The organism is Halalkalibacter hemicellulosilyticusJCM 9152 (assembly GCF_000513115.1).
GTDB classification, from domain to species: Bacteria; Bacillota; Bacilli; order Bacillales; family Bacillaceae_D; genus Halalkalibacter; species Halalkalibacter hemicellulosilyticus.
This window is the reverse complement of record NZ_BAUU01000025.1, coordinates 1-57,671: the sequence shown is the minus strand read 5'-3', so window position 1 is coordinate 57,671 and position 57,671 is coordinate 1. Positions and strand designations below refer to the sequence as shown.

At 39.3% G+C, this 57,671-nt stretch carries 64 protein-coding genes, 2 tRNA genes and 2 pseudogenes (1 of these 68 running past the window's edge); 8 read left to right on the top strand and 60 right to left on the bottom strand.

All coding sequences use genetic code 11. The annotated features are described in order from the left end of the window. The 4 genes in view from JCM9152_RS15400 to lpdA are tightly spaced (at most 20 nt apart) and all read right to left on the bottom strand, a layout consistent with a single transcriptional unit that may run on beyond the window. Window positions 1–8, bottom strand: the 5' portion of a protein-coding gene (locus JCM9152_RS15400; RefSeq protein ID WP_035346081.1) for a dihydrolipoamide acetyltransferase family protein. The gene continues 1,252 nt to the left of window position 1, outside the view; 8 of the gene's 1,260 nt are visible here — the first part of the coding sequence; the start codon lies at window positions 6–8; the stop codon falls past the left edge of the window. Between the two features lie 12 nt (window positions 9–20). Then, entirely contained in the window at window positions 21–1,004 is a 984-nt protein-coding gene (locus tag JCM9152_RS15395; RefSeq protein WP_035346080.1) for an alpha-ketoacid dehydrogenase subunit beta, read from the bottom strand. 15 nt (window positions 1,005–1,019) lie between these two features. Beyond that, window positions 1,020–2,018, bottom strand: coding sequence for a thiamine pyrophosphate-dependent dehydrogenase E1 component subunit alpha (locus tag JCM9152_RS15390; RefSeq protein ID WP_035346079.1), 999 nt, complete (start codon window positions 2,016–2,018; stop codon window positions 1,020–1,022). Window positions 2,019–2,038: 20 nt separating this feature from the next. After that, a complete protein-coding gene (lpdA, locus tag JCM9152_RS15385; protein WP_035346078.1) occupies window positions 2,039–3,460 on the bottom strand; it encodes a dihydrolipoyl dehydrogenase in 1,422 nt (473 codons plus the stop codon). 364 nt (window positions 3,461–3,824) lie between these two features. Here lpdA and JCM9152_RS15380 point away from each other — a divergent pair, with 364 nt between their 5' ends. Next, complete coding sequence (locus JCM9152_RS15380) at window positions 3,825–4,079, top strand: DUF2627 domain-containing protein (RefSeq protein ID WP_035346077.1); 255 nt, start codon at window positions 3,825–3,827, stop codon at window positions 4,077–4,079. A 10-nt stretch (window positions 4,080–4,089) separates the two neighbouring features. On the opposite strand, the gene JCM9152_RS15375 is transcribed toward JCM9152_RS15380, so the two are convergent. The 37 genes and pseudogenes from JCM9152_RS15375 to JCM9152_RS15195 all read right to left on the bottom strand — a co-directional run bounded on the left by JCM9152_RS15375 (window position 4,090) and on the right by JCM9152_RS15195 (window position 36,724). Then, window positions 4,090–4,875 carry a hypothetical protein gene (locus tag JCM9152_RS15375; protein WP_035346076.1) on the bottom strand — a complete coding sequence of 262 codons (786 nt, stop codon included), beginning with the start codon at window positions 4,873–4,875 and terminating at the stop codon, window positions 4,090–4,092. Then, window positions 4,872–5,537, bottom strand: a complete 666-nt coding sequence (locus JCM9152_RS15370; RefSeq protein WP_035346072.1) for a glycosyltransferase family 2 protein — start codon at window positions 5,535–5,537, stop codon at window positions 4,872–4,874. The genes JCM9152_RS15375 and JCM9152_RS15370 overlap by 4 nt, the downstream gene beginning before the upstream one ends. A gap of 2 nt (window positions 5,538–5,539) precedes the next feature. Beyond that, a complete protein-coding gene (gene steA / locus JCM9152_RS15365; protein WP_052016002.1) occupies window positions 5,540–6,661 on the bottom strand; it encodes a putative cytokinetic ring protein SteA in 1,122 nt (373 codons plus the stop codon). A gap of 310 nt (window positions 6,662–6,971) precedes the next feature. Next, on the bottom strand, window positions 6,972–7,517 hold the full coding sequence (locus tag JCM9152_RS15360; protein ID WP_035346069.1) for an NUDIX hydrolase: 546 nt from the start codon (window positions 7,515–7,517) through the stop codon (window positions 6,972–6,974). A gap of 106 nt (window positions 7,518–7,623) precedes the next feature. Next, complete coding sequence (gene spo0A, locus JCM9152_RS15355; protein WP_035346067.1) at window positions 7,624–8,439, bottom strand: sporulation transcription factor Spo0A; 816 nt, start codon at window positions 8,437–8,439, stop codon at window positions 7,624–7,626. 599 nt (window positions 8,440–9,038) lie between these two features. Beyond that, the gene (locus JCM9152_RS15350) at window positions 9,039–9,710 is read right to left on the bottom strand and encodes a hypothetical protein (RefSeq protein ID WP_035346061.1); all 672 of its coding nucleotides are present in this window, start codon (window positions 9,708–9,710) and stop codon (window positions 9,039–9,041) included. 306 nt (window positions 9,711–10,016) lie between these two features. Beyond that, the gene (locus JCM9152_RS15345) at window positions 10,017–10,907 is read right to left on the bottom strand and encodes a metal ABC transporter permease (protein WP_035346059.1); all 891 of its coding nucleotides are present in this window, start codon (window positions 10,905–10,907) and stop codon (window positions 10,017–10,019) included. Beyond that, a complete protein-coding gene (locus JCM9152_RS15340; protein WP_035346057.1) occupies window positions 10,907–11,665 on the bottom strand; it encodes a metal ABC transporter ATP-binding protein in 759 nt (252 codons plus the stop codon). Before JCM9152_RS15340 ends, JCM9152_RS15345 begins: the two co-directional genes overlap by 1 nt. Window positions 11,666–11,723: 58 nt before the next feature. Further along, window positions 11,724–12,671: a metal ABC transporter solute-binding protein, Zn/Mn family gene (locus tag JCM9152_RS15335; protein WP_035346054.1), complete on the bottom strand. Its 948-nt coding sequence runs from the start codon at window positions 12,669–12,671 to the stop codon at window positions 11,724–11,726. 326 nt (window positions 12,672–12,997) lie between these two features. Beyond that, complete coding sequence (gene spoIVB, locus JCM9152_RS15330; RefSeq protein ID WP_035346050.1) at window positions 12,998–14,233, bottom strand: SpoIVB peptidase; 1,236 nt, start codon at window positions 14,231–14,233, stop codon at window positions 12,998–13,000. A gap of 130 nt (window positions 14,234–14,363) precedes the next feature. Then, a complete protein-coding gene (recN, locus tag JCM9152_RS15325) occupies window positions 14,364–16,082 on the bottom strand; it encodes a DNA repair protein RecN (RefSeq protein ID WP_035346046.1) in 1,719 nt (572 codons plus the stop codon). A gap of 13 nt (window positions 16,083–16,095) precedes the next feature. Further along, window positions 16,096–16,545 carry a transcriptional regulator AhrC/ArgR gene (ahrC, locus tag JCM9152_RS15320; protein ID WP_035346045.1) on the bottom strand — a complete coding sequence of 150 codons (450 nt, stop codon included), beginning with the start codon at window positions 16,543–16,545 and terminating at the stop codon, window positions 16,096–16,098. Window positions 16,546–16,791: 246 nt separating this feature from the next. After that, a pseudogene (locus JCM9152_RS15315) lies at window positions 16,792–17,615 on the bottom strand (TlyA family RNA methyltransferase). A 4-nt stretch (window positions 17,616–17,619) separates the two neighbouring features. Continuing rightward, window positions 17,620–19,506, bottom strand: a complete 1,887-nt coding sequence (gene dxs, locus JCM9152_RS15310) for a 1-deoxy-D-xylulose-5-phosphate synthase (RefSeq protein WP_035346043.1) — start codon at window positions 19,504–19,506, stop codon at window positions 17,620–17,622. Between the two features lie 26 nt (window positions 19,507–19,532). Next, window positions 19,533–20,123 carry a CNNM metal transporter family protein gene (locus JCM9152_RS15305; protein WP_035346042.1) on the bottom strand — a complete coding sequence of 197 codons (591 nt, stop codon included), beginning with the start codon at window positions 20,121–20,123 and terminating at the stop codon, window positions 19,533–19,535. A gap of 679 nt (window positions 20,124–20,802) precedes the next feature. Further along, window positions 20,803–21,693, bottom strand: coding sequence for a polyprenyl synthetase family protein (locus JCM9152_RS15300; protein ID WP_148296520.1), 891 nt, complete (start codon window positions 21,691–21,693; stop codon window positions 20,803–20,805). Then, window positions 21,687–21,926, bottom strand: a complete 240-nt coding sequence (locus JCM9152_RS15295) for an exodeoxyribonuclease VII small subunit (protein WP_035346039.1) — start codon at window positions 21,924–21,926, stop codon at window positions 21,687–21,689. The genes JCM9152_RS15300 and JCM9152_RS15295 overlap by 7 nt, the downstream gene beginning before the upstream one ends. After that, the gene (gene xseA, locus JCM9152_RS15290; protein WP_035346037.1) at window positions 21,907–23,286 is read right to left on the bottom strand and encodes an exodeoxyribonuclease VII large subunit; all 1,380 of its coding nucleotides are present in this window, start codon (window positions 23,284–23,286) and stop codon (window positions 21,907–21,909) included. Before xseA ends, JCM9152_RS15295 begins: the two co-directional genes overlap by 20 nt. Window positions 23,287–23,294: 8 nt before the next feature. Next, entirely contained in the window at window positions 23,295–24,140 is an 846-nt protein-coding gene (gene folD, locus JCM9152_RS15285; protein WP_035346109.1) for a bifunctional methylenetetrahydrofolate dehydrogenase/methenyltetrahydrofolate cyclohydrolase FolD, read from the bottom strand. A gap of 3 nt (window positions 24,141–24,143) precedes the next feature. Then, window positions 24,144–24,542 carry a transcription antitermination factor NusB gene (gene nusB / locus JCM9152_RS15280; RefSeq protein ID WP_035346036.1) on the bottom strand — a complete coding sequence of 133 codons (399 nt, stop codon included), beginning with the start codon at window positions 24,540–24,542 and terminating at the stop codon, window positions 24,144–24,146. A gap of 215 nt (window positions 24,543–24,757) precedes the next feature. After that, window positions 24,758–25,156, bottom strand: a complete 399-nt coding sequence (locus JCM9152_RS15275; RefSeq protein WP_035346034.1) for an Asp23/Gls24 family envelope stress response protein — start codon at window positions 25,154–25,156, stop codon at window positions 24,758–24,760. An 11-nt stretch (window positions 25,157–25,167) separates the two neighbouring features. Beyond that, complete coding sequence (accC, locus tag JCM9152_RS15270) at window positions 25,168–26,538, bottom strand: acetyl-CoA carboxylase biotin carboxylase subunit (RefSeq protein WP_035346032.1); 1,371 nt, start codon at window positions 26,536–26,538, stop codon at window positions 25,168–25,170. A 17-nt stretch (window positions 26,539–26,555) separates the two neighbouring features. Next, on the bottom strand, window positions 26,556–27,047 hold the full coding sequence (gene accB / locus JCM9152_RS15265) for an acetyl-CoA carboxylase biotin carboxyl carrier protein (protein ID WP_035346030.1): 492 nt from the start codon (window positions 27,045–27,047) through the stop codon (window positions 26,556–26,558). A 104-nt stretch (window positions 27,048–27,151) separates the two neighbouring features. After that, window positions 27,152–27,514 carry a hypothetical protein gene (locus JCM9152_RS15260; protein ID WP_035346028.1) on the bottom strand — a complete coding sequence of 121 codons (363 nt, stop codon included), beginning with the start codon at window positions 27,512–27,514 and terminating at the stop codon, window positions 27,152–27,154. Window positions 27,515–27,861: 347 nt separating this feature from the next. Next, entirely contained in the window at window positions 27,862–28,512 is a 651-nt protein-coding gene (locus tag JCM9152_RS15255; protein WP_035346026.1) for a SpoIIIAH-like family protein, read from the bottom strand. Next, window positions 28,512–29,180, bottom strand: coding sequence for a stage III sporulation protein AG (gene spoIIIAG / locus JCM9152_RS15250; protein WP_035346024.1), 669 nt, complete (start codon window positions 29,178–29,180; stop codon window positions 28,512–28,514). Before spoIIIAG ends, JCM9152_RS15255 begins: the two co-directional genes overlap by 1 nt. Then, window positions 29,177–29,839: a stage III sporulation protein AF gene (spoIIIAF, locus tag JCM9152_RS15245; protein ID WP_035346022.1), complete on the bottom strand. Its 663-nt coding sequence runs from the start codon at window positions 29,837–29,839 to the stop codon at window positions 29,177–29,179. Before spoIIIAF ends, spoIIIAG begins: the two co-directional genes overlap by 4 nt. A gap of 203 nt (window positions 29,840–30,042) precedes the next feature. Further along, a complete protein-coding gene (gene spoIIIAE, locus JCM9152_RS15240; protein WP_035346019.1) occupies window positions 30,043–31,221 on the bottom strand; it encodes a stage III sporulation protein AE in 1,179 nt (392 codons plus the stop codon). A gap of 23 nt (window positions 31,222–31,244) precedes the next feature. Continuing rightward, the gene (spoIIIAD, locus tag JCM9152_RS15235) at window positions 31,245–31,640 is read right to left on the bottom strand and encodes a stage III sporulation protein AD (protein ID WP_148296519.1); all 396 of its coding nucleotides are present in this window, start codon (window positions 31,638–31,640) and stop codon (window positions 31,245–31,247) included. 5 nt (window positions 31,641–31,645) lie between these two features. Then, window positions 31,646–31,852 carry a stage III sporulation protein AC gene (gene spoIIIAC / locus JCM9152_RS15230; RefSeq protein ID WP_148296518.1) on the bottom strand — a complete coding sequence of 69 codons (207 nt, stop codon included), beginning with the start codon at window positions 31,850–31,852 and terminating at the stop codon, window positions 31,646–31,648. An 18-nt stretch (window positions 31,853–31,870) separates the two neighbouring features. Then, complete coding sequence (spoIIIAB, locus tag JCM9152_RS15225) at window positions 31,871–32,383, bottom strand: stage III sporulation protein SpoIIIAB (RefSeq protein WP_035346017.1); 513 nt, start codon at window positions 32,381–32,383, stop codon at window positions 31,871–31,873. Then, on the bottom strand, window positions 32,380–33,309 hold the full coding sequence (spoIIIAA, locus tag JCM9152_RS15220) for a stage III sporulation protein AA (RefSeq protein ID WP_035346105.1): 930 nt from the start codon (window positions 33,307–33,309) through the stop codon (window positions 32,380–32,382). Before spoIIIAA ends, spoIIIAB begins: the two co-directional genes overlap by 4 nt. Before the next feature lie 20 nt (window positions 33,310–33,329). Next, window positions 33,330–33,611, bottom strand: coding sequence for a YqhV family protein (locus JCM9152_RS15215; RefSeq protein ID WP_035346015.1), 282 nt, complete (start codon window positions 33,609–33,611; stop codon window positions 33,330–33,332). Window positions 33,612–33,914: 303 nt separating this feature from the next. Further along, window positions 33,915–34,472 carry an elongation factor P gene (efp, locus tag JCM9152_RS15210; RefSeq protein ID WP_035346013.1) on the bottom strand — a complete coding sequence of 186 codons (558 nt, stop codon included), beginning with the start codon at window positions 34,470–34,472 and terminating at the stop codon, window positions 33,915–33,917. Window positions 34,473–34,561: 89 nt separating this feature from the next. Next, complete coding sequence (locus JCM9152_RS15205) at window positions 34,562–35,632, bottom strand: M24 family metallopeptidase (protein WP_035346011.1); 1,071 nt, start codon at window positions 35,630–35,632, stop codon at window positions 34,562–34,564. Continuing rightward, a complete protein-coding gene (gene aroQ / locus JCM9152_RS15200) occupies window positions 35,632–36,069 on the bottom strand; it encodes a type II 3-dehydroquinate dehydratase (RefSeq protein WP_035346007.1) in 438 nt (145 codons plus the stop codon). Before aroQ ends, JCM9152_RS15205 begins: the two co-directional genes overlap by 1 nt. 187 nt (window positions 36,070–36,256) lie before the next feature. Further along, window positions 36,257–36,724, bottom strand: a complete 468-nt coding sequence (locus tag JCM9152_RS15195; RefSeq protein ID WP_035346005.1) for a YqhR family membrane protein — start codon at window positions 36,722–36,724, stop codon at window positions 36,257–36,259. A gap of 206 nt (window positions 36,725–36,930) precedes the next feature. Here JCM9152_RS15195 and JCM9152_RS15190 point away from each other — a divergent pair, with 206 nt between their 5' ends. Further along, on the top strand, window positions 36,931–37,329 hold the full coding sequence (locus JCM9152_RS15190) for an SA1362 family protein (protein WP_035346002.1): 399 nt from the start codon (window positions 36,931–36,933) through the stop codon (window positions 37,327–37,329). Between the two features lie 143 nt (window positions 37,330–37,472). Here JCM9152_RS15190 and JCM9152_RS15185 read toward each other — a convergent pair whose 3' ends face one another. The 4 genes from JCM9152_RS15185 to JCM9152_RS15170 all read right to left on the bottom strand — a co-directional run bounded on the left by JCM9152_RS15185 (window position 37,473) and on the right by JCM9152_RS15170 (window position 42,842). Continuing rightward, a complete protein-coding gene (locus tag JCM9152_RS15185; RefSeq protein WP_035346000.1) occupies window positions 37,473–38,369 on the bottom strand; it encodes a patatin-like phospholipase family protein in 897 nt (298 codons plus the stop codon). 77 nt (window positions 38,370–38,446) lie between these two features. Beyond that, complete coding sequence (mntR, locus tag JCM9152_RS15180) at window positions 38,447–38,863, bottom strand: transcriptional regulator MntR (protein WP_035345998.1); 417 nt, start codon at window positions 38,861–38,863, stop codon at window positions 38,447–38,449. A gap of 175 nt (window positions 38,864–39,038) precedes the next feature. Continuing rightward, entirely contained in the window at window positions 39,039–40,064 is a 1,026-nt protein-coding gene (gene splB, locus JCM9152_RS15175; RefSeq protein WP_035345996.1) for a spore photoproduct lyase, read from the bottom strand. Window positions 40,065–40,283: 219 nt separating this feature from the next. Then, window positions 40,284–42,842 (bottom strand): vitamin B12-dependent ribonucleotide reductase, encoded by a 2,559-nt coding sequence (locus tag JCM9152_RS15170; RefSeq protein WP_035345994.1) that lies wholly within the window; start codon window positions 42,840–42,842, stop codon window positions 40,284–40,286. Between the two features lie 339 nt (window positions 42,843–43,181). Between JCM9152_RS15170 and dat the strand changes: the two are divergent. Further along, window positions 43,182–44,059, top strand: a pseudogene (gene dat / locus JCM9152_RS24155) (D-amino-acid transaminase). 193 nt (window positions 44,060–44,252) lie between these two features. Here dat and JCM9152_RS15160 read toward each other — a convergent pair. Continuing rightward, entirely contained in the window at window positions 44,253–45,086 is an 834-nt protein-coding gene (locus JCM9152_RS15160) for a lipoate--protein ligase family protein (protein ID WP_035345993.1), read from the bottom strand. Window positions 45,087–45,294: 208 nt separating this feature from the next. Between JCM9152_RS15160 and JCM9152_RS15155 the strand changes: the two genes are divergently transcribed. Further along, the gene (locus tag JCM9152_RS15155) at window positions 45,295–45,681 is read left to right on the top strand and encodes a rhodanese-like domain-containing protein (protein WP_035345991.1); all 387 of its coding nucleotides are present in this window, start codon (window positions 45,295–45,297) and stop codon (window positions 45,679–45,681) included. Between the two features lie 35 nt (window positions 45,682–45,716). On the opposite strand, the gene JCM9152_RS15150 is transcribed toward JCM9152_RS15155, so the two are convergent. After that, on the bottom strand, window positions 45,717–46,724 hold the full coding sequence (locus tag JCM9152_RS15150) for an LCP family protein (RefSeq protein ID WP_035346103.1): 1,008 nt from the start codon (window positions 46,722–46,724) through the stop codon (window positions 45,717–45,719). Between the two features lie 191 nt (window positions 46,725–46,915). Here JCM9152_RS15150 and JCM9152_RS15145 point away from each other — a divergent pair, with 191 nt between their 5' ends. Both JCM9152_RS15145 and JCM9152_RS15140 read left to right on the top strand, forming a co-directional pair. Further along, window positions 46,916–48,595 (top strand): DEAD/DEAH box helicase, encoded by a 1,680-nt coding sequence (locus JCM9152_RS15145; RefSeq protein ID WP_035345989.1) that lies wholly within the window; start codon window positions 46,916–46,918, stop codon window positions 48,593–48,595. After that, a complete protein-coding gene (locus JCM9152_RS15140) occupies window positions 48,573–49,367 on the top strand; it encodes a YqhG family protein (RefSeq protein WP_035345987.1) in 795 nt (264 codons plus the stop codon). Before JCM9152_RS15145 ends, JCM9152_RS15140 begins: the two co-directional genes overlap by 23 nt. 306 nt (window positions 49,368–49,673) lie before the next feature. Here the strand turns inward: JCM9152_RS15140 and JCM9152_RS15135 are convergent, their stop codons facing one another. Then, window positions 49,674–49,856: a DUF2759 family protein gene (locus JCM9152_RS15135; RefSeq protein ID WP_035345985.1), complete on the bottom strand. Its 183-nt coding sequence runs from the start codon at window positions 49,854–49,856 to the stop codon at window positions 49,674–49,676. Window positions 49,857–50,080: 224 nt separating this feature from the next. On the opposite strand from JCM9152_RS15135, the gene JCM9152_RS15130 reads away from it, so the two are divergent. After that, window positions 50,081–50,716: an MBL fold metallo-hydrolase gene (locus JCM9152_RS15130; RefSeq protein ID WP_035345983.1), complete on the top strand. Its 636-nt coding sequence runs from the start codon at window positions 50,081–50,083 to the stop codon at window positions 50,714–50,716. Between the two features lie 122 nt (window positions 50,717–50,838). Here JCM9152_RS15130 and JCM9152_RS15125 read toward each other — a convergent pair whose 3' ends face one another. From JCM9152_RS15125 to comGC, 8 genes are all read right to left on the bottom strand, one after another. After that, entirely contained in the window at window positions 50,839–51,081 is a 243-nt protein-coding gene (locus JCM9152_RS15125) for a DUF2626 domain-containing protein (RefSeq protein WP_035345981.1), read from the bottom strand. Window positions 51,082–51,276: 195 nt separating this feature from the next. Next, complete coding sequence (locus tag JCM9152_RS15120; RefSeq protein WP_035345980.1) at window positions 51,277–51,465, bottom strand: YqzE family protein; 189 nt, start codon at window positions 51,463–51,465, stop codon at window positions 51,277–51,279. A gap of 40 nt (window positions 51,466–51,505) precedes the next feature. Further along, window positions 51,506–52,030 (bottom strand): shikimate kinase, encoded by a 525-nt coding sequence (locus JCM9152_RS15115; protein ID WP_035345977.1) that lies wholly within the window; start codon window positions 52,028–52,030, stop codon window positions 51,506–51,508. Next, the gene (comGG, locus tag JCM9152_RS15110) at window positions 52,002–52,394 is read right to left on the bottom strand and encodes a competence type IV pilus minor pilin ComGG (protein ID WP_035345975.1); all 393 of its coding nucleotides are present in this window, start codon (window positions 52,392–52,394) and stop codon (window positions 52,002–52,004) included. Before comGG ends, JCM9152_RS15115 begins: the two co-directional genes overlap by 29 nt. A gap of 1 nt (window position 52,395) precedes the next feature. Further along, window positions 52,396–52,845, bottom strand: coding sequence for a competence type IV pilus minor pilin ComGF (gene comGF, locus JCM9152_RS15105; RefSeq protein WP_035345973.1), 450 nt, complete (start codon window positions 52,843–52,845; stop codon window positions 52,396–52,398). Continuing rightward, window positions 52,817–53,137, bottom strand: coding sequence for a competence type IV pilus minor pilin ComGE (gene comGE, locus JCM9152_RS15100; protein WP_035345971.1), 321 nt, complete (start codon window positions 53,135–53,137; stop codon window positions 52,817–52,819). Before comGE ends, comGF begins: the two co-directional genes overlap by 29 nt. Continuing rightward, complete coding sequence (gene comGD, locus JCM9152_RS15095) at window positions 53,124–53,558, bottom strand: competence type IV pilus minor pilin ComGD (RefSeq protein WP_035345969.1); 435 nt, start codon at window positions 53,556–53,558, stop codon at window positions 53,124–53,126. The genes comGE and comGD overlap by 14 nt, the downstream gene beginning before the upstream one ends. Then, a complete protein-coding gene (gene comGC, locus JCM9152_RS15090; protein ID WP_369384571.1) occupies window positions 53,558–53,869 on the bottom strand; it encodes a competence type IV pilus major pilin ComGC in 312 nt (103 codons plus the stop codon). Before comGC ends, comGD begins: the two co-directional genes overlap by 1 nt. 177 nt (window positions 53,870–54,046) lie before the next feature. Between comGC and yidD the strand changes: the two genes are divergently transcribed. After that, complete coding sequence (gene yidD, locus JCM9152_RS15085; protein ID WP_035345965.1) at window positions 54,047–54,274, top strand: membrane protein insertion efficiency factor YidD; 228 nt, start codon at window positions 54,047–54,049, stop codon at window positions 54,272–54,274. Window positions 54,275–54,374: 100 nt separating this feature from the next. Here the strand turns inward: yidD and JCM9152_RS15080 are convergent, their stop codons facing one another. The 4 genes from JCM9152_RS15080 to JCM9152_RS15065 form a co-directional block, all read right to left on the bottom strand. Then, the gene (locus JCM9152_RS15080) at window positions 54,375–56,489 is read right to left on the bottom strand and encodes a heavy metal translocating P-type ATPase (protein ID WP_035345963.1); all 2,115 of its coding nucleotides are present in this window, start codon (window positions 56,487–56,489) and stop codon (window positions 54,375–54,377) included. Further along, on the bottom strand, window positions 56,486–56,848 hold the full coding sequence (locus JCM9152_RS15075; RefSeq protein ID WP_304503404.1) for an ArsR/SmtB family transcription factor: 363 nt from the start codon (window positions 56,846–56,848) through the stop codon (window positions 56,486–56,488). Before JCM9152_RS15075 ends, JCM9152_RS15080 begins: the two co-directional genes overlap by 4 nt. Window positions 56,849–57,411: 563 nt before the next feature. Beyond that, window positions 57,412–57,493, bottom strand: a tRNA-Leu gene (locus JCM9152_RS15070). 19 nt (window positions 57,494–57,512) lie between these two features. After that, window positions 57,513–57,588 (bottom strand) — tRNA-Lys (locus tag JCM9152_RS15065). Window positions 57,589–57,671: the final 83 nt, after the last annotated feature.

The following is a 57,671-nucleotide window of genomic DNA, read 5'->3' as shown; positions in this document are numbered from 1 at the left end:
GTTGCCATTTCAATCCCTCCTTAAAATTCAGCTAGCTCACGCATCGCTTTTTCGATTTTATCTGGATTTATGAGGAAATATTTTTCCATTGTCGGAGCATACGGCATTGCTGGTACATCAGGCCCTGCCATGCGTTGAATAGGTGCATCTAAGTCGAACAGACAGTGCTCAGAAATAATCGCCGCAACCTCTGACATAATACTTCCTTCTTTATTTGCTTCTGTTACGAGTAGAACTTTCCCCGTTTTACTTGCCGCTTCCTTTATCGCCTCTTGGTCAAGTGGATATACCGTACGTAAATCAAGGACATGAACAGAAATACCATCCTGCTCAAGGCGTGAAGCTGCTTGCAAAACAAAATGAACAGCAAGACCATATGTAATGACGGTTATATCTGAGCCTTCCTTTTTCACGTCCGCCTTGCCAATAGGTAACGTATAATCGTCATCTGGTACCTCACCTTTAATTAAGCGATAGGCTCGTTTATGCTCGAAAAACAAGACAGGATCATTGTCACGAATCGCGGCCTTTAATAGCCCCTTTACATCATAAGGTGTTGAAGGCATAACAATTTTCAAGCCAGGTGTATTCGCGAACATCGCCTCAACTGACTGTGAGTGATAGAGTGCACCGTGAATCCCTCCACCATAAGGAGCACGAATCGTGATCGGACAGCTCCAATCATTGTTTGAACGGTAGCGTATTTTCGCTGCTTCGGAAACAATCTGATTCACAGCTGGCATAATAAAGTCAGCAAATTGCATTTCAGCAACCGGACGCATTCCATACATGGCTGCACCAACACCAACACCAGCAATTGCTGACTCCGCAAGGGGAGTATCAATGACTCGCTCTTCGCCAAACTGTTCATATAAACCGTTTGTTGCTCGGAATACCCCACCACGGGCTCCAACATCTTCCCCAAGTACAAATACTTTCTCATCTCGTTCCATTTCTTCACGTAAAGCTAACGTTACTGCTTCAATGTAAGATCGTACAGCCATTATTCTCTCCCTCCTCTACGCCTGCTCATCATAGACATGTAATAGCGCACTTTCTGGATCTGCAAAAGGGGCCTTTTCAGCATATTCTGTCGCCTCGTCGACTTCCTTCGCTAAGCGATCCTTAATAACGTTCATGCCAGCTTCATCAAGAACCCCTGTCTCGATTAAATAGCTTGCAAACGTCTTAATCGGATCCTTTTTCTTAGCTGCTTCAACCTCTTCAGCCGTTCGATATGAGCGATCATCATCATCACTCGAATGTGGTGCTAAACGATAGCAAATCGCCTCAAGTAAGGTTGGTCCACCTCCGCTTAATCCACGTTCACGAGCTTCTTTCACTGCCTTATAAACTGCAAGTGGATCATTACCATCAACGGTCTCCCCATGCATTCCGTAGCCAACGGCCCGATCTGAAACACGCGCACACCCGAGCTGCTTTTCGACAGGAATTGAAATCGCGTATTGGTTGTTTTCACACAAGAAAATAACAGGCAATTTATGAACTCCAGCGAAGTTGGCTCCTTCATGGAAATCTCCTTGATTTGATGAACCTTCACCAAACGTTGTAAATGTGACAAATTCTTTCTTCTCAAGTTTACCAGCAAGGGCGATTCCAACCGCATGAGGAACTTGTGTCGTTACAGGAGATGAGCCTGTGACAATTCGGTTCTTCCGTTGTCCAAAGTGGCCAGGCATTTGTCGACCACCAGAGTTTGGATCCTCTGCCTTCGCAAACGCAGAAAGCATAAGGTCTCGTGCTGTCATTCCAAACGATAATACGACTCCCATATCACGATAATAAGGAAGAATATAATCTTGCTCTACATCAAGAGCAAAAGCAGCACCAACCTGAGTCGCCTCCTGTCCTTGACAAGAGACGGTGAAAGGGATTTTCCCCGAACGATTTAATAGCCACATTCTTTCATCAATTAGACGAGCTAATAGCATGTTTTTATACATTTCAATGACAGCTTGATCTGATAAACCTAACTCTTTATGATTGTATTCACTCATTTTAATATCCTCTCCTTCCATTACAAATGAATCGCTTTCCCATCAACAGCAAGAGCTGCTTCACCGATAATCTCTGATAATGATGGATGCGGTCGAATCGTTTCAGCTAGCTCAATATGTGAGGCATCTAGTACTTTTGCTAATGCAGATTCAGAAATCATGTCTGTTACGTGTGGACCAATCATATGAACACCTAAAACGTCATCCTCTGCATTGATGACTAGTTTCACAAATCCTTCTGCCTCACCAAGTACAAGCGCCTTCCCAATTGCTTTAAATGGAAAAGTGGCGGTACGTACATTCTCTCCTCGCTGTCGCGCTTCTTCTTCAGTTAAACCGACACGCGCCATTTCTGGAGAACTATAAATACAAGCTGGTACATGATCATACGGCAATGGCTCCACTTTCTTCCCAGCTATATGGTCAACCGCAATGATACCTTCATGCGATGCAACGTGAGCAAGCTGTAGCCCGCCAATAACATCCCCAATTGCGTAAATGTGCGCATTTTTTGTTTGATATACATCATTGACAGAAATGACACCATCTATGACTTCAATATCTGTATTTTCTAAACCAATCCCTTGCACATTGGCGCTTCTTCCAACAGAAAGTAAGAGCTTCTCAGCCTCAATTAATTTATTCTCATCTTCATGTCTAATTGGAACTCGAACACCCGCTGTCAGCCTTTCAATCTCAGTCACATCAATATCGGCACCAACGATAAATTGAATCCGCTTTTTCTCAAGTAACCGAGCAGCCTCTTTTGAAATAGCCGCATCCTCACTAGGTAAGATTCGCTCACTTGCCTCAACGACGGTTACACCTACTCCGAAATCAGCAAGCATCGATGCCCACTCAATTCCGATAACACCGCCACCAATTATGACGATTGAGGATGGAAGCTTCTGCAATGTCAACATTTCATCAGATGTCAACACAGACATTCCATCAACATCAAGACCTGGTAACGTACGTGGTGAAGAGCCTGTTGCAATTAAGACATTTTGACCGATTAGCATCGTATTATCAGAACCATCATTTCGTTCCACCGAAACCGTGCCAGGCAGTGGTGAAAAAATCGATGGACCTAAGAGTCTGCCAATCCCTTCAAATACGGTGATCTTTCCTTTTTCCATTAAATGCACCACACCATTGTGTAGTTGGGCAACGATATCGTCCTTGCGCTTTTGCACTTGTTCAAAATCAAACGACACTTCCCCAGTTTGTACACCGAACGCCTCTGCCTTCTTTGCTGTTTGCAAAACTTCTGCACTTCGAAGTAAGGCCTTTGTAGGGATACATCCTTTATGTAAACACGTTCCACCAAGCTTTTCCTTTTCAACAATCGCAACAGAAAGTCCATTTTGCACCGCACGAATCGCTGCAACATAGCCACCTGTTCCTCCACCTAAAATGACAAGATCAAATTCCTCTGCCATACCTTCCTCCTTCTATCAAACAACCTGCTCGTCCACATTCTATTACAAATGAACCAACTTTATAACCATTACATGTATCATTTCATTTTATATCGAAGATGTAAAGAAATACGCGAAATAGCTTTTCTTTGAATCAATGTTCAAAACGGTCTCCTTTTATTGTACTCAAAACCGAAACACGATGCCACTATTTTTATGACTTGGTCTTAAAGGTTGCTATTACTTTCTAATAAAAGCGCTATTACGTTTTTATTAAATAGACACAATTTCAAGATACCTGTTTCTATACTTCAACCTTTATTTGCGGTAAAATAAAGAAAGAATTGAACATTGAACACGCTGCGTATAAAAAGAGGGGTTAATTATGGGACGCTTTATCGCACTAATGATTTTAGTCATTCCAGGCATTATCGCTGGCTACGGCATTAAGCTAATGCGTGATAGTATATTTCAAATTTTATTAACACCTTATCCTTCATTAATCATACAATTTTTCGTTGGAATTGTATTATTTTTAGCAGGTCTTAGCTTTATAGGTGGTTTTATTTTTTATCGAGATAAGAAAAACGGGAAAATTTCATCACGTTTTGCAATCAAAAAGGGTAACGAAACAGACTAAGTCTGTTTCGTTACCCTTTTTTTATTCCTAACTGATCTAATGCCTTCAATACGCGTACCTTCTCTATAACAGCCGAAAACGATGCTCGTTCTGCATACCATATAAAAAAAGCCGTCGTCATACTCATAATGACCTGGGTGCTCAATGGACTAATGTGAGTCACCGCAAGTGCAATCATTGCACCAACAAGTGTTGAGCCATTATCACCGAGCATCGCCCATTTGTTTCCTTCCATCAGAAGCCAAATGAATAGAACCATTCCTACCATTATTATGAGTGGAAAGTCGAACGAAAGACTCACTAGCAGAATACCTGCAATGATCATCGTTACCTTTAACACTCGTAATGGTCGTGTATCAAACAAATTCATGACGTGAGGAAAGCTCACTAATAGCCAAAAGGCGATCACTGCTTCATACCATAGTTGTTGCCATTGCCAAACTAGGATACCTGCCGCAACAACTGTTGTCATTCCTTTTAATAAACCTGTCGTCAGGCGGTGTTCTTTTCGAAAATATCGTAAATGCCCCTTTAATCCTTTAGGATATCCTTCTCCATAAATATCATCTAACAGCCCCATTCCCCATATCACGACCATGTAAAAAAAACTTATGCCCATACCCACTCCCACATTTCCTTGTAAAAGCAGCAAACTTACGACATAGCTAATCATCAGAAAACATCCAATGCTATATGGAATCTTTTTTCCTTCATAATTGCATACAACCCATCTTACTTTCTTGAAAAGGAAATAGCTGAACGCAGCTGCACCAATGAAGGAGATGAGACTGATCATACACGAACGCTCCTTAACTGCTTTTCGATTTGCCACCACTGCTTTAATCGATGTGTATAACCTTTCAAGGATTTTCCCATTTCCCGATGCGTCATCGTTGTCTGCAATTCAAAAATAGACGCACCCGCCTTCAGTAGATCAATCGTCATTTGCGCTTCAACGGCAAATCCTTCATAGTGTTGCTTCAATAAAATAGGCAGCCATTTCCGATGAAAAGCCCTCTGTCCAGACAACGGAGCCTCTAACCACATTCCTGTTTGTTGATAGATAAGCTTTTGTACCCTTTTTTTCACAAAACCATTTCCCGCTTTTTTCCCCGGTTGAATAATGGACAAACAAATATCTGTTTGTTGTGCTTTAACGGGCTTCAATAGCTCGACATATTCCAATGCACTCTTTTCTAAATCAGCATCTAAACAAACAATATACTCACCTTTAGCACTTTGCCATCCAGCTTGTAAAGCGAAGCCTTTCCCATGATTTTCACGTAAACAAATGAGTTGATCAGCCATCTTCCTCGCTAATGAAGCCGTTTCATCTGTGCTTCCATCATCAACGACGATCAATTCTGTATCTTTCTCACCAAGCTTTTTTATATACGCCAATGTCTGAACAATGTATTTTGCTTCATTATAGGCTGGAATAACAAGTGATACCGACATAGTTAAAGCACCTCCTTCTTCTTCCACGCGTAGAAGCGTTCTTGAATAAAGGAACGGACGAATTCTAGCATCGTTGGCCGTTCAACTTTCGGTGCAATCACTGAATCCAAAGCTAATGAACTTGAGGCAATGTGATGAATCCCTTTTAAATCAGTTATTTTTGTTCCTGCTTGTATACGAGCTAACCATGTTGCACCCATACCAGGGCGACCCTTCTCAAGAAACTCTTCCATTCCTAAACGACAACCTACTAAAAAGATTCGACTCGCCTCTGACCAATAAGCAGCCATAATGGCGACATCTTCACTTGTGCCAACGAATTGAATAAGTTCAGTCTCTAACCCTAAACGATCTACTCGTTTTTTCCCAGGGGAATCACCGTTTACATGTTGATGACAAATTAATGTTGCACCGCAAAACATGGCTCTCTCACTGATCGAATCCATATCACCGAAAATAAAGTGAGGCCTTATTCGTTTTTTCAACAAGCCATCGGCCGCACCATCCACTGCGATAATGACAAGATTCTTTTGATTTAAAAGAGAACGTAGCACCTCAATATCTTTTTCATAGTTCGTATTTCGTGCTATAACACAGACACGCTTCCCTTTCAAGACATGTAAGCTATGAGGAAGTCGTGGCTTTGTTTGGAACCAGACCTGCTCCTTATTAGCAAAATTTAATGTATTAAGGACAAACTGCTCATAACGTGATGAATAATGTGTTCGAGCTAGTTCATCTTTTTCTAATAATAGCTGTTGATCGTATACTTCCAACGAGGCAACTTTATACGATTTCAACCCTTCTATCTTATAAAGTCCATTTTGATCAATCATCATTTCTTCGCCATTAAAAGTGTAAGCCTTTGGGCGATGTAACTCCTTCACATCATATACAGCAATGCCAGCCTTTAAAAGCGAGGTTACATGGGGATGTTGAAATGTTCCACTATAGGATTGATACATATTAATAACAGCTTTTACTTTACCTTCTATCAAACCATTAACAGCAACACCATCTAAATCTTGATGCCATAAAAAAACGATACTCTCTTCCGGTACATATTGGAGCAACTTCTTTGTTTGTTGATGCTCATAAAGTACACCATAAATTGGTTCTGCCATATCCATACCCTCTTTAAATCGTTTGTCCTTAATATGAGCGAATACAGCCATTTCTATGAGCGAGGAATGATATAGTTAAGAAAAACGCGACAGCATCTTTCCTTTAAAGCGGCGTACGGAGCCGTTACAGCGGTTTGAAGTTTTTCTGAAAGTGGGGGTTCTTTTCAGAAAAACGTGTAACGTGCGAAGCCGTCGCTCTCCTTTGAGTTTGCCAACACCTCTATGCTTTTCCCAGATGTCTTCCTCGAATTTCATTCAAAAAACCTTGACTAGCATGTACTAATCAAGGTAAGAGCAGTAATTGATTTAATTATTTCTGATCTAAAAAATCCTTTGCCATATAATAAGCACTAGCAGTAAATAATTGTGTGTTTAATTCATTCGTCCTTATGAAGTCTTTCATCTCATCAAGATCAACTAAGACCACTTCTATTTCTTCCGCTTCATCTAGATCTTGATCGAATTCCCTAAAGGCATCGATAATAAGATATGTCGTAATTTTATTTGTTTGTGTCGCAGGATTTACCATAAATTCACCTATTTTGATCGATTTCTCCTTTGATGTATAGCCTGTTTCTTCCCTTAATTCTCTTAAAATCCCTTCCTCATATGACTCATTTTCCTCAACTTTACCTGCTGGAACTTCTAAAAAGAAATCCTCTCCTGCATAACGGTATTGCTTAACTAGTACAACTTTTTTATCATTCGTGATGACAAACGCATTTACCCAGTCAGAGTATTCATGAACATAGTAGCCGTCAATGATCCCTTTCGAATGCTCGCATTTATCCTTTCTCAAATGGCCAAATGGCGTTTTATACACATAATGTGAATCTAACGTTTTCCACTTTTTCATCCACCATTCTCCTTAGTTTAGATTTTTGCAAAAAAAATTCAAACCCAACAAATCATCATGATTTATTGGGTAAGAGTGTTCACGTATATTTGTATGACTTAAGAGACTAAGACACCTTATGTTCGATCCTTAGCTTATCAGCCACCATCGCGATAAATTCTGAATTGGTTGGTTTTGCCTTTGAATGGCTAACGGTGTAGCCAAACAAGTTAGAGATTGAATCGATGTTTCCACGACTCCATGCTACTTCAATTGCGTGACGGATCGCACGTTCCACTCGACTTGACGTCGTATTGAACTTCTTTGCAATATCTGGATAGAGAACCTTAGTAATTGACCCAAGCAATTCAATGTCATTATACACCATTGTAATCGCTTCTCTTAAGTACATATAACCTTTGATATGTGCAGGAACACCAATTTCATGAATAATATTCGTAATGCTTGCATCTAAATTCAAACTTCCATTAGAAGACGATGAATCTGATTTAGATGAAATAAATGACGATGAATTTGATGAACCAGTTGGTTGGACAAATGATTGATTTTTCCCGCCAATATCTCGGATATTCGTAATAAGTACATCCATATCAAAAGGCTTTAACACATAATAAGATGCCCCTAACTCTACAGCCTTCTTCGTGACATCTTCCTGACCGAATGCAGTCAGCATAATAATATTCGGTTTATTCTTAAGCTTCAATGTATTCAAACGCTTTAGCACTGCTAAACCGTCCAAATGAGGCATAATAATATCTAAAATTAAGACGTCAGGCTCTTTATCCTCAACCAAGCCTAAGCACTCTTGTCCATTGAAAGCCGTTCCAATGACTTCCATATCACTCTGAGCAGAAATATACTCATTCAACAAATGAACTAATTCCCGATTATCGTCCGCAATACAAACCTTTACCTTTTGCACACAAAATCCCCCTCTGATTACAGTAGTAAATATTGATCCTTATACTAAGTTCGACACCCCTATGGCATTTCCTCTAATTTTTTTATTTTTATTTGATTTTTTTATAATTACTTACACATACTCCATAATACTCATGTTTTCGATAACATTCGTCATTTGACAGATCGAACACACTTTGTATTTGTCGAATAATATTTATATGATCATCATAACACACTATCATCATCTATACGACAATAGATTAATGCACTGAATTATCGAAGGATCATCATGACAAAAAAAGCTGCTGAGATTCCATTCAAAAAATAAATTCTTCCCATTAAGAAAATCGTGATTAAACATTTACACGATTCGTTATATTTATTTTGAATTTTCATATTTTCTAGATAACCTTTTTTTTATTGGTGAACATTCAAATTAAGGTATAGAAAATGTCGATCGTTTTCAATAGTGTGGTGTGATATCAAGCTTCTTTTCTAGAAAACAATTCCATCTTTTGAACATCAAAAAAGAGCCCATCAGAAGGACTCTTTCGATAACCTCTTATTTCATTTATAACAAGCCGATACGTGATAATAGCTATGCTTTTACTTTCATTATTAAAACTCTACTGTAAAATCTAAATCTTCGCCTAGGTCATTCCAATCATCATCAAAAGGAGCATTGATAAGAATACGAACCCACTCAATATCTTCAGCTTTTGAATTTTCTAATATAAAAAATTGAGAACCGCTTTTTCTAACTGCTCCAATATACTCACCATCAATATGGTCAGATAACCACATATCTGATTCAAGCTGTTCTCCCGTGTTGGTTGTTATTGTTGCTTGGCCAGCAAAGAAAGTGATGGTCTCTTCAGATGTATTTTCTACTTCAAAATCAATTTGAATATACTCAATCTCATCCGTTTCCATAAAATTTGCTAAATCACCTTCAATTTGAGCAGACGTCGCATTTACTTGTGCAACATTTAACACTATAGGACCCGTTTCTTGAGTATCAATTTCATCTTGACGTGAGACTAAAGTGAATGACCCACCATCGTTTTCAATAACATCCCCAACTTGATGGTCCCATCCATTATCAGATGAAGTTGTTTCTTCTGTATCTGCATCTTCATCCAGATCCTCTTCTGGAACTTCTTCATCACCATTTTCTTCAACTTCAACATCATCTGTTGGCTCGTCAGCGTTGGATGGTTCTTCTGTACCACAAGCTGCTAATAACGCTATAAGTAGAGCCACTAACAAACTAAATATTCCTTTTTTCATAAATAATTCCCCCTCCTTTTTTCATAAGACAACGTATAGAATATACCAATCTGTAAAAAATTGCTATAGTTTCGACAAAAGATATAATTGCTCGACTAAAAAAGAGTCAAAAGACCTAGTTAAAAAGAATCCATTAAAAACATTCTCATCTAGGTAAACGAGTCAAACGTTTTTCCATTTTTTTTGGCTTGTCACGATAAAAGCAAAGCCAAAGCATTGAAAAAGAGAAAAATAAACTTTTCCAATGCCCTTAGAATGATGATTGCTTATACAGTTTTATAAAATAACGAAAATGAAAATAGGAGCTTATACAGCCGTACGATCGCGTGCCTTATTTCGGTTAGCCATTTTTGTTCTAAATGAACGGACGACAATACCTTGTTTTGGTGAAAATAAGAAAGCAATAACAAAAAGTACTGATGCAACTAATACAATCGAGGCCCCTGTCGCTACATCATAAATAAATGAGCCGTAAACACCAACAATCGCTGAAATTACGCCAAATAAGGAAGCTAAACCTAGCATCACCGGCAAGCGATCTGTTAATAGGTAGGCAGTTGCTCCTGGGGTAATAAGCATCGCTACGACAAGAACAATGCCAACTGATTGTAAGGAAGCAACTGTCACTAATGTTAAAATAATCATTAACAAATAATGTATTAACTTAGTCGGCAAACCAATGGCTTGAGCCATCGTCGGATCGAATGTACTAATTAATAATTGCTTATAGAATAACAGGATTAATGCAATCACAGCCATACCAATTCCAATGGTCATCCATAAGTCTGAAGTACCAACAGCTAACACATTACCAAATAGAATATGCCATAAATCCACTCCAGAGCCACGATTATACGTAATTAAGACAATTCCTAATGCAAAAGCAGCGGTAAACATAATACCAATCGACGAATCATGTTTTATCCGACTATTTTGTGATACATACCCAATGGCAACAGCTGTCAAAACCCCTGTAATCATTGCTCCAATGAAGAAGCTCGCTCCGAGTAAATACGCAATAACAACACCTGGCAAGACCGCATGAGATATTGCATCTCCCATTAAGGCCATGCCTCGTAAAATGATAAAACAACCAACCATCCCACATATAATTCCAACGAGAATTCCGGCTAGTAGCGCATTTTGCAAGTATTGATACTTACCAACTGCCTCAAGAAAAAAAGATATGTTTTCCATTAATTGCTCACCACCATTGATCCAAAGCTACCATTTGACACAAATGCCGCTTTACCTTCATATGCACGTTCTAAATTTTCTAATAAAAAGACATCTTCTGTTTTTCCATAAGCAATGAGCGTCTTATTCAACATGATTAGCTGATCAAAATAATCGGTTACCTTGCTTAAATCATGATGAACAACAAATATCGTTTTTCCTTCATTTTTCAATTCCTTTAGCAATTGAAAAATGATTTGCTCTGACGTTATATCAATGCCAGCAAATGGTTCATCTAAGAAAAACAATTGGGCCTCCTGAGCTAATGCTCGAGCAATAAACACTCGCTGCTGTTGACCACCTGACAATTCACCTATTTGCCTTTTCCGAAAATCAATCATACCGACCTTTTCTAGGCAATGGAGAGCTAGTTGGCGATCCTTCTTTTTTGGTCTCCCCCACCAAGAAATATGTGGATAACGCCCCATTAGAACAACATCTTCAACTAAAACGGGAAAATCCATATCAATGTGATTTCGCTGTGGAACGTAGGCTATTTTTTTTCGAACCTTATTGATGGACTCATCCAAAATCGATATCGATCCACTTTGCTTTGGGATCATTCCCATCAACGCTTTGATAAATGTCGACTTACCAGCTCCGTTCGGACCAATAATTCCTACTAACTTCTCTTTAGGCAAACTAAGCGTAATCATATCCAGAGCTTTTTCATTATGATAACTAACCGATAGCTGCTCTATCGCAATACTAGTCTTCATCTCAATCACCTTTCATCGGATGTCAGGAAAGGCACCTGATCAGGTGCCTTTTCAAATATTATTTTAAACCTTCGACAAATACATTCACATTATGTTGCATCATTTCTATATAGGTCTCAGCCCCACTTCCCTCAGGCCCAACAGCATCTGTATACACTTCACCGGCAATCGGAACATTCGTTTCATTTGAAACTTGCTCCATGAAATCTTGATTAACTGTTGTTTCAACGAACACAGCAGGAAGCTCTAAGTCATTCACTAAATCAACAATTCGAGAAACTTGTTGTGGTGTTCCTTCTGCATGAGAGTTAATATCCCATACACCTTCTGTCTCAAAGCCATAATCAGCACCAAAATATTTAAATGCATTCTCACTTACTACAATAACACGTTTCTCTTCTGGAATCTCAACGACTTCCTCTTCAATCCACGTATCAAGCTCTTCTAATTGTGTTATATATGCATCCGCATTCTCACGATAGACTGACTCTCCATCAGGGTCTCTTTTAATTAAATCATCCACAAGGTTCTCAACATACAGAATCGCATTTTTCACACTTAACCAAGCGTGTGGATCATCCTCATCTCCACCTTCTAACGGAATAGCTGTAACGCCTTCAGAAATAGCTACAATTTCTGTTTCTGTCACATTGGTTAAAATAGACTCAAGCCACTCCTCAAGGTCAAGACCATTAACATAGAAGACATCTGCATCGGATACTTTTTGAAAGTCACTTGGTACAGGCTCATACTCATGAGGCTCATCACCGATTGGGACAATATATTCAACTGTACCACGATCACCGATGACTTGTGAAATCATATCCCCTAATATAGAAAAGCTCGTTGTAATCGTCAAACCTTCATCATTTTCATCATGAACATCAACTTCTTCATCCGTCCCCGCTTCGTCTTCTGTTCCCGTCCCATCTTCCTGAACGGTTTCCTCGCTTCCACACGCAGCTATTAGCAAGCTAAACGCTACTACAATACTTACCCAATCCACCCTTTTTCTTCATCAATTTTCCCTCTTCCTTTTTCTTTTTCATTCATATACTCATACTCTTTCCACTTTTACCTTTGCACAGAATTAACGTTTTCTCTTTATAAGGTATATGTATATTCATTACATAAAGTGTAGAAAGTTTACTTAATGTCAAAACATTTGTCCAAGTCTATTTATTTGCTCAAGACAATATGTTTTTCCCTAGTGCAACTTTATTATAAGACGTAAATTAACCTTTTGTCTATACTTTTTTTAAAAATGAGTATTTTTTTAAAAGTAAAAGACCACCGAAAAGAAATTAAACTCTTTTTCAGCGGCCTCTACATTTAGCTAGCTTTTGCTTCTTCTTCAATCACACCGGCTTCTTCTAGCATCCATTCAATATGGCAACCATATCCAGAGGTTGGATCATTTACAAAAACATGAGTAACAGCTCCAACTAATTTTCCATCTTGAATAATCGGACTTCCGCTCATGCCTTGCACAATTCCTCCTGTTGCTTCCAACAATTTAGGATCAGTGACTTTAATCACCATACCTTTTGTAGCTGGTTGTTTTTGTGGTACAGAACTAATAATTTCAATATCAAACTCCTGTACTTCTTCCCCTTCTACAACCGTTAAAATTTGAGCTGGTCCTTCTTTTACATTTGTCGATAGAGAAACAGGCATACCTTCATCGTGTATGTGGTTTTTTAAATCTGCTTTTTCTAACTTACCAAAAATACCGAACGAACTATTTTTCTCAATTGAACCTAACACATCTCTTTTTTTCGATAAACTAGCTAATTTTTCTCCAGGATCTCCATTGCTTCCTTTTTCTATTGATGTAACAGATGAGCGAATGATTTGTCCATCATGGACAATTATCGGCTTTTTTGTATCAACATCTGAAATGACATGACCTAACGCACCATAATTTTTTGAATCTGGATCATAAAACGTTAATGTACCAACACCAGCCGCAGAATCGCGAATGTACAAGCCCATTCGATAAGAATGCTCCCCTTTGGCTTTTACTGGCTGCAATGTTTTTTCATATGCTTTTTGATCACGCTTTAAGCGAATTTCCAATGAACGTTCCTCATCACCTGCTGCTTGCACAAAGTCACCAACTTGGCTCATTCGCTGTATTTCTTCCCCATCAATGTGTGTAATCATATCTCCAACTTCAATTCCTGCTTCTTCACCTGGGGAAAGACTCGCATCATCTGTTTCAATTAAATGATGACCAACAACGAGTACCCCTTCTGTATTTAGCTTAACCCCAATAGATTGACCACCAGGTATAACTTCTTTTTTCGGTAAAACGTTCACATCAATATTTTTTACTGGAAAATTTCCAACCTCAAACTTCACTTGCTCTGTATCTGCTCCAATCGTTGAAGCAGGGACAGCCTGTAATGCCTTGGCCGCCTCATCAATTGGTGCAAAATCTTCTTCAAATACGGTTATACTATTCGGGACATGTACCCATTCCTGTACGTTATCAGATAATCCTATACATACGACAACGATAAGAAAAACAACACCGATTCCCTTTCTAATTGCATCGCCTCTCATCACTTCACTCTCCTAGCTCCTTGCCCACACCTCCAAAGATGGCTGTAATACTAATGTTGCCTTGCGACACAACATTTATAACTACAGAAAGAGAAAAAAGCTAACCTAAATTGGTTAGCTTTTGTAATGCTTACACTTTTAGCGTTTCAGCTAGTTGTAAAAGCTCATTCGCATGCTGTTTTGTCAAATCTGTCACTTCAACGCCAGAAATCATTCGGGCAATTTCATTTACCTTTTCTCCCTTAGTTAATGCATTCACAGACGTTCTAACACGTTGATCTTCCTCGTGCTTTGAAATATAAAGGTGCGTATCAGCCATTGCCGCCACTTGCGGTAAATGCGTAATACATAACACTTGTGAGTCCTCGGAAATCCGATGAATTTTTTCTGCGATCGCTTGAGCCACACGTCCACTTACCCCTGTATCTACCTCATCAAAAATGACAGACGTAATCCCTTCTTGATGGGAAAAAATTGATTTAATTGCTAACATTATTCTAGAAATTTCTCCACCTGATGCAACTTTCGCTAATGGTTTTAAAGGCTCTCCAGGATTCGTTGATAAATAAAACTCAATTTCATCCATTCCACCTTCGTTAAACGCCACCGCTTGTCCATCAATAATTGGAGAATCTTTTGTTCCTACACGAGGCTGAATTGAAACATCAAATTCTGTTTTTTCCATATAAAGGGAACGAAGCTGAGAATGTATCGCTTTTTTTAATTTATGTGCCGCTTCTTTCCTTAGCTTTGTCAACGTCTGCGCTTCGACATATAAATCTTTCCACGCTGCTTCTAAATCTGCTATCAACTCACTTAATCGATCGTCTTTATGAACAAGTGAATCAAGCTCCTCTTCAATTCTTGCCGCATACTCCATCATTTCTTCAACAGTCGATCCATACTTCCTCTTCAGCTGAGTTAATTCATGTAGTCGACTTTCCACAACTTCTAACCTTGCTGGGTCAAATTCAATAAGTTCCATCTGATTTCGTAACGTAAAAGCCGCTTCCTCAAGTAAATAAAAGCTATTACTAACATTTTCATGTAATGCAGATAGCTCTTTATCAATTGTCGCCGCTTCTTCCAAATGAGCCGTTGCATTAGCAAGAAAATCCAAACCGCGATTCTCACCAAATAAGCTTTGATAACTGTCCTGTAACAGCGAGAAAAGCTTCTCACTATGTTGAAGTTTATGCCGCTCTTCTAATAAACGTTCATCTTCTAACGGTTCTAACTGAGCTTGCTCAATTTCGTTTAGCTGAAATTGATATAAATCAACCTTTTGTGCCATTTCTTGCTCATTTGTACTAAATCGAACAACTTGCTGTTGAAGTTGTAACGCCTTTTTATATAATTCTTGGTATTCGAGCCTCGTTCTCTTCAATAAGACACCTGCATATTCATCTAATAAATGCATATGATGCTCTGGTTGCATTAAGCTTTGATGCTCATGTTGTCCATGAATGTCAACAAGTGTTTGGCCGATCTCACGTAAAATGGCTATCGTCACCATTTTCCCGTTAATACGACAAATGCTTTTACCTTGTGTTGTAATATCTCGACGTAAAATAAACATCTGATCTGAAACATCAATTCCAAGGTCTTTAGCTTTCTCTAAAGCCCTATTTCCTTCTTCAACATGGAACAACCCTTCAATTTCAGCACGTTGCTCACCATAACGTACATAATCAGCCGATCCACGCCCACCTAACAATAATCCAATAGCATCAATAATAATTGATTTACCTGCACCTGTTTCACCAGTTATAACCGTTAATCCTTTTTGAAAAGGAACGGTTAATTGATCAATTATGGCAAAATGTTTGATCGATAGTTCGACTAACACACCTTCACCACCCTTAAAGCATTTCTAAAAAGCGTTCCGTCAATGACAAACCTTTTTCCTTCGTCTTGCAAATAACGAGTATCGTGTCATCCCCACAAATCGTCCCCATAATTTCTGGCCAATCTAAATTATCAATTAATGCACCAATCGCATTAGCATTTCCTGGTAATGTTTTCATGACAATCAAATTGTCTGATCGATCAATACTTACAAAGCTATCCATAAGCGAGCGCTTTAATTTTTGTAGCGGATTAAAACGTTGGTCTGCAGGCAAGCTATATTTATATCGTCCATCCATCATCGGCACCTTAACGAGATGTAGTTCTTTAATATCTCGAGAAACCGTAGCTTGTGTGACGTTATAACCAGCTTGTCTCAATTGTTCAACTAAATCATCCTGCGTTTCAACTTCACCATTCGTAATAATCTCTCGAATTTTAATATGACGCTGTCCTTTATTCATATCGATTCACCTATCTCTTTTCATTTCTCACTACTACCATTATCTACATAAACGAACAAGAATACAATAAGAAAAACTGTGCAGCAGTCTTTTCTTTAAAGCGACGTGCAAAGCCGTTACAACGGTTTTCAGTTTTGCTGAAAGTGGAGTTCTTTCAGCAAAACGTATAACGTGCGAAGCAGTCGCTCTCCTTTGAGTTATCCAACAACCTCTTATAAAAAAAGAAGAAGTGCACTAGCACCTCTTTCACAGCGATTTCAATTGTTCGTGCGCGCGTTCCACAACCTCTTCAACAGAAATCTGATCACGAAGGTGCACGTTACTCATTTCCTCTTCCAATTGTAAATGAAGGAGAAATTCAATATTTCCTTCTCCTCCTTTAATAGGAGAATAATCCAACCCTAGAACGGAATAGCCTTGCCCAAGAGCAAAGTCAATCATTCGTTTAACGACATCTTCATGAATACTTGGATCACGAATGATTCCTTTCTTCCCAACTTGTTCACGTCCCGCTTCAAATTGAGGTTTGATGAGCGCCACAACATCACTCCCAGGTAGAAGCAGTGATTTTAAAACAGGTAAGATTAGCTTAATCGAGATAAACGAAACATCCATACAAGCAAATTGCGGAAGGCCTTTTTGTAAATCAGCCCGTTCTACATAACGAAAATTTGTGCGTTCCATGACGACAACACGCTCATCTTGTCTTAGCTTCCATGATAGTTGGTTATAGCCGACATCAATTGCATAAACGGCTTTTGCCCCATTTTGCAAGGCGCAATCAGTAAAGCTCCTGTTGAAGCACCAATATCAATAACAAGCTTACCCTGAAGGGAAATCAGAAATACGCGAAGAGCCTTTTCTAATTTTAGACCTCCTCGACTAACATAGGGAATTGGATTTCCCTTTACTTCCAACGTGATCGAACTATCGATCTTCACTCCAGGCTTATCAATCCGCTCCGTCCCAGAAAAGACGAGTCCAGCCATAATTGCACGCTTCGCCTTTTCTCTCGTTTCAAACAGTCCACGTTCAACAAGTAAAACATCAATACGTTCTTTCTTAGCCATTCACCTACGCCCTTTGTCTACGTTGTGGCAATAATGTTTGTAGTTGGTCAGCTACATTCGCTGAAGTTAATCCAATCTCCTCAAGTAGCTCATTTACACTTCCATGCTCAATAAATTCATCAGGAATACCCATTCGTTTCATTGATACCATAAATTGATTTTCTTGGAAAAACTCAAGTACAGCACTTCCAAAGCCACCTTGTAATGCTGCTTCCTCTAGAGTAAGCACTGGAATGTTTAATGTTGCTATATCTCGGAGCATATTCTCATCTAATGGTTTAACGGAATTAGCATTAATGAGCTTAACTGAGAGACCTTGTGATTGCAATATATTTACCGCTTCATCAGCAACTGGTATCATCGTTGCAAACGTCAAAATACAGGCATCTGTTCCTTCACGCAGCACTTCCCACTTTCCAATCGGAAGCTGTTGGAGCTGCTTGTCCATTTTCACACCATAACCGTTCCCTCTTGGGTAACGAACTGCAATCGGCCCATCATCATATTGAGTTGCCGTGTAGATCATATGCTGAAGCTCATTTTCATCCTTAGGCATTAAGATTTTCATATTCGGAAGATGACGCAAATAAGCTATATCAAATACACCTTGGTGAGTTTCACCATCTGCACCAACTAAGCCAGCACGATCAATCGCAAAGAGAACATTTAAATTTTGACGACACACATCATGCACAAGCTGATCGTAGCCTCGTTGTAAGAATGTTGAGTATACGGCAAATACAGGCTTCATCCCCTGAGTCGCTAAACCTCCTGCCATTGTCGTAGCATGCTGTTCAGCGATACCGACATCGAACATTCGCTCAGGAAATTCCTTAGCAAATACATCGAGCTTTGTCCCCCCAGGCATTGCAGCAGTTAACGCCACAATACGCTTATCTTCACGAGCGATTGTTTTTAGCGTTTCTGCAAACACGCCACTATAACTTGGTGGGCCAGGTTTTTTAACCACTTCGCCCGACTCAATTTTATATGGACCTAATCCATGCCACGTACCTTTTGCATCTAGCTCAGCTGGCTTGTAGCCTTTCCCTTTTTTCGTCAACACATGAATGAGTACAGGCCCTTTAGTCTTTTTCGCATATTTCATATTCTCAGCCAAGTCCTCTAAGTCATGGCCATCAACAGGTCCTAAGTAAGTGAAACCTAATTCCTCAAAGAAAATACCCGATACTAATAAATATTTCAGGCTATCCTTTACACGTTCAGCTGTTGAAGCAATTTTTCCGCCAAAAGCCGGAATCTTCTTGATTAATTGCTCTAGCTCTTCTTTTGCTTTTTTATATTTTCCAGCCGTACGTAATCTTCCGAGTACATTATGAAGGGCGCCAACATTCGGTGCAATGGACATTTCATTATCATTTAAAACGACAATTAAATCTGTTTGCTCATGTCCAATGTGATTCAGGGCTTCAAGTGCCATCCCACCTGTTAGTGCACCATCTCCAATAATAGCAACGACAGATTCATCCGTACCTTTTATATCACGTGCTGTCGCCATCCCCATCGCAGCAGACAATGAAGTTGAACTATGACCTGTTTCCCAGACGTCATGGTCACTTTCATTACGCTTTGGAAAGCCACACAATCCTTTATATTGACGAAGCTGGTCAAATTGACCCGCTCTTCCTGTTAGTATTTTATGAACATATGCTTGGTGTCCGACATCCCAAATGAACTTGTCCTTAGGGCTTTCAAATAATTGGTGGAGAATTAACGTTAGTTCCACCACCCCTAAATTCGGCCCTAAATGTCCGCCAGTCACGGATAGTTTCTCAATCAAAAATTGTCTAATATCGTTTGCTAATCGTTCAAGCTCTTCGTTCGAATAATGCTTTAATTCGCTTGGGTCTTTAAATTCCTCTAGATTCATAAAGGAACCCTCACTTTCGAGTCAGTTTATCTTTTTTTCTTTTTTCCGTTGTTAGAAAATACTTTGATCTTTAATCTTACCTCTAAAACATATAATAATCTACCTACTTGAAAAATAATCGGTGTTGAATAATGAATCGCAAGCGTTTTACCTATTGCTTTTCCGCCTACAGTTAAGGCTGCGACTACACTCGTAAATAATACCGAAATCACTAAGTATTGTACAGAAGCATCATGATATCCTAATTGTAAAGCAAATTGTAAGACAACATATGCCGAGGCCGTTCCACTAATAATACCAGAAATATCACCGATCACATCATTACAGAAGTTCGCAAATCGGTCGGCATTTCTTGTTATTTGAACCGCTTGCCTCGCCCCTTTTAACCGTTCAGAGGCCATAGCATGAAACGGTTTCTCATCTGCCGCTGTTGCCGCTACACCTATTGTATCAAAGAATACACCTAAAATCACAATAATAAAGACAATCACCATTCCGATCGCCCATGTCACCCCGCTTAATATAAAAGTTGAGATGACTGAAAAAATAGCCGCTAGCACTAAAGTGATAACGGCAATCCATATACTCCAATGTATTGATTTCATAAAATGCTTCATAGTAATTGATCGTCACCTTTTACATCCATTATGTAAGAGAGTGGCCATTTAAAGAGTAAACTCTGTAGCTTAGGTCCAGTAGGGTTTCCCATCTCAGTTCCAATGCGTCGCCGCACTGGCGGTTTCCCTTTAAACCGAGATTGACGCTGTCACCAGTCGCCAGACTAGATTACCACTTAGTCTACACTGCAATCCTCTTTAAATGTCGAGCGAACAGTCTAGGAGATTTCCTCAGCAATCCCGTGCCAATCTTTTATCCTCTTTTGCAGAGATGATTTCATATAGGTAAGATCGTCATTGTTGGCCGACAACAACGAATCTCTTGTTCTATAATCCCCTCACTCTCCACTCAAGGCAGGCTACGCTGCAGACGAGTCCCAACTCGCCTTACAGGTTCATACCCAAAAACCTTACTCAATATACATTGAACGGTTTTTTGGGCCTCCACAGTAAAAGGGTCATCGCCCACATGCCTTTGTGGATCGCCCTTTTACCTTTTCTCCCAGCTTAGACCCAAGCTGGGCGCCTCAAGCCAAAACAAGGAGCTTCATCGATGTGCCCTTTGGCGGATTTTTAGGCCCGCCTTCAAGATTGGAGGACTGACTAGAATACTGTACCACTCTCGTATTAAACTATTATATCACGCGTCAAGATAAAAGCTCAATGGAAATGGATGGGCCTAATGATCACGGTTCGCAATATATTCCGTCAACCCAATCAACATAGAATGATTGATATTGATACCGTATATATATTCTTTCGCTAACGACATATGCTCCGAAAGTTTCTCCTTCGCCCCATCTAGACCTAATAAATTAGGATATGTACTTTTCTTATTGTCAACGTCGCTTCCTACTGGCTTGCCAATAACGGATGAATCACCTTCAACATCCAATATATCATCCTTAATTTGGAAAATGAGACCCAATTCTTTTGAAAATTGGCGTAGCAGCTTACAATCAGCCTCGCTCGCTTCTGCTAAAATGGCACCTGCCATCACTGAGGCTGTTAGTAAATCCCCTGTTTTATGATGATGAATATATAAAAGCTCATCAAGGGTTAATGATTGATCCTCACCCGCCATATCTGCTACTTGACCACCAACCATCCCTGCCGGACCAGCTGCACGTGAAATTTCATGAATAAGCTCCACTTTTTGCTTGTCTGATACAGAATCTTTTTCTAAGGAAGTAATTAACTGAAAGCTGTATGTTAATAACGCATCACCTGCTAAAATGGCTAACGCTTCACCGAACACTTTGTGATTCGTTGGCTTTCCTCTTCTTAAGTCATCGTCATCCATTGCTGGAAGGTCATCGTGGACTAACGAATATGTATGAATCATTTCTAGCGCACAGGCAACATCAACCCCTCGTTCAAGCGGAGCTCCAAAACTCTGTAACGTTGCAAACACAATAGCTGGTCGAACTCGCTTTCCACCGGCATTTAAAGAGTAGAGCATGGCTTTCTTTAATTGTTCAGGAGCTTGTAAAGATTGAATATGCTCAGGAAGCCGTTTTTCTACAAGCTGTTTACTTTGCTGTAAAAATGAACGTAGAGATGTCACGATGATTCGTCCTCCTGAAAGGCGAGTACTTCGACCTCACCATCCTCATGTAAAATCTGATCCATTTGTTTTTCAACCTTTTCAAGCTTTTCATGACAAAACTTTGACAAGGTCATCCCCTCTTGAAACATTGCAATCGCTTCCTCCAAAGGTACGTCACCTTGCTCAAGCTTCTCAACAACTACTTCTAGTTCAGACATCGCTTCTTCAAATGTTTTATCCTTTTTCTCTGACATTGCTCTTTTCCTCCTCTACTAACGAACTCACCTTTACGACTTGACAATGAACATACCCATCCTTTAAACGGACGTTTAATGCCGAACCTTTTTTAATGCTTTTAACCGTTTTAATTATTGAGTTCCTTTCGTCATAGGCTAAGTTATACCCACGTTCCATTAACCTTAACGGACTTAAAAGATGTAATTCATTTATTTTCTGTTCAAAAGGGATTCGTTTACTCTTTAACAGTTCAATGATCGATGCTGTCAAACGACCTTTTAATACCTTCTGCTCCTGTATCGCCTTTTCTAATTTTCGCTCTGGGTGGGCAGAAAGTAGCCTTTGATCGAGCTTATCTAGTATATGCCCTTGCTCATACAACCGTACTGACATTCCCCTTTTCAACTTATCCAAAGCAACATCAAGCTGCTGCTCCTTTTGTTTAACTAACTGTTCAGGATAGCGAAAAGCATATGAATGAATTAAACGCTCATGACGAGATCTTTCCCGGGAAATGGTATCGTTCATTCGTTGGAACAGTCGAGTTGATAAGCTTTTCACATAGCGATTTAACTCATTTACATCTGGTACGGCAAGCTCAGCTGCCCCAGTAGGGGTAGGAGCGCGAAGATCAGCTACAAAGTCACTAATCGTATAATCCGTTTCATGACCGACTGCCGAAATAATTGGCACTTGAGCAGAAGCAATTGCCCTTGCCACTCCTTCATCATTAAATGCCCACAGTTCTTCTATCGATCCTCCTCCACGCCCTACTATTAACACATCAAAGCAATTAGCTTTATCGACTCGTTCAATCGCATTCTTAATCGAGGTAGGAGCTTGATCACCTTGAACGAGAACTGGTAATAACGTTATTTGCGCAAGCGGATAACGTCGCTTTAAAGTCGTCACAATATCACGAATAGCAGCCCCTGTTGGTGAGGTTATTACGGCAATTCGATTTGGAAATCGTGGTAATCCCTTCTTTCTTGATTCAGCAAATAACCCTTCCCGTTCTAACAGCTTCTTCAGTTCCTCATATGCAAGGAATAGACTCCCTACTCCATCAGGTTGCATTTCCTTAGCATATAGCTGGTATTGTCCATAAGGCTCATATACATTGATTTCACCTCGGATTAATACATTCATTCCACTTTCTGGTTTAAAGGTAAGAAAGCGGTTATGTCCAGCAAACATGACAGCTTGCACACGAGAATTTTCATCCTTGACCGTAAAGTATAAATGTCCACGGCTATGTCGTTTCACATTTGAGAGCTCTCCTCTGAGCCACACACTTTGTAAAACAGGATCATATTCAAATTGATTTTTGATGTATCGTGTTAATTCCGTAATCGTATAAATGGATTCAGCGGACATGCGTTCACCTATTTTCGCTGTTGTGCGGATTGGATCGTATTTTCTAAGAGCATTGTTATCGTCATCGGCCCTACTCCACCTGGTACTGGTGTAAGGTAAGAAGCCTTTTCCTTCACGTCATCAAAATCAACGTCCCCACATAATTTACCATCTACTCGATTTATACCGACATCTACGACAATCGCCCCATCTTTAACATCATCAACTTTAATAAATTTTGGACGACCAACAGCAACAATTAGAATATCTGCTTGAGTTGTTAACCCTCTCATATCCTTCGTACGTGAATGGCAATATGTAACGGTCGCATTCTCATTTAATAGTAATTGGCCGACAGGCTTTCCAACAATGTTGCTACGCCCAATAACAACAACATGCTGACCCTCAAGTGGTAATTTAGCCTCTTTCAGCATCTCTACGACACCATAAGGAGTACAAGGCAAAAACGTTTCCTCACCTGTCATCATTTTCCCAATACTAATTGGATGAAACCCGTCGACATCCTTTTCTGGAGCAATCCTTTCAATGACAGCCTGCTCTGTAATATGATTAGGTAATGGTAATTGGACCAGAATTCCATCAATAGCTGGGTCATCGTTAAGTTGATCGATCTCTTGTAGTAGTTCTTCCTCAGAAATACTTTCAGGACGTTCAATAAGTCTAGAATAAATCCCTACATCAGCACAGGCTTTTTGTTTTGCCCTTACATACGTTTGCGATGCTGGATTTTCACCAATTAGAATAACCGCTAGTCCTGGAGTTACATGTTGTTCAACTAAATCTTTAACTTTCTCCTTCATTTGTTCCCTTTTTTTAGTAGCTAACTCTTTTCCGCTTAATAGTTGTGCAGTCATCATTTACTCCCCCTTAATCGTTTCAAGCGCTTTGGAAAGGACACCATTCACAAATTTCCCTGACTCGTCTCCTCCAAATGCTTTCGCAAGTTCAATTCCTTCATTCAATGTCACATTGACAGGAATATCATCTATGTATTTCATTTCATATACCATCATCCGTACAATAGCACGATCGACGAGCCCCATTCGACTAATGGTCCAGCCTTGTAAGCTGTTCATAATAATCTCATCAATCTTAGCAATTTGTGTACTTGTCCCATTCACAAGCTCAAGAAAAAATTCACTTGGTCTTTCTTCTTCACCCACAACGCTTTCAATTGCTTGGTCCGTATCACTTTTTGCTAGATCCATTTGGTACAAAGCTTGTGCTGCTCGTAACCTTGCTACTCTTCGATTCATTTGTTTGACTCCTTTTACCGTAAACTTGCAGTTTGTTATGTTGATAGCATACCATGTTTTCTTTTCGAAGAACAACGTCTTTTAGCTGTCGGTTATTTTAACCATTGATGAACATGTAGTAATTAGACCACTATTCCCTATATATTTCGTTCCAATGAAACCACGAAAGAAGACAGCCTTAAGTAATCTTCAAGGCTGTCCTACTTCTACTTCTATTATAGCTCGTCTTGGTTAGGTTCAACCGTTTCAAACTGCACACCGACAACATGTACATTAACAGCCTGAATATCAATCGCTGTCATCGTTTGAAGTGCTTGCTTCACATTCGACTGAATCAAGTTCGCCACATCAGGGACAGATACACCATATGTAATGACGACCGATACATCGATTGTAATTCCTTCTTCTTCGAGATCTACCTTAACCCCTTTACCATGGTTCTTTCGGCCTAGCTTTTCAGCTACATCTGTAGCAAAATTCCCTCGCATCGTTGCTACACCATCTACCTCAGAAGCAGCGATTCCAGCAATGACCTCAATCACCTCAGGAGAAATTTCAACTTTACCAAGCTCTGATTTTTGCTCTTCTAATTCCAAACTAGGGTTTTCATTCATATTCTTCCCTCCTATTTATTTAATGAAATAGCCATGACATCATGCTCTTCTAGAAATTTAGTATTAAAGTGCCCCGAAACAAACGTCTCATGCTGAAGTAATCGTAAATGGAAAGGAATAGTCGTTTCAACACCAGGACCTTCAACTTCGAATTCTTCTAAAGCACGAATCATTTTTGCAATGGCCTCTTCTCTCGTTGCACCATGTGTAATAACTTTCGCAATCATTGAATCATAATAAGGAGTAATCATATAATCAGGGTAAGCAGCAGAATCAACACGTACCCCAAGTCCACCTGGAGCTAAATATTGGTTAATTCGACCAGGTGCAGGCATGAAGTTCTTTGCCGGGTTTTCTGCATTAATCCGACATTCAATCGACCAGCCTTGGAATGTAACATCCTCTTGCTTATACGTTAATTGTTCACCACTCGCAACCCGGATTTGCTCCTTAATTAAATCAATTCCTGTTACCATCTCTGTAACCGGGTGCTCAACTTGAATACGTGTATTCATTTCCATAAAATAAAATTCACCACTATTATGGTCATAAATAAATTCAACCGTTCCTGCCCCCGCATATTGAACAGCCTTAGCTGCGTTCACTGCAGCTTCCCCCATTTCCTTCCTTTTACTTTCGGAAATAGCTGGCGACGGTGTTTCTTCAAGTAACTTCTGTAGCCTACGTTGAATACTACAATCACGCTCTCCTAAATGAATCGTATTACCATGTAAATCAGCTAATACTTGAATTTCAACATGACGAAAATCCTCAATGTATTTTTCAATATAAATACCTGGATTACCAAAGTTAGTAGCCGCTTCCTGCTGAGTGATGTTCATTCCTTTTTTTAATTCTTCAGGTGTACGGGCAACGCGAATTCCTTTACCGCCACCACCAGCAGTTGCTTTAATAATAACAGGGAAGCCGATCTCATTTGCAACCTTTAAGCCGTCTTCAACAGTTTCAACAATTCCATTTGAACCAGGAACAATCGGAACACCAGCTTTTTCCATAGTCTTACGTGCAACATCTTTTGTTCCCATTTGGCTAATCGCATTGGGACTTGGACCTATAAATGTAATATTACACGCTGCACAAATTTCAGCAAAATCAGCATTTTCAGCTAAAAACCCATAACCAGGATGAATCGCATCTGTTTCCGTTAACGTCGCAACACTCATAATATTCGTTACATTCAAATAGCTTTGATTCGATGCGGTCGGACCAATACAATAAGCCTCATCTGCTAATCGTACGTGTAACGAATCTTTATCCGCTTCCGAATAAACAGCGACTGTTTCAATATTCATTTCCCGACAAGCGCGGATGATTCTTACCGCAATCTCCCCTCGATTGGCAATTAAAACTTTTTTAATCATCTGTTCTCTCTCCTATACTAAGCAGGCTCGACTACGAATAATGGTTGGCCGTATTCAACAAGCTCACCATTTTCAGCTAGGATTTCAACAACCTTCCCACTTACTTCTGCTTCAATTTCGTTCATTAATTTCATTGCTTCAACGATACAAACAACTGAGTTTGCTTGCACTTGATCTCCTATTTGTACATAAGGGTCTGAGTCAGGTGAAGGAGCCGAATAAAAGGTCCCTACCATTGGTGATGTAATCGTATGTAAGTTAGCATTTGTTGCTGGCGCTGGCGCTTCTTCTCCTTGCGAACTTTGCGGAGTTGAAGTCGCCTGTGTAGGTGCTGACTGTGCAACTGGTGCCTGAGTTTGCTGAACAGCAACTGGAGCTTGTTCGACTACTTGTAGTTCTCTTTGCTTCTTTAACACAAGCTTGGAGCCTTCCTGTTCGAATTTCAATTCGTCGATATTTGAATCGTCCAATGCTTTAATTAAATCTTTTAATTCATTTACTGTTAACATTGTATACACTCCTTCTTCTTCCCATGCAGAACGCAACTTTTTATATATTTCAATTTATTCGACAAGCCTGTTAGAAAAACCTGCCTATCAAATCAATTGTTATTTTAATCTTCCTCATTAACCTCTACTTCTGTTGTACGAGGTGTATAGTCTTTTTTATATTGACGAAATACAGGGAACTCTGATAAGTTCTCAGGAATCTTGCCATCCTCAAGTAAAATGATTTTGACTATATCTTTATTTCGCGCCATGTGATATTTATCTCCGTACTCATTTTCTTGCGTATATTTCTTTAAACTTTGATAATCGTCCTCTTGAATTGACACTTTATATGTACCTTCATCCTCATCTTCAATTTGCTGTTCAAAACCAATTTCAAATTCAACAATTTGGATGTGATCATTTTTCATATTACGCGTTTGCTCAAGTACGGCTTTCGCTCCTTCAGTTAAATCATTCCATTCCATTTCATAATCGCTCCTCATTATATGATCTTTGCGTATTATATCAAAGAACGTACCATCAGTCACCTTTTGATAAGAAAAACACGATAGCGTCTTTTCTTATTAGCGTTGTGCGGAGCCGTCACCCGATTTTGAAAGCCTTGCAATGAGTGTTTTTTTCATAGAAAGGCGCTACGAGCGGAGCCATTACTCCTTTTAAGTTACTAGAAACATATTTCCGTAAAAAAAACGCAAAAGAGACCCCCAAAAATGAAAGCCGGTGAAATTTACGACAAATAAAATTTCAACCGGCTTTTCATTTCAGAGGAAGGTTTTGTCCCAGCCTCTTCTGCATTTTATACATTTCATCATTACTTATTCATGCCTGTATGTCCCACCGCAATACTTGTTTCATCTAAATTAAGGTTCAATTGTGAAATCGTTAATTGTAGTAATTCATTTGCTTGCTCACGAGAAAGATCCTCTGATTGTACAAGGACTCTAACCTGCTCCTGATCAGCCAAAACAAGTGCATCATCAAACCCTTTTGCCAAAATGAGTTGTTCTAAAATGACTTCATCATTTTGAAGTTGGTGCAGATCAGCTTCTAATTGATGTGCATCAGCTTTTTCCTCTGCTGTAGCCTCTTCTGAAGCACGAATTCTTGTGTATTCTTCTTTTAATCGATCTCGATTTGCCTGTACTTCCATGCGAATCGTCGTAAATGCTTCATTCGTTGAAATTGTTGAAATCTCTCCATATTCTCCTTCTTCTATTGCTACATCTAACTCATCAGCGATATTGCCTAATACGGCATTCACGTCATCACTTTCTAGTTCTAAATCTTCTTGATCCCTAATTTCATTCTCATCACCATCTTGCAGTTCATCCCCTTCAAGATCCTCATCAGAATAAGCGAAATCATTTTGCGCTGGATCCGTTGGGATGACATAATACACTGATAAGACAATAATTAAGCTAAGCATTGTTAATAACCAAACTGTTTGTTTTTTCAAGACCATTAAGAACCCTCCTTAGTTTTTTTCGGCATAACCGAAATGCGATGTGATGGAACATCTAATACACGACTCACAGCTTCAATCACTTGACTCTTCGAATTCGCATTTTCAACACCTTGTGCAACAACGAGCACCCCTCTTACTTCTGGTTTTTCTTTATGAATAAGGATTGGAACTTCCTTATCACCTTCTCGAATAATGACAACTTGTTCTTCTCTCGTGCGATCATCAACCGTTCTCTTTCCACCTTCTCGATCCGTTTCATCTGTCAGTTGTTCTTTCGTGACACTGTCCCTTTCATAGACAGATCGTTCTGTCTCAGCTAAATTCACCATAACCGAAACATCAGACAGTCCAATCATTTGTTCCAATAACTCTTTTAATTGATTTTCATAACGCATTTCATAGTCTTCCATCGAATTAGGTTCTGCTGACCTGTCCCGTTTAAAGGCTTCTTCAACCTCGTCTACATCCTCACTTTCGTTATAAACAGGCAAAGATTGATCCGTTTCATTTTGATCAGACAGAAGATTCCCCATAATCATTAGGGCAACTCCTAAGCAGCCAAGAAGGACAAGATAATGGAGAGGGAGACGTCGATTTTTTCCATTATTAGATTTTTTCATTAATGATTGGAGCCACTTCTGATCCTTTTCTTCATTCTGCTTCACTTTGCTTGTTTCCCCCCTTCCCACGCGACTTGAATCTTTTCTTTTGGCACATTCCAATTGTGAGCAAGAAATTGCTGAACATCTGCTAATGATTCAAACTCTTGTTGCTCGTCATCCTCGTTTCGATTCGATTCGGAAATATCAATGCGAATCGGTTGAACAGCCTCAACGCTAGCGTCAGATTCAGACTGTTCCTCTTCTAGCTCTGTATAAACGAATGTATGGATGACTTCTAATGAATCAATGGCATCTTGAATCGTTTCGAGCTCACCCTCCCACAGCAGTTCAACTTCTACTCTCGCTATTTCCAAATCATATCCCTCTCGCAATTCGTCTTTTACTTGATTCTCCAATTGGACAGCCATCTGTTCAGAAATATATGCACGTTGTCCCAACTCTATCTCTTTTTTTTGCAAATTTATTGCCTCTTGGACGACTTTTTCTGTTTCATCTGTCTGAACAGACAGTGAAACGAGCCATTCATCCACATCTTCTGTGAAAATGGATAATAGTGGCTGTAGCATAGCGACTAATAATAATAGTCCAACCACTAGCTTCACATAACGTTGCATATGAGAGTTTGGTAGCATCAACTCCAAAATCGTCGCCAATAAAATAATGAGAATAATTGTCGTTAACCAGCCTGTTAAACTTGCCATTTCACTCCCTCCTCCCCTTAAGGCATTGAAAAAGTTTGGTTTTCAATTTTTTTGTGCCCTTTAACCAATGAGCGAAACCTTTGCCTGATTTGAAAAGAATGATACGAATGGATTTCTCTTATCAATTGAGCAACAGATGAAGCCATTGCTTGTCAAATCAAAGGTACTGAAAAAGTTGATTTGTCCTTTTTCAGTGGCCTCCCTCACCTCATCATTAGCGACACATTTCCAGCCGCAATCATAATCGTAATAGCCAAAAAGAACATCAGACATACAACGGCAAGTGCAGCAAAAACAAACATAACCGCTTTTCCAATAATCGATAGACATTCGATAATAGGGCCACCACCAAGTGGTTGTAAAACAGCGGCTGATAAATTGAAAATAATCGCGAGTGAAAGCACCTTCATCGCCGGAAATGCACAAAGCATGAGCAAAATTCCTAGCCCTGCTAGTCCAATCGTATTTTTTAATAATAACGAGGCGCTCATGACTGTATCCGCAGCATCCGTAAACATCCTACCTACAACCGGAACTAGATTCCCTGCTAAAAACTTAGCCGTTCTTACCGTCACACCATCTGAAACAGCCGTAGCGGCTCCTTGAACTGAAATAACACCAAGGAAAATGGTCAAAAAGATACCTAATGAACCGACCGCTATATTTCGTAAGAACGTAGCAAGCTTGGACACTTTGTAGTGATCTGTTAACGTACTAACAATACTTAAAACGGCTGACAAAAATAACAGTGGTAGAACTATTTTTTGAATAAATAACCCACTCATGTTTACGAGAAAAATAATTAATGGGTGAAATAGTGCTGCTGTCGTTATATTACCAATCGCCGCCATCATCGCAAGCATGAGCGGAAGTAGAGCAATCATAAAATGAATCATTGAATTAACGGCGTCTGTAGCATACGTAATCGCTACTCGGAAGCTATTTAATGCAATGATCATTAAGACCATATACGTAATGGCATAAGCAACCTTACTAACGGCCTGTTTTTCAAATGCATTTTGAAGAGATTGAAGGATCATACAAAAGACTGTCAATAAAATAAGAGACCCTAATAATTTTCCATTTACGACTAATTCATGAAGTAAATATTTCACAAAGCCAATGCCCCAGTCTTTAAAGGAAAATTGCTTGTCTCCTTTTATAAAATCCATAAAGGAACCTTTTTGACTTTCGGGGAGAAAGCCCCCATATTCCCTTGAAATTTCCTCCCAATATTGAATGACTTCATCTAATTGTAAGTTCTCTACTTGACGTTCAATAAAGCCTTCTTCATTAAAAGGTTCTTCTTCAGCGAAGGTCATAACTGGGAAACATGTAACAACGAAAAGTACGACAATGAGAAAGAAACCAACTCGCTTCAACAAAGAACACCTCAACCTTCTTTTTAGGTTGGTAACAATGACAACACCATCTCAATGACAGCTGTTAAAATCGGAATAGCAAGCACGAGTATTAAAATTTTCCCGGCTAATTCAATTTTTGAAGCAATAGCAGCTTGTCCAGCGTCTTTAGCTATTTGAGAACCAAACTCTGCGATATAGGCAATACCGATAATTTTTAGGATTGTTTGCAAATACATCATATTAAGATCCGCTCGCTCTGCTATTCCTTCAAGCATCTCGATGATTTTGACAATCTCATCAATGAGAAATAGAAAGATGAATACACCAACAAAGACTGTCAGCATAAAGGCAAACATCGGCTTTTGTTCCTTCACAACTAGGGCTAGGAAGGTTGCGATTAACCCTAACCCAACAATTTGAATAATATCAATCGCCACTCACCTCACCCTTGAAACAGAAACACGCCTCTAATTTTCTGAAATAAATCATCAACAATTGTTGCAACCATATAAAGAACGACGACAAACCCAATTAAGGTGACCCAATGTGCCCAATCTTCTTTTCCCATCTGTTTCAATACCGTGTGAATCATCGCGACGACGATGCCAATTCCAGCAATCTGAAAGATGGTGTTCACATCATACATCACAACCTCTCCTCCTCCTTCTTACACCAATAGGATGACAACTAGTAAGCCTGCTAGAAAGCCTAAGCTTTTCACCATCTTTTCATACCGATGCTGTCTCTCGCGCGCTTCTTGCTCCTCTCTTGCCAGATGAGCTAACGTTAAATGAATTTGCTTTTGTTGCTGATCACGGTCATGCTGTCCGAGTGTTGCGCCAAATTGTAGCATCACTTCACGTTCACTATCTAAAAGAGCCGTCCTAGGCCAAACAACTTCAATACTTGCTTGCCACGCATCAAAGGCACTATGCTCTTGCTCTAGTAGCTTTTCTGAAAACAAATCAAACACTGTACTAACTGGCTTAGGCAGTTGCTTAGCAATATGCTCAGCAGCTTGAGCTAGTGGTGTTAACCCATACATCATCTCTGCCTCCAATGACTGAACAGCTACTTTTAGTTGTCTTAATTGTTTAGGTCTATCACTTAATCGTTTGGCATATTCAAAACCCATCCACGTAGTGACAAGGATAATTATGAGAGAACCGACCCATTTCACGTCACACTCACCAAATCTTTCTTATATTGATTTCGGATTCGCTTAATCTCACCAGGCTTCTGAGTACGAGTCAATTCAATACAACGTTCAAACGCACTCATTTCAAATAATGGCTTTAAGGTTGGACGCTTCTCAACATCTTCCATTGAATATCCATGGGCGGTCGTCATTACTTTAACTCCTGCATGAAGAGCCTCTTGGACGGCTATAACATCCTCTTCTCGTCCAATTTCATCAACAATTAAGACGTCCGGACTCATCGAACGAATGAGCATCATCATTCCTTCTGCTTTCGGACAACCATCTAAAACGTCTACGCGAGCACCTAACTCAAGCTGCGGGACGCCTCTTAGACTCGCTGCAATTTCTGAACGCTCATCGACAATTCCAACTTTTAGTGCTGGAATGTGACGTTTCTCTATTCCTTGACTAATGATACGTGCTAAATCCCGTAGCAAAGTTGTTTTACCTGTTTGTGGAGGTCCAATGAGGATCGTATTACACCAACGTCCTTGATAAAGCTTTGATAGTAATGGTTCAGCTGATCCAATTGCTTGCCGGGCAACTCGAATATTAAAGGAGCTAATATCACGCAATGTTTTCACTGAACCTTTTTCTAAAATGACTTTACCAGCTAGTCCAACACGATGGCCTCCTGTTATTGTGATAAACCCTCGACGTAGTTCTTCTTCAAAAGCATAGATCGAGTATTGGCTAAGTTGGTTCATAACAAATTTCGCATCATCTGCTGAAACAACATATACCCTATCTTGTTGGCGTGGATAATAGGGGAGACCTGCTGATATGACTTCAAGAGGCTTGTTCATACGTAACCGTATTTCTTCTATTGTTGAGAAAACCGTGCGATCCATTTGCTTCAATACTTGTCTAATGGAATGGGGTAGGACGGAACTAATTTCGTGGATCATCGTCTTCTCCTCCTTTTTTATTTTGCTAAACCTATCAAAATGAGCGTAACTCCGGAAGCAATGAAAGCAACCTTTATGAATGAAAGCTGATCTTTCATTCCAATTAAACCGATGCTAATCGATAAAATTAGAATGGTTGGCCCTATAATGGCAAGGGCTGCATTGACCGCTATCGCCTTTTCGACACTGTTCAAGCGCAACATAAGAGCGGCAGCTGTTAATTCAATTAGTCCTGAAACAAGACGTAATCCAACCATGATTAACAGTGCAACTTCAATTGAAAAGAACCACGTTTTCACTACTTCACCCCTCACACTCACTTTGTACAACCTATGAGCCAATTCTTAAATTCAGAACCTAAGAAAAAAGGGATTTGTCAAAAGGTGAAAGCACCTTTTGACAAATCCCTAAAAGCACCAATAAAAACGGCGGAATCGTTATAAAACTGTTAAGATTGGGTGAACGTACTTTTCCTTTCAACCAACCATGTAACTTACGCGCAAACTCACTTTCATCTCCCAATCAAAATTTCATCAATTCTTTTATCTAAAAAAGAGTTCCAAAAGGGGTTATAACACCCTTATGAAACCCCTCTATTACAACTATGCACGTGAAACATATGCACTGCTGCGTGTATCAATAATGAGAACATCGCCTTGGTTCACAAAGAAAGGGACTTGGACGGTTAAGCCCGTTTCAACAGTTGCAGGCTTTGTTCCACCTGAAGCGGTGTCTCCTTTTATACCTGGTTCTGTTTCCGTCACTTCTAATTCAACCGTATTAGGAACTTCTACGCCTAACGTTTCACCTTCATAGCTAATAATTTGAACTTCCATATTTTCTTTTAAAAATTGAAGCTCATGCTCAATCTGCGCTGTTGCTAGCTCAATTTGTTCATACGTTTCGTTATCCATAAACGCATGCATATCCCCATTTGCATACAAATATTGCATACGACGGTTTTCAATATGTGCCTTCGATACTTTCTCTCCTGCACGAAACGTCTTCTCTTGAACCGATCCCGTACGTAAATTACGTAGCTTTGAACGAACAAACGCCGCTCCTTTCCCCGGCTTGACATGTTGGAATTCCATCACTTGCCAAATCCCACCATCTACTTCAATTGTTAAACCTGTTTTAAAATCATTTACTGAAATCATTGTTTTATTCCTCCATATTCCGAGCTTTGACGTGACATCACGTTATCTACTATACCACAGCTTGGAAAAACTTTCTCAGTCATTTTTATTTAATCTCCAACAGAAAGTAGTTCTTTCGTTGAATGCGTAAACGAACGATTCCCGTCTGCTGTAATTAACGTATCATCCTCTATTCGTGTTCCACCAACACCAGCTAAGTAGATCCCTGGCTCTACGGTCACAATCATCCCTGGCTTTAAAACCGTTTTCGACATTTGGGATAAGCGTGGCTCTTCATGTACTTCCATACCGAGCCCATGACCTGTCGAATGTCCAAAGTAAGCGCCATAGCCTTTCTTCTCAATATAATCACGTGTTAGGGCATCAGCCTCTTTACCAGTCAATCCAGGCTTAATACCTTCCATTCCTTTTAACTGTGCTTGCAAGACCGTATCATAAATTTCTTTTAATTGATCATTAATAGTTCCTACAGCAACCGTACGCGTCATATCAGAGCAATAGCCATTTAACAATGCCCCAAAGTCGAGCGTCACAAGTTCACCTGACTCTATTACTTTTTCACTCGCCACTCCATGAGGTAACGCTGAACGATAACCAGAGGCAACAATCATATCGAACGAAGAGCTTGTTGCTCCCTCTTTACGCATAAAGAATTCTAATTCATTCGCCACCTCGATTTCTTTTAGCCCTGGGCGAATGTAAGAAACGATATGATCGAAAGCTGCATCAGCAATAGTAGCTGCCGCTTGCACCTTTTGGATTTCAGCTGCGTCTTTAATTAAGCGAAGCTCCTCCACAAGTCCACTAACTGGTACAAGCTCTGTATCGACAAGGGCTTGTTGATACAGCTGGTAATATTCATATGTAACATGCGCTTGCTCAAATCCAAGCTTCTTCACCTTATATTTCTGACACTGCTGTGTCACCTCAGCAAATATCGGACCAGTGTGTTCAACAATCTCAAATCCTTTTGCCTGCTCCTTCGCCTGTTCCATATAACGAAAATCTGTCACAAAGATCGCGTCCCTATTTGTGATGAGAGCAACTCCTGCTGTTCCTGTGAAGTTTGCCATGTAACGTCTATTATAGGAGCTTGTAATAAGGAGTGCGTCAATATTATGCTCACTAAATTGTTCACGTAACGCTTCAAGTCGGCTCATTATTCAGTCTCCCCTTCCAACAATGCTAATAAAGCTAACTCATAGCCTTTAAAACCTAGACCAACGATTTGTCCTTTCGCTACTGCTGCTGTAACTGAATGATGACGAAAGGACTCTCTTGCATGAACATTTGAAATGTGAACTTCCATCACAGGAACAGACACACTCGCTATTGCATCTCGAATCGCATAACTATAATGTGTATATGCACCTGGGTTTATAATCATACTTGCGTTCTTCTCACCAGCTTCATGAATCCAATCAATAATTTGACCTTCGCTGTTCGACTGAAAGCAATGAACCTCACATGAATGCAGTTTCCCCTTCATTTGAATGAACTTTTCTAAGTCTGCTAACGTTTCGTGCCCGTATACATCTGGCTCTCGCAAGCCTAAACGATTTAAATTAGGGCCATTAATGACATAAATACGTTTCAAAAGGACTCTCTCCCCTCATACTATCGTTTCTTATCATTGTACCATATTTGTATCTTTTAAAAGTCTTATGGGGAGCGATTTTCTCTCTACAAAACGCGTAGCGAGCGAAATCATGGTATGCTTCTTGAGATACTTTTTTGAACATACTCTCGAACAGAGAGCGACACTTACCATTTTCAGTTCCTTGTTATTTCTGCCTTTCTTCTGCATATTGAAAAGAAATTGAATAGCCTATAAATGTTCCATATAAGACGTATAAGCATACAGATGTAATAATTGTATTTAAATCAAGGTTATGAACAGACTTCAATCCTGGAAAGATCGGATTTAACAAAAAGAAAACCATTACCCACAATACTAGTCCATATGCAACCCCTGCCCACATACTATTAACCTTTTGAAAGAGTAACTTATATAAAAAAGCAATCCCAATTGACAATACTGATATCAAACCAATTCCAACGAGTTGCCCGATATATGTATCTTTCCACTCACCTAAAACAAAAGGCATCAGTGCTAAAGCTGGGCCTACACGAATAAACTTAAAATAAAAAGCAAAATAACCAACTAACGACCAAATCAACCCACCAAAAAAACCAATTAAAGTGACTTTCGCTGCAAATGACATCTGTTGTTCAACTGTTTGTTTCTCCATGTTCAACACCTCCACAAAATAGTATGTCCCATTAATGCGTAGTCCCATTCGAAATGATTAAAGTTCCACCATAACGGGTATAGTGTGAAGGAAGTCCTAGTTGAAAAATAGAGGGAATTCGATGTAAGATGTAGAATACAGATTATAAAAAATGAAAGGCTTGTACACATCGTAGATACGTTTATTATCGTTTGGAGGTGGATTTAATGAATTCCATAATGAAGTTTATATTGCCGATCATTATCGGACTTTCTATTGTTGGACTGATCATCTCTCTTTTTAACCCTCTTGCTTTATTAAGACAACTGCTTTGGGTCATTGTAATCGTTGGGCTCATCTTCTTCGTCTATCGATTGGTCATGTCTAGACGTTATGGAACACCACTATTTCCATCACGTTCTGGCCCAACAAGAGCCCAAATTCGCAAAGCAAAGAAAACAAGCCAGCATCACAACAAACAACATCCATCTAAACGACATACAAACGTTCAACCAATCCGATCAAAAAAGAAACCTGAGCCACTGATCCGCAAAAAACGACCGGACCATAATTTTAAAGTCATAGAAGGTAAGAAAAACAAGAAAAAAAATCGCGCTTTATTTTAAATAAATAAAACACGATACCCCCCTGTCGACAAAGTTTCGCAAAAGCGAGACTTTCGACAGGTTTTTTTGTTTAGAGATTTGCCATAATCTAGCACTACGAACACGCTACCGGGTTGATGATATTTGTAAAATTTTTCCTTATCCTAATAAGACCAACTCCGTAAAAACTGCTCTGTCTCATCTCTCCCTAAATGAACTAATTCTTTTTTTTGCACATCTGTTAGTTCAAAATCCGTTGCTTTCACATCTATAACTGGAATAAAAACAACATTTTTAGCATGCTGATCATCAATATAACGAAGATCATGCGCATTACTCATCGTTTCAAACAACGCACGATACATATCAATGGCATTTCTCATCTTATTTTTCGGTAATTGACTAATTTCAGGTGTGAGTTGAAAACCAATAACTGGCTTACGATACTTTTTCATTTTACCATTGCGAAATAAAAACATCGGAAAGTTACTTAATATTCCTCCATCAACGACATAAGACGGTTTCCGACTACTACCACGACTATATATTTTCACCGGTTCAAAGAAAAACGGAATGCTGCAGCTCATTCGAACTGCCCTTGCCACTGAAAATTTTTCTGGTATGACACCATATTGCTTCAGATCATCTGGCAATACTACTAAGCGACCGCGCGTTAAATCAGATGCAATCAATCTCAATGATTCATTAGGTAAGTCTGCAAACGTCCTTACGCCTTTTTTAGCTAACGCCTCTTTTAACCATTTTTCTAATGCATCACCACGATAGAGTCCAAATTTAAAATACAGATGAATCCATTTTGCTATTGGAAACGGAAGTAAGGACATTCTCTCATCTTTAAAGGTTTCTACATCTAATTCATCTAACAAAGCATATAATTCTTCACTTGTATATCCCGATTTAATAAGGGCTGCTACCAATGAACCGGCACTTGTACCCGCTACATGATCAAACTCAAACCCCTTTTCCTCCATTACTTGTAAGGCTCCAATGAACGAAAAGGCTTTAACGCCTCCACCAGCAAAAACACCATCTACCTTCATCTTCACATCGCCTCCTATTAAAGACTATGTCAGATTTCTGATAAATGGTGCTCTTTCCGTATAGAAAATTCAAATTCTTATTGGTTTTGTCGTTGAATCTCTTTCAGTTGGTCTAATCGCTTTTTATCTTCCTCAAAAAATTGCACTAAATCACCAATTCGATCAATCGCATCCCAACTTAGATGATGCTCGATACCTTCGACATCTTGATAAATAAATTCGTCATCGACACCGATAATTCGTAAAAAATTTTCCAATAGCTCATGACGGTACACGAGACGCTTTCCGACTTTTTTTCCTTTGTTCGTCAAAACTAGTCCACGATAACGTTCATAAATTAAATAGTCACTTTTGTCTAATTTCTGAACCATTTTTGTAACTGATGAAGGGTGAACCTCTAATGCCTCTGCAATATCAGATACTCGTGCATATCCTTTATCTTCTATTAAAATATATATTCTCTCTAAATAATCTTCCATACTAGGTGTTGGCATTGTGTCCCCTCCAATTTTCTTCATGCAATGTTCACACCGTTAGCACGTGCATCATAGTCGTTATCATGCAACTCAAATAAACTATATATTGTGTCTCATCATTGCGTTATTACGAAAAAGTATACCACTCTCATTTTACACAATTTAGTGAACAAGGACAATGCCAAGGAAGGAATTAAGTAAAATACTCTACTTTCGCTTTCGGAAAAAAACGCTGAACATATGATTCAAGTATTTCTTTTAGCGCATTCGCATCTTCGTTCTTATAAACATATTTACCTCGCCCATACCTCCCCCATTTATATTTACGTTCCTCTTCATTCATCTCCAATTTTGTTTTAGGATACCGTTTTTTAATCACATTTTTTGCTGTTTTCGTAAATCGATGCTGTATAAGCTCAAACGTTAAATCCTTTGTAGCATAAGTAGGTAATATCGCTTCTAGTCGTTCAAACAAATCTAAATAACCTTCTTTCCAATTTTCATGCAAAATAAGAGGAGCAACAATAAACCCTAACGGATAATCTGCTTTTGCGACCTTTCCAGCTGCTTCAATACGCTCTAAAAAGGAAGACGTACCCGGTTCAAATTTTTTAATCACATGGTCAGAGTTCACACTAAATCGAAAGCGTGTTTTCCCATTATGATTAGCATCTAATAAGTGGTCAACATGATGATATTTAGTCACAAAACGAAGCCGTCCATGGTCCGTTTGGCCTATATGTTCAATCGTTTTCTTTAACGTATGAGTTAAATGATCAATACCTACGATGTCTGATGTACATGCTGCTTCAAAACGCGTTATCTCTGGTGCTCTTTCTTTCATATATTGGTCGGCTGCACCAAAAATTTCATCAATATTTACATACGTACGAATATATGGCTTATTGCCTAAAGTCGTTTGTAAATAACAATAATGGCAATGTCCCATACAGCCAGTGGCTAATGGAATCGCATATTCAGCTGACGGTTTAGATGTATCGAACTTAAGTGTTTTGCGAATTCCTATCACTAATGTTGACTTTGCATTACGATATTGCTGAAGCTCATTATTCCCTGGAATGTTTCGGACTTGATTGTGAGAAGTCGTTTCACGTATTTCAACACCTTGCTTTTCAAATTTTTCTTTGAGCTGTCTTCCAAGTGGGAAATGAAGCGCTTGAGGTTCAATATAAACAAGCTGTGGCTGAAATGGTTTCATGTTAGAACCTACACCTTTCCTTTTTAAACATAGTGTAGACGCTCCCTCACCTTTCAGCCTTATTAAATTATGGTAAGAAAGCCTGTTCAAAAAAACCTTTCATTAAAAAAGAGTAAAGACGATCGTTTGCGGGTAAGAGGTACGAATTCTCCAGCAGGCCTGACAGAAAAAAGCCATATGATGAGAGAGGTTGTCTCACCATATGACATCTATTCAATCCTACAAGCCACACTTCAATTGAGCACCGCAGCTTGTACACGTATTACAACCACCGATATCTTCAACCTGTCCTTCACGACAAACAGGACATGTATTACCTACTTCAGACCCGTACGTGACATTCGTTGAACGAACTTCACTAATCGTGTTCACAAGCACGACTTTATTTTCTCTCTTTTCTTCGGCTGCTTCCGTTACATCATCAAATGTATTTTCCTCAGCTTTTAACGAAAGAACTTGTGTATCACGGCTACCATCGACATAAACCGTTCCACCTTTTGCTCCTCCACTATATAAGCGCTCATAAACACCTTGAACTTGCTCGACTGAATAACCACGAGGCGCGTTCACGGTTTTCGATAAAGAGCTATCCACCCAACGCTGAATAATACATTGAACATCAGCATGTGCTTCAGGTGATAATTCCATCGTCGATACAAACCAATCAGGTAAGTTATTCGGATCCGCATCCGGGTTAGCGCGTAAATATTCTTCAACAATCTCAGCCTTCACTTCGATAAATTTCCCAAGCCGTCCACTACGGAAATAGGAGAACGAGAAATACGGTTCAAGTCCTGTCGACACCCCCACCATCGTTCCGGTACTTCCTGTAGGTGCAACTGTTAATAAGTGTGAGTTTCGAATGCCATGCTCTAACACACCTTGACGAATATCTTCAGGCATTTCCTTCATGTAGCCAGTCTCAATAAAAGCTTGGCGAAGCTGCTTCGTTTCCTCAGCCGTTTCTCCAACTAAGAACGGGAAGCTACCTTTTTCTTTTGCTAGTTCAATGCTTGTACGATAAGCCGTCGTCGCAATCGTTTCGAAGATTTGATCAACTAGCTCATTTCCTTCTTTTGAGCCATATACGGTTTCACAATAAATAAGAAGATCATGCAAACCCATTACACCAAGACCGACACGACGTTCGCCCTTCGCTTGCTTCGTGTTCTCTTCTAAAAAATATGGAGTCGCATCAATCACGTTATCCTGCATCCGCACGCCAACTTCTACCGTTTCTTGTAGCTTTGTGAAATCAACTACTTTCGTCTCTTTGTTGGCCATTTCAGCTAAGTTAATCGCAGCTAAATTACAAACAGAAAATGGAGCTAAAGGCTGTTCACCACATGGATTCGTTGCTACCACCTTTTGGCCATATGCCTTCGCATTTGTTTTATCGTTGGCATTATCAATGAAGAAGATACCAGGTTCAGCACTATACGTTGCACAAATATTAATCAGCTTCCAAAGCTCCTTCGCGCGAATGACACGATATGTACGCACACCATAACCAAGTGCTTCCCACTCTCTTACATCTCCGATATCATGCCACTTCTCATTGTAGTCCGCCATTTCAGCTTCGGAATAATTTTCCACATCAGGGAACCTTAATGCATATTCTTCATCGTTCTCAACTGCTAACATAAATTCTTTCGTCAAACAGACCGAAATATTCGCTCCTGTTAGAAATTCAGAATTATTCACACTATATGTCCCACCTGTATGGAGCTTTTCTTCCGCTTCTTTAATCACCTTTGGATCGAAGCCGCCTTGTCCATCAATTGTTTTGTAATTAACAATTCCTTGATACATCGCTTCTTCTACTTCCGTTAAAGGAGTGAACTTCAGTTTATCCTTAACTAGCTTTTGAATAAACAGATCCTCTGAGTTCTCAAGTAAGAAACGTAGAATACGTGGATTTTGCATTTTAGAAATAATAAATTCCATAATGTCAGGATGCCAGTCAGATAGCATAATCATTTGCGCTCCACGACGAGATCCACCTTGCTCAACTAAATGAGTTAATTTCGCAATATCATCTAACCAAGAAACAGAACCTGATGATTTCCCGTTAACACCACGAGCTAAAGTATTACGCGGGCGTAATGTTGAACCATTTGTTCCAACACCACCACCACGGCTCATAATTTCCATCACTTGCTTACGATGCTCAGAAATCCCTTCACGAGAATCCTTTACATACGGCATCACATAACAATTGAAATACGTGACATCTGTTTCAGCACCAGCACCGTACAGCACACGTCCAGCAGGGATAAAGTTAAGCCCTACAAGTTGTTCGTAGAAACGGTCAAATGACTGTTGCTTCTTCTCTTCTGTGACCTCAACTGAAGCTAAGCCTGTTGCATTACGCTTAGCAATTTGCTCATAATAAATTTCAAGTGGCTTTTCAACTGTATCAAGTGAGCGATATACAATACCTGACTCCGCTTCTTCCCCCTCTAATACACCACGAAATTCTTCATCAACTAACACTTTTGCTTGATTATTCGCACGATCTAACTCAAGGATAAAGCCATATCCTCTAGCAGGAAATTTCGGATCATCTTTAACCGTTAAGACAACAAAATCCCCATCTTTTAATGTCTTTTTTTCTGTATCCTTAAATGTATATCGATCGAGCATTACGAGACGAGAAACACCCTTTTTCGTCATCGTCATATCTTCCGTAATCGGATGTACTTGCGGGAACAACTCAATATCCTCATTTAAGCGCTCAATATTAAGACGCATCACATTCGACATCGTCATAGCCATTCGCTTTTCCTCTCCTTCACACTCTAATAAATAGATTCCAATTTTTATTCTTCGGTTAGCTTACCACAACTTACCTACATTTATCAATATATTGTGTTCATAAATCTAACACATACACCATATATAGTTTTAAAGATCATTTTTTAAATCATTTGTCAACTTTAAAATTGATAATTAGAAAGAGAACAAGGAAGATTTCAAGTTATTACGAAAGAAATTTGACGAAATTCGCCCATATTTATTTGTTGCAAGATTTCAAAATAGCGCAACCCCAGTCCTGTCCCACTCTTCACTCATCAGCATTTTAAATTGACAAAAAAATTTTTTTGTTCTCATTAAATGGAGAACTCTTGTAATCTATTTCTATCCAATTCAACATTTTTATGGAGGTATCCAATGGAGTATATAGCATTCAATCAAACCATGGTAAAAAAAGAAGAACTGAGCATCCCTTTTGACGATCGGGGCTATTACTTTGGAGATGGTATTTATGAAGTCATTCGCTTGTATAATGGAAAACCATTTGCACTTGACGATCACTTGACACGATTAACAGAAAGTGCCAAAAAGCTTGATTTACCTATCCAGCAACGTGACTCGATTAAACAAACCGTTTTAACACTTATTGAAAAAAACAAACCGGTTGACGGGAGCATTTACATACAAATAACTCGTGGAAGTGAACCGCGAAATCACCTGTATTCTCGTGAAACAACACCTACTTTTCTAGGTTTCATTCAGCCACTTCCATCTATCACTAAATCTGAGGCAAAGGTTTGGTTAGAACCTGACATTCGCTGGTTACGCTGTGACATTAAATCAATTAATTTACTAGGAAATGTCCTCGCAAAACGGAAAGCTGCTGACCATGGGTGTGATGAGGCGATTCTCCATCGTGACATGATTTTAACAGAGGCTCCTCCTCAAATATTTTCTTAGTAAAAGACCAAGTGCTCTACACTCACCCAGCTACAAACCTAATCCTAAATGGCATAACCCGTCAAATTGTCATTCGCTTAGCAAAAGAACATGGATTAGATGTGATAGAAGAGCCATTCCCTTACGAAGTGTTAGAACATGCCGATGAAGCATTCCTTACTAGTACAATGGTAGAGGTCATGCCTATTACGGAAATAGAAGGAGAAATGAACGTAACGTTACCAATCGGCCCGATCACTAAGAAGTTAAAAGCGTTATTTAAAGAAGAAGCGCAATAAGAACCTAGCGATCAGGAGGGCACCAAAAGAATTTTCAAACTTTTCCAGTAACCATCCGATCAGTCGTTCTTAGAAGCGTTACGCGGAGCCGTCAAAGCGTTTTTTAAGTATGTCTGATGAAAATTTCATCTCTTACCTAATGAACGCGCGCATGAAGGGATAGTTATTCCTTCATGCGCGCGTTCTTCAATACTCACTTCCGATAATTCCACTCATCACGCTCGTAGCGGCTTGAAGCAATTTCTTGCACAGATGCTTCTTCCTCTTCTGTTAACGTATACGGTTCAAGCTTAATATTTAATCCTTTTTCAAAGCCTCGCTTAAATGCCGCTTTTGCTTCATCTAAAGAAATCGCTGTTTTCTTTAAGGCATTGATCGCAATCGCTTTATTTTTAAAATTCCGTTGCATTCGTTCGCGGACACGATCACTTGAATACAAAAAGAGATCGAACAGCATGTCTTCATCGATATCCAATATGATGGAACCGTGCTGCAAAATGACGCCCTTTTGTCTCGTCTGGGCACTTCCCGCCACTTTACGACCTTCGACGACAAGCTCATACCAAGATGGTGCATCAAAACAAACAGCCGAGCGCGGATTTTTTAACGCTTGTTTTTCATCGTCTGTACGTGGAATCGCAAAGTAAGCATCAAGTCCGACATATTTAAATCCTTCTAATATTCCAGCTGAAATGATTCGATATGCTTCTGTTACGGATTCCGGCATCTCAGGATGCTCTTCTGATACAATGACGCTATACGTTAACTCTTGATCGTGTAAAACTCCACGTCCGCCTGTCGGTCTTCTCACAAATCCTAAACCATATTCCTTCACTTTTGCTAAGTTGATCTCTTTTTCTACTTTTTGAAAATAACCGACCGACAATGTCGCAGGATTCCAACCATAGAAGCGGATCGTTGGGGGGATCATTCCTTTACTATGCCAATCTAATAAAGCTTCATCTAATGCCATATTATATGCGGGGCTACAATGACCCGAATCGATAAATCTCCATGTTTCAGTCATGACACATCTCTTCTTTCCAATTAAACTGCTTCATATTCTACCAAACCTTAAGGAAAATTGCTATGTACACGGCTTCATGTAACTGTCACATTTGATCAATCATCTAACAGAAACGAACATTGCGTAATAGGAAATAGGTCGATATAATATAAAAGAGTTTATAACTGCACGAATGAAAACTAGTAAGCAAAAGGAGTGTCATCTTTCAATGGATTTAATTTTATTCATTATTCTACTTATTCTACTCGGATTAACGATTTATTTCCGATTCTTTCACACACCCAAATATTTAACACCCCTTACGCAAGAAGATTTCATTAAAGGTTACAGAAAGGCTCAATTAATAGACGTTCGTGAACCACGAGAATACGAAGGTGGTCATATTCTTGGAGCAAGAAACATTCCGATGTCTCAGCTTCGGCAACGTTTAAATGAAATACGTAAAGATCAGCCTGTCTATTTATACTGCCAATCCGGCGCTCGCTGTAAGCAAGCGGCACAAACATTAAAGAAAAAGCATGGTGTAGAGAGCTTATACCATCTAAAGGGTGGCTTCAAAAAATGGAGTGGAAAAATCAAAAAGAAACAACGTTAAGATCAACATCTTAACGTTGTTACGTTGTTTCTTTATCATTGATACCCCTGCTCCTGTTGCTGGGCACCTACTGTAGGATCAATTGTTGAAGGAACCTCTTTCCCTAGAAACTTAGCAATCGCTCGGCGATTTTGCTCAAAATCAGGCTCTAACACTGCTCCAGCATGACTATAATAGTTATTAACATATGTATCATCTAATGGAACACGCAACGTTTCAATCTCATCAGGCTGATTTAAAATAACATCAGACAAGAGTCCTAATATTTCACGATTACGTAAATTCGTTTGAATATATGGTTGAACCGTTCCAACGACACTTGGTAAATTAGTAATACCCGTCACGCTAAACACTTCTTCTTTCAATGCTGACAATACTTGCTGCTGCCTGCGAACTCGTCCAAAATCACCTTCAGCATCAGCACGAAAACGAGCATATCCTAACAGTTCCTTCCCATCGAGTTGCTGTAAGCCTTGCTCTAATTCGACGCCAATCTTTTCAGACATATCACGTTCAACATCAATTTCAACTCCTGATGGCGCAAGAGCATTAACAGCAGCTTCAAACCCACCAAAATCGACAAGTGCATAATAATGGAGATCAATACCAAAATTGTGATCAAGTGTCTCACGTAACAACTCAGCACCACCTAGAAAGTAAGCAGTATTCACTTTGTAATTACGATAGCCTGGAATTTCAACGTACGTATCACGCATTATTGAAACTAATTTAGCCGTATTTTCACTTGGATCAAACTGCGCCACCATAATCGCATCGGTACGAGCTGGTTCACCTTCCTCCGTATCATCGATTCCAAGTAATAATATATTCACCTTACCTAGATCATTCGGAACGGCCCCGTTAAACTCCTCTGGTTCACGCTCTTCTGTTAAACCGAGTTCAGCCTCACTTGCTTTCATACTACGATAATATTCAATATAAACATAGCTAGCCACACTAAGGAAAATAAGAATCATCACGATAAATGTGCGAACAAACCATCTTTTTCTTTTTTTCGTCTTTCGAACGTCTCTCCTCTTCATCACATTCCGTCCTTCTTATTCACATTATTTTTTTATTCATTATTCTATCATACCATATTTTCGTCAAGATTATAGCAACAATGACAAATTACTAAGTTGCACATATCACTTATAACATTTTCATATTCGTGCATACTAGTAATCATTAGTTGGAATCATTGTCAATTGTTAATAAGGAAGGATGATCGTTGATGGATATCGATATTCACTTTGATCAAAGATGGAATCAATCATTTATAGAACGACTGGACCAAGATGGACCTTGGTCCAACTGGGAGCTTTTTAAGCTTACTTATGAGGCAGAAGAACAACAAATGATTCCGGAATTCAATGGACTCGTTGCACCTAATCATCTACCACAGCTTTCCTTATACTCTCATCAAATAGAAGTCGCCAATCGAGTTGTAGAAGAAATGAACGGAAAAGCGATACTCGCAGATGAGGTCGGTTTAGGGAAAACAATTGAAGCAGGACTTATTTTAAAAGAATATATGGTACGTGGACTTGTGAAAAAGGCTCTCATTCTAACACCTGCATCACTCGTATCTCAATGGGCTCTGGAATTGAATACGAAGTTTCATATACCAGCCATTGCCCAACAAAAGAAATCCTACGTCTGGGAGCAGTGTGAGGTTGTCGTCGCTTCAATCGATACGGCAAAACGGCAACCACATCACGATATCGTTTTACAACAGCCCTATGACTTGGTGATCATCGATGAAGCTCACAAACTAAAAAATCCAAAAACGAAAAATTATGAGTTTGTCAAACGGTTAAAGAAGAAATTCTGTCTATTATTAACAGCTACGCCTGTCCAAAATAAGCTAGAAGAAATATTCAATCTTGTTTCTCTACTAAAACCTGGTCACTTAGGAGCGAGCTCTTCATTTGAAAAGGAATTTCGTTCTTCGAAACGGTCTCCTAGGAACGAGGAAAAATTGAAAGAACTAGTTAATAAAGTGATGGTAAGGAATCGTCGTGAAGAGACTGGCATTGAATGGACGAAACGCATTGTTGAAACAGTCGATATTGAATTTAGTCCTTCAGAAAGAGCATTCTATCATCGTATTGAACAGCTATCTGACGAAATCAATCATTTCGGACTACTAACTCTGAAGAGGGAATTGTGTAGCAGTAGAGAAGCCGCTTTTATGACTCTTAAAAACATGGTCGATCGAGCCGCTGCCGGTGGAAACGAGGCGCACATTGCCAAAACCCTCTTACAAGAAATCGGTCAAGTAGAAGGTCATGCAAAAGCCGAAAAAGCGTTAGAGATCATTCAATCAATTAATGGAAAAGTTATTATCTTCACTGAATACCGTGCGACCCAGCTTTATTTACAATGGTTTCTTAAACAAAATGGTATTTCCTCCGTTCCTTTCCGTGGAGGCTTTAAACGTGGTAAGAAAGATTGGATGAAACAGCTTTTCCAGCAGCATGCTCAAGTCTTAATTGCAACAGAAGCTGGCGGTGAAGGGATTAACTTGCAGTTTTGTAGCCATATGATTAATTACGACTTACCTTGGAACCCAATGCGAATTGAACAGCGAATTGGACGTATCCATCGCTTAGGTCAACAAGAAGATGTTCACATCTACAACTTTGCTGTGAAAGAAACAGTTGAACAACACATTTTGAAGCTACTATACGAAAAAATCCATTTGTTTGAAGCTGTCATCGGCGAATTAGATGCGATCTTAACGAAAATTGATTTAAATGAAGTTGAAGATCACGTTCAAGACATTTTGCTTTCCTCTGAAAGTGAAGGTGAAATGCGGATTAAATTTGACCACTTAGCAGCTATTATGAACGAAGCCAATGATGATGCATCGAAGGAGGGTGAGATGAATGCAACAGCCTCAAGTTCATAGTTTTCTCGAACGATTCTTTCAAGCAAATGATAGCGATCTTACGGAAAATGAGAGAAGCTATTTGACTGTACAGCTTTCGATCGATCTTGATAAACGCTTAATGAACCGCCCTTTTTATTGGCACTATTTAGAAAAGACGGGTGGAGCACCACAACCAATGAAGGTTACTTTTATAACAGACCCAGCAAATGCGCCAGATCACCTCAAAGGTGAGCCTGTTTACTTTGGTTCACCTAGACTTAGGCAAATCTTCACAGCAACGAGAGAGTTAGGTGGGTTCATTCGTTTATACGAGCAAACGGCTCTACAATCCCAAAAATCTAATCCACTTCACCCTTGGTTATGTCTAAATGCAAAAATTTCATTCCAATGTGATCGAAAAAAAGACGTATTTTTATCACTTGGATTAAATTTAATTCATGGGCAAATCGTTCCGAACTTTTTTAATCAATTACAACAAAAAACGTTAACTCCGACGATCCCTGACTACTGTTTCACGTTAACACCGCTTATCAAACCAAAGAGCGGTCTAGTTCGTATCCAAAAAATGATTCAAACCTTTATTGACAATGAAGATGACACATGGGCAAAGGAAGCATTGGAGCGCTGGGATAATGACCTCGCTTTATTAGAAGCTTTTTATGAAGATTATACTGAAAAACCTGAAGCATACGAAATTGAGCGAAAAGCACTGGAAGAACAATACAAACCAACTGTCACCATCTCCATTATTAACGGGGGAATGTTCTACTTAAACCAACAAGTGTTCTAAGAAAATGCGATAGCGTTTTCACTTAAGCGCTGCGCGGAGCCGTTACAACGCATTTACATTTTTATGAAAGTGGAGTTCTTTCATAAAATGTGTAACGAGCGAAGCCAGCGCCACCTACGAATTCACCTACATCTTTCTCGATTCTTCCCTAACTTACTTCTGCGACATCATCTCTTTTCTCACATGAAAAATGTCATTTAAAGTAAATCCAAATGAGAAACCAAAAAGTGAGTCAGGGTTCTGACCCTGACTCACTCCACTCAAGTACACCAAAAAAGTTAAAAAACTTTCTTAGTGCTCTTTTCACTATTGTGGAACGCCTCCACCTGTACGAATGAATTCAACGATGGTCGCAATTGCAAACCAGCCAAATACGACAAACGAAATACCTGCAAATCCAACCGCAAAGAAGTTCGCTCTTCGCATCTCACGGAAAATAGCTATAGCACATAGTACAGCTATTACTAAAAATGTAATCGATAAGAACAACGTGTTTCCCTCCTTATGTAATTCCCACGCCAAATGTCACTAGTTTTATTATAGATCTAAACTTCATCCATACGACTGTCATATTTGACAAAACTAGTACAACTTGACCTTTCCATTTTAGCTTAAACCATTTACGTCTATTTTACTCTTTATTTAAACGTTTGTCGAGATACTAGTTCATCATGTATGATAATAGCAGTATAAAATTGGAGGGAATTGAACTGATGAAATGGACACAACTACCGCTAGGCCCACTTCAAACTAATGCCTATGTGATTCAAAATGAACAAAAAGAAGCAATCATTGTCGATCCAGGTGGCAATGGAACACAATTAGTCAACTGGCTTCAGCAACAAGAATTACGTCCACTGGCGATCCTATTAACACATGCTCACTTTGACCATATTGGTGCTGTTGATGATGTCCGTCAAGCATTCTCATGCCCTGCTTACCTTCATGAAGAAGAAGCAAAATGGTTAGGTGATTCAACATTAAATGGTTCTAGTCGTTTCATGGGTGATGACGCTATTATCATTAAGGAAGCAGATCACTTAATCAGAGCAGAAGAACCATTAACGATCGGTTCATTTGCATTTACATTATATGAAACACCAGGTCACTCCCCAGGAAGTGTATCTTATTATTTAAAGGATCAGTCAATTATTTTTTCAGGTGATGTTTTATTTCAACAAAGCATCGGCCGAACTGACCTACCTGGAGGAAACCACGAGCAGCTATTACAAAGCATTCATTCAAAACTACTCGACTTACCAGAAGATACCGTAGTCGCTTGTGGACACGGTAGCCCTACAACAATTGGTCAGGAAATGGATCAAAATCCATTTTTATCAGGGTTTTGATCCTTATTTCTTAATAGTGTCATCGACAGAGATTGCAAAAATTTGACCCGCAAAATCAGCTCTAAAAAAGCAACAGCAAACGGTTTCGTTTGCTGTTGCTTTTCTCACATATGTACGAACCTTTAATGTCCAAAGCTTGGCACTAACAAGAATGTAGAATAAATCGTGAAGCCAACAAAGAATATTGTACAATAAGCACCGAAAATATATATATACACACGTTCTGATAAGTTCAAGTAACTTAATGCAAGCAAAGCACCTGTTTGAGCGAAGAACAATAATGCCATATTAAACATATCACCAACAAAGAACAATACAGCAAAAATCCCTGTCCAAAACGCGAGCACTCGATACATACGATCCATCATTTTCCCTCCTTCACATGCAAGTGTTCCATCCTATCTGTTACATTGGTCACATACTAAATAATGAATACATGATCATTATATACATAGTTCGCAAACTTGTAAATGCTTCTTCCATGTCAAAACTGTGTCAGCTATCATTAGACAATACCCAATACCATTTCATTCTAACGATATCAGGTATTGTCCAAACACTTATTTATTTTTTCTCTTATTTCGGAATAACAAGGAAAAGGCCATAGGTAACATGCCAAACAAATGAAAGGACAAAGGAGGTCTGTTCATTTTACGTTCCTCTTTCACACTTTTCCTTACATCACTTGGCTGATCCATTTTTGTCACAACTTGCTCGGTTAAATATTTGACATAATCATTAATGGACATACTCTTCACCTCATCTACTATATCAATAGTATGTCCATTTTTATCCCTTTTTACGCCATAATGTGATCTCTTCTACAATTTCTTCAACACTTTTTCTAGTTGTATCAATGATCACATCAGCCTCCTCATACAAAGCCATTCTAGAACGATATAGTGCAGTAATCTTCTCTTCGTCTTGATGTTGAATGAGTGGCCTAGACGTATCCCCTTCCAACCGTCTAATGATCTCTTCAATACCACAATACAAATAAACGATTTTCCCTTGTAGCTTCATCAGTTTTCTATTCTCTTCTCGTTCTACTATCCCACCACCTGTTGTGATAATAAGGGAATCCTCTTTAATCGTTTTTAACGCTTCTGTTTCCAAATCACGAAAGTATGCTTCACTTTCGCCAGCAAAAATCTCAGCTATTGATTTCCTTTCCTTATGTTCTATCCACTGATCAGTATCAATTACTTCCATAGACCATCTTTCTCCTAATTTCGAACCGACCGTTGTCTTACCTGACCCCATAAACCCAGTTAAATATATCAACTTATGCTCCACCCATTGTCCCCTCCTCATATATCTCTATCTGTTGTTGTTCAACGTTTATATACATCCACGCTCGCCTTGTTTCACCTGAATAGAGCTGTGCGACAATCATAAATTGCTGTAGACCATCCATTTCCTTTCTAAATGTAAGTGTAACCTCCCCAACTTCGTATGAAAAGCTTAATTTTTCATTTAATAGGCTACCTTCTTCCGTTAGTGTTGCTTGCACATCTGCATAAGCCAAATGCAAAAGTGAATCTACTTTTAAATGGTGAACCTGTTCTTTCAACAATTGCTTATCCATGACATATTGATGAACTTGAAACCCAACAAAAATAATAACGACCAAACAAACCATTAGCACAATAGGATAAATAAACCCACGTTCATTCATTTCATTCTAATACCTTTAACATTGGAATCATTGACTTCTCATAGGACTGACCATTTTCAAGCTCAACTATACAATGGACGACCGCTTCCATTTCATCACACTGAAACATAACTACGTCCTCAAGCATCAATACATGACCTAAACCATTTACATTCCTTCTAACCCGGTTTTCATTCCACATTTGATAACGAATCACATCCTCATTCCCTTTTGTTAGCACTAAATGGTCTTGATTAAAATCAACTAATACAGCCTCTCTTACATCTCGAGCTAAATATTGAAAAAAGACAGCAACCTCTTGTTCTGTTACGTTTCCAGGTTTCGTTTGTTCAATGACAGTCGTTAGAATGAATGGAATGATTGAAACAACCACTAATAAAATCATCAAAACAATCAACATTTCAAATAATGTGAAGCCTTTATTAGTGCGTAGCAACGAAGCAATGTTCATAATCCCTCCCATTTAATGCAACCCAACTTGCGCAAAAGCGCATAATATGAGTATCGATCAATTCGTACGTGAATAGAATATCTTCATTGACATCCGGTTCAATCATGAGACCAGAAACACGATAATACTGCATCGACTCCTCTAATAAGAAAAGAACTTCTCTTTCCTGCTTGTTCGCACTAAGTTCCTGTTGAACGATAACGATAATAGGTAAAAGTGACATAACAATGATCATCAAGCAACTTAGTGCAAACATAACTTCTACGAGCGTAAGGCCTTTATTGCTTAGCATATGAGATCATTCCTTTACCTAAATAAATAGTATAGCGATACGTCTGTTCACCAATAGTAACGAAGAATTGACCGGAATGTGTTGGATGTCCTGAAGGTTGAAAGGAAATCGATTGAAGCGGCAATGAACTTGAGCGGGCACTTAAATGAGGAATTGATTCACGTTGTAAAATAATTTCACTTACTGAGAATTGAACACGATACGTATTTTGATTAAATCTCACGTACGTTTGACGTCCTTGCGACATCGCTGTTTGCTGAGCAAAAAGTAAATCATCTTTTATTTGTCTGGCAACAACATCTGAATGAAATGAATTGTTGGTCATTGAAGGAAAGAGGATAAGGGGAATGCAGAGAAGTAACAATAGAATGGAAAGGGATATTAACATTTCAATCAATGTAAATCCGTTCTTAGCGGGCATTATTCAACGGAGACTTTTTGTGAATTAGAATCAATGCGTAGCTTTGATCCATTTGGACATTCATCTGTCTCAATATAATCACCTACTAATGGAGCTAATGAACTTAATTTTTCACCAGTCTCGATAAAATAGGCATATACTTGCGCTTGTACTAATTTTACAGTGGCTTCACAACTAGTCTCTTGAGCAATATCACTATTTTTAGTAAGATTAGGAACAACTAGTACAAGCAACAAGGATATGATCATAAGCACGACTAACATTTCAACTAAGGTAAAACCTCGTTGATTCAGTCTTTTCAAATAAATCACCTCTGAATTTTAGAAATAATATTTTTGAAGATTTCGTGAGATTAGAGAGCTTACGTATGAGGAGTTGCAAGGGGGGGGGGGCATTCGTACCTCCTTTCTAATGAGCTACTACATATATTTGACATTGATACTATTATTCCTTCTACAAAATAAAACTATTTACTAAAGGAGTTTACAATGAAGAAACTATTTATCCTCATGATTAGAGGATACCAGCGCTTTATATCACCATTAAAGCCCCCTACTTGTCGCTTTTATCCAACTTGTTCTCACTATGGCATTGAGGCTATACAAAGATTCGGTGTACTAAAAGGAAGCTGGCTCACGATCAAAAGAATAAGCAAATGTCATCCTTTTCATCCAGGCGGAATCGATCCTGTGCCAGAAAAGAAAAAAAATAAGTAATACGTTGTCAATTCCCGAACCCCTCTTGCCGCCCCTCTGATCAACTAGTATAGTCAAGAGTCCGCTATATTTGGTTCTCATAGCGGACTCTTGTTCATTATCAATACTCTTTTAATCTAGCAAGTCTTAGTCCATTCATTGTGACGAGTAAAGTCGCTCCAACATCTGCCACAATTGCTAACCATAAAGGGAGCCAGCCGATCATAATAAGCAATATCGCCACTAATTTAATCATTAACGAAAAAACAATATTTTGTTTTATGATAGCTAACGTTTTTCGGCTCAAGCGGATCATAAATGGGATTTTCTCTATATCATCTGCCATTAACGCAATGTCAGCCGTCTCTAGCGCTGTATCAGTACCCGCACCACCCATGGCAATTCCAACATTTGCTGTTGCCAAAGCTGGGGCATCATTTATTCCATCTCCTACCATTGCAATTCTTCCACCAGATTCCTTTAAGGTTCTTATCACATGTAGCTTATCCTCTGGCAGAAGCTCAGCTTTTACTTCAATACCACCTAACTGTTTAGCAATTCCAGAAGCTGTCGAACGATGATCTCCTGTTAACATCACCATCTTTTCCAAACCTAACTGTTTAAGCTGATGCAAACTTTTTTCACTTGATTTTCGAACTTCATCTCTTACTGCAATGGCTCCAAGTAACTCATTTCCATCAGTAACTATAACAACCGTCTTTCCTTCTTGCTGCAATCGAGTAATGTGCTGAGAGACTTTATCTTCGACTACTTCTTGACAATTCTCTTTAATAAATTCTACATTTCCTATCCAATATCGCTGCTCGTTAACTGTAGCTTGAATTCCTTTTCCTGTTATAGATTTAAACTCGCTTACATCATATAAACGCTTATTATCGTTCCCGTTCTGCTCAGCTTTCCTTACGATTGCTTTTGCTAATGGATGCTGAGAACCACGTTCAATCTCCGCTACGATCTGAAACCAATTTTCCCGCTCTTGAAACGAAACGACGTCCGTCACCTCTGGCTGCCCTTTTGTTAGTGTCCCTGTTTTATCAAAAGCTATCGACGTTAGTGAGCTTAACGCTTCTAAATACATACCACCTTTAACGAGTACACCGTTACGTGCGGCCGTTCCGATTGCTGTTACAATCGAAACAGGTGTTGAAATAATCAAGGCACACGGACAGGCAACGACCAATAAAGCTAATCCCCTATAGACCCATTCATTCCAGCTACCACTGACAATTAATGGTGGAATAACCGCAACCATTAACGCAATCATAATGACAATCGGTGTGTAATACTTAGCAAAACGATCAACAAATGCTTGTGCAGGGGCACGTTTTGCTTGGGCATCCTCTACTAAATGAATAATTTTAGTAATAGTCGTATCTTCCTTTTTCTTTGTCACTTCCACCTCAAGCATACCGTCTTCATTTAATGTTCCAGCAAAGACATCGTGCCCAACTTCCTTTACCACAGGAATCGATTCACCCGTAATGGGTGCTTGGTTAATCGTTGAGATCCCCTTGATAACAATTCCATCAAGCGCTACCTTATCCCCCGGCTTAACAAACATAATATCGCCAACTACGACTTCATCAACCTTCGTCTCAACCCATTCTCCGTCCTTCTTAATCAAAGCTTTCTTTGGCGCCATCCCCATTAATGAGCGAATCGATTTTCGTGCTCGATCCATTGAATACATTTCTAACCATTCACTAATTGAAAAAAAGAAAACAACCGCAGCCCCTTCAGCCCACTCACCAATAAAAACCGCTCCTATAATAGCAATGGTCATGAGCGCCTTCATATCAAATTGAAGGCCAAATATATTTTTTATCCCTTGAATAAATAAACGATAGCCACCGATGACGATCGATAATGCAAATAGCAAAATGGCCCAATATGCATCCTCACTAATACCGACGTATAATGCCAAACCTACTATTAGTAGTACCCCTGATAAAAACGTTTGTATTGCTCCTTTTTGCTTCCATAATGGAGTACGTAACAGCTCTTCATTTTCCGCTGTCACTTTAAGCTGATCAAACGAGCCCGCTTGTTCTAGTTCCTCAATAGATACATCTCCATAGACCGATAATTTAGCAGTGGCAAAATGAACTTTAGCCTCTCGAACACCCGGAAGGCCTCTTACATTTTTTTCAAATTGAGCAGAGCAATCCGCACAAGATAATCCTTGTACATGAAATCGTTGTTCATCCGTTTTCATCGTAAAGCCCTTCTTTCTTTTTGGTGCTCATATGCCATTACAATTAGCTGTTTAATATGATCATCATCTAATGAATAGAATACCCATTTTCCATCCTTACGATATTTCGCTAACCCCATATTACGTAATAATCTTAAATGATGGGAAGCCGTTGCTGTTGTTGAACCAATAATTTGCGCAACATCACATACACACAACTCTTCCTCCTCACTAAGTGCATATGCAATTTTCATACGTGTATCATCCGATAATGCTTTAAACATTTTTGACATTGCTTGAATTTCTTTATGAACGAGTAGTCCTTTTATCCGCTTAACTTTTGCTTCATCATACGACTGAATCTCACATTGATCTGCCATGTAGTTCTCCCCCTTCATTCAAATATTCATTTGATTATTAGTATAATTCGCAAAGATTAAACAGTCAAATGATTGTTTGATTGTTTATAGAATTTTAACGAGGTAAATAGTTAAAAAGTTTATTAAACCTAAACTTTTAGGGGCTGTTCAAACAAATATGGAAATAGCTCCGTTCGTTACGCGACTTGTGGTGAGAAAATCACTCACAACAAGACTTTAGGCTCATTGGTTCGAGGGCATTCAAAAATGAAGTCCTCATTCCTCTAAATCGAGGAAATCACGCTTCCTGAGAAGAAAAAGGAATCCTCACTCCGCTAATTAGCTAAATGATTTCAAAAGGAGCAATCGAAGCCGAAATAGAAGCATGAGGAACCGTAACGACATAAAAAAGTAAAATTTAGTTAAAATAGAGGCCTGAGGAACCGCATACCATACAGCACGCGGCCATGCCCCCCTTCTCCGTCCAACCCTCCCCATCGGAGAAACATACTAGGAACCACTTATAGCAAAAAAGCCTTAACGGAAATCACATTCCATTAAGGCTTTGCTTTCATTTCTTATAATGCGGGTGAAGGGAGTCGAACCCCCACGCCCGAAGGCACTAGATCCTAAGTCTAGCGCGTCTGCCAATTCCGCCACACCCGCATATTGTAAAACATAAAAATGGTGAGCCATGAAGGACTCGAACCTTCGACCCTCTGATTAAAAGTCAGATGCTCTACCAACTGAGCTAATGGCTCTCTTACTAATAAAATCAAATGGTGACCCGTACGGGATTCGAACCCGTGTTACCGCCGTGAAAGGGCGGTGTCTTAACCGCTTG

Coding starts and splice junctions, on each gene's coding strand:
- JCM9152_RS15395 (WP_035346080.1), bottom strand. CDS start 1,004: ATGGCTGTACGATCTTACATTGAAGCAGTAACGTTAGCTTTACGTGAA.
- JCM9152_RS15390 (WP_035346079.1), bottom strand. CDS start 2,018: ATGAGTGAATACAATCATAAAGAGTTAGGTTTATCAGATCAAGCTGTC.
- lpdA (WP_035346078.1), bottom strand. CDS start 3,460: ATGGCAGAGGAATTTGATCTTGTCATTTTAGGTGGAGGAACAGGTGGC.
- JCM9152_RS15380 (WP_035346077.1), top strand. CDS start 3,825: ATGGGACGCTTTATCGCACTAATGATTTTAGTCATTCCAGGCATTATC.
- JCM9152_RS15375 (WP_035346076.1), bottom strand. CDS start 4,875: ATGATCAGTCTCATCTCCTTCATTGGTGCAGCTGCGTTCAGCTATTTC.
- JCM9152_RS15370 (WP_035346072.1), bottom strand. CDS start 5,537: ATGTCGGTATCACTTGTTATTCCAGCCTATAATGAAGCAAAATACATT.
- steA (WP_052016002.1), bottom strand. CDS start 6,661: ATGGCAGAACCAATTTATGGTGTACTTTATGAGCATCAACAAACAAAG.
- JCM9152_RS15360 (WP_035346069.1), bottom strand. CDS start 7,517: ATGAAAAAGTGGAAAACGTTAGATTCACATTATGTGTATAAAACGCCA.
- JCM9152_RS15350 (WP_035346061.1), bottom strand. CDS start 9,710: ATGAAAAAAGGAATATTTAGTTTGTTAGTGGCTCTACTTATAGCGTTA.
- JCM9152_RS15345 (WP_035346059.1), bottom strand. CDS start 10,907: ATGGAAAACATATCTTTTTTTCTTGAGGCAGTTGGTAAGTATCAATAC.
- JCM9152_RS15340 (WP_035346057.1), bottom strand. CDS start 11,665: ATGAAGACTAGTATTGCGATAGAGCAGCTATCGGTTAGTTATCATAAT.
- spoIVB (WP_035346050.1), bottom strand. CDS start 14,233: ATGAGAGGCGATGCAATTAGAAAGGGAATCGGTGTTGTTTTTCTTATC.
- ahrC (WP_035346045.1), bottom strand. CDS start 16,545: ATGAATAAAGGACAGCGTCATATTAAAATTCGAGAGATTATTACGAAT.
- dxs (WP_035346043.1), bottom strand. CDS start 19,506: ATGAATCTAGAGGAATTTAAAGACCCAAGCGAATTAAAGCATTATTCG.
- JCM9152_RS15305 (WP_035346042.1), bottom strand. CDS start 20,123: ATGAAGCATTTTATGAAATCAATACATTGGAGTATATGGATTGCCGTT.
- JCM9152_RS15295 (WP_035346039.1), bottom strand. CDS start 21,926: ATGTCAGAGAAAAAGGATAAAACATTTGAAGAAGCGATGTCTGAACTA.
- xseA (WP_035346037.1), bottom strand. CDS start 23,286: ATGTCCGCTGAATCCATTTATACGATTACGGAATTAACACGATACATC.
- folD (WP_035346109.1), bottom strand. CDS start 24,140: ATGACTGCACAACTATTAAGCGGAAAAGAGTTAGCTACTAAAAAAAGG.
- nusB (WP_035346036.1), bottom strand. CDS start 24,542: ATGAATCGAAGAGTAGCAAGGTTACGAGCAGCACAAGCTTTGTACCAA.
- JCM9152_RS15275 (WP_035346034.1), bottom strand. CDS start 25,156: ATGAATGAAAACCCTAGTTTGGAATTAGAAGAGCAAAAATCAGAGCTT.
- accC (WP_035346032.1), bottom strand. CDS start 26,538: ATGATTAAAAAAGTTTTAATTGCCAATCGAGGGGAGATTGCGGTAAGA.
- accB (WP_035346030.1), bottom strand. CDS start 27,047: ATGTTAACAGTAAATGAATTAAAAGATTTAATTAAAGCATTGGACGAT.
- JCM9152_RS15260 (WP_035346028.1), bottom strand. CDS start 27,514: ATGGAATGGAATGATTTAACTGAAGGAGCGAAAGCCGTACTTGAGCAA.
- JCM9152_RS15255 (WP_035346026.1), bottom strand. CDS start 28,512: ATGGTCTTGAAAAAACAAACAGTTTGGTTATTAACAATGCTTAGCTTA.
- spoIIIAF (WP_035346022.1), bottom strand. CDS start 29,839: ATGGCAAGTTTAACAGGCTGGTTAACGACAATTATTCTCATTATTTTA.
- efp (WP_035346013.1), bottom strand. CDS start 34,472: ATGATTTCAGTAAATGATTTTAAAACAGGTTTAACAATTGAAGTAGAT.
- JCM9152_RS15205 (WP_035346011.1), bottom strand. CDS start 35,632: ATGAGCCGACTTGAAGCGTTACGTGAACAATTTAGTGAGCATAATATT.
- JCM9152_RS15195 (WP_035346005.1), bottom strand. CDS start 36,724: ATGGAGAAACAAACAGTTGAACAACAGATGTCATTTGCAGCGAAAGTC.
- JCM9152_RS15190 (WP_035346002.1), top strand. CDS start 36,931: ATGAATTCCATAATGAAGTTTATATTGCCGATCATTATCGGACTTTCT.
- JCM9152_RS15185 (WP_035346000.1), bottom strand. CDS start 38,369: ATGAAGGTAGATGGTGTTTTTGCTGGTGGAGGCGTTAAAGCCTTTTCG.
- mntR (WP_035345998.1), bottom strand. CDS start 38,863: ATGCCAACACCTAGTATGGAAGATTATTTAGAGAGAATATATATTTTA.
- splB (WP_035345996.1), bottom strand. CDS start 40,064: ATGAAACCATTTCAGCCACAGCTTGTTTATATTGAACCTCAAGCGCTT.
- JCM9152_RS15170 (WP_035345994.1), bottom strand. CDS start 42,842: ATGGCTATGACGATGTCGAATGTGATGCGTCTTAATATTGAGCGCTTA.
- JCM9152_RS15160 (WP_035345993.1), bottom strand. CDS start 45,086: ATGACTGAAACATGGAGATTTATCGATTCGGGTCATTGTAGCCCCGCA.
- JCM9152_RS15155 (WP_035345991.1), top strand. CDS start 45,295: ATGGATTTAATTTTATTCATTATTCTACTTATTCTACTCGGATTAACG.
- JCM9152_RS15150 (WP_035346103.1), bottom strand. CDS start 46,724: ATGAAGAGGAGAGACGTTCGAAAGACGAAAAAAAGAAAAAGATGGTTT.
- JCM9152_RS15145 (WP_035345989.1), top strand. CDS start 46,916: ATGGATATCGATATTCACTTTGATCAAAGATGGAATCAATCATTTATA.
- JCM9152_RS15140 (WP_035345987.1), top strand. CDS start 48,573: ATGCAACAGCCTCAAGTTCATAGTTTTCTCGAACGATTCTTTCAAGCA.
- JCM9152_RS15130 (WP_035345983.1), top strand. CDS start 50,081: ATGAAATGGACACAACTACCGCTAGGCCCACTTCAAACTAATGCCTAT.
- JCM9152_RS15125 (WP_035345981.1), bottom strand. CDS start 51,081: ATGGATCGTATGTATCGAGTGCTCGCGTTTTGGACAGGGATTTTTGCT.
- JCM9152_RS15120 (WP_035345980.1), bottom strand. CDS start 51,465: ATGTCCATTAATGATTATGTCAAATATTTAACCGAGCAAGTTGTGACA.
- JCM9152_RS15115 (WP_035345977.1), bottom strand. CDS start 52,030: ATGAGGAGGGGACAATGGGTGGAGCATAAGTTGATATATTTAACTGGG.
- comGG (WP_035345975.1), bottom strand. CDS start 52,394: ATGAATGAACGTGGGTTTATTTATCCTATTGTGCTAATGGTTTGTTTG.
- comGF (WP_035345973.1), bottom strand. CDS start 52,845: ATGAACATTGCTTCGTTGCTACGCACTAATAAAGGCTTCACATTATTT.
- comGE (WP_035345971.1), bottom strand. CDS start 53,137: ATGCTAAGCAATAAAGGCCTTACGCTCGTAGAAGTTATGTTTGCACTA.
- comGD (WP_035345969.1), bottom strand. CDS start 53,558: ATGCCCGCTAAGAACGGATTTACATTGATTGAAATGTTAATATCCCTT.
- yidD (WP_035345965.1), top strand. CDS start 54,047: ATGAAGAAACTATTTATCCTCATGATTAGAGGATACCAGCGCTTTATA.
- JCM9152_RS15080 (WP_035345963.1), bottom strand. CDS start 56,489: ATGAAAACGGATGAACAACGATTTCATGTACAAGGATTATCTTGTGCG.
- JCM9152_RS15075 (WP_304503404.1), bottom strand. CDS start 56,848: ATGGCAGATCAATGTGAGATTCAGTCGTATGATGAAGCAAAAGTTAAG.